Origin of the sequence: Janthinobacterium agaricidamnosum, from assembly GCF_003667705.1 — a bacterium.
Classification (GTDB): domain Bacteria; phylum Pseudomonadota; class Gammaproteobacteria; order Burkholderiales; family Burkholderiaceae_D; genus Janthinobacterium.
On the sequence record NZ_CP033019.1, the window covers coordinates 1201078 to 1257860 of the forward strand.

Annotated in this window: 53 protein-coding genes (2 of these 53 only partly in view); 37 read left to right on the forward strand and 16 right to left on the reverse strand. The window is 63.3% G+C overall.

Going from position 1 to position 56783, the window contains the following annotated elements; translation table 11 throughout:
- From D9M09_RS05460 to D9M09_RS05475, 4 genes are all read left to right on the forward strand, one after another.
- A protein-coding gene (locus D9M09_RS05460; RefSeq protein WP_240453559.1) for a hypothetical protein crosses the window boundary here: on the forward strand, positions 1-653 show its 3' portion. 79 nt of this gene lie to the left of the window's left edge; the window shows 653 of its 732 coding nt (coding positions 80-732); the start codon falls outside the window, past its left edge; its stop codon occupies positions 651-653.
- On the forward strand, positions 650-1759 hold the full coding sequence (gene wecB, locus D9M09_RS05465; protein ID WP_070224572.1) for a non-hydrolyzing UDP-N-acetylglucosamine 2-epimerase: 1110 nt from the start codon (positions 650-652) through the stop codon (positions 1757-1759). Before D9M09_RS05460 ends, wecB begins: the two co-directional genes overlap by 4 nt.
- A 156-nt stretch (positions 1760-1915) precedes the next feature.
- Positions 1916-3070: a sugar phosphate nucleotidyltransferase gene (locus D9M09_RS05470; protein WP_070224571.1), complete on the forward strand. Its 1155-nt coding sequence runs from the start codon at positions 1916-1918 to the stop codon at positions 3068-3070.
- 14 nt (positions 3071-3084) lie between these two features.
- Positions 3085-4515, forward strand: coding sequence for a mannose-1-phosphate guanylyltransferase/mannose-6-phosphate isomerase (locus tag D9M09_RS05475; RefSeq protein ID WP_121668775.1), 1431 nt, complete (start codon positions 3085-3087; stop codon positions 4513-4515).
- Positions 4516-4518: 3 nt separating this feature from the next.
- Here the strand turns inward: D9M09_RS05475 and D9M09_RS05480 are convergent, their stop codons facing one another.
- On the reverse strand, positions 4519-5016 hold the full coding sequence (locus tag D9M09_RS05480) for a serine acetyltransferase (RefSeq protein WP_240453560.1): 498 nt from the start codon (positions 5014-5016) through the stop codon (positions 4519-4521).
- 308 nt (positions 5017-5324) lie between these two features.
- Between D9M09_RS05480 and D9M09_RS05485 the strand changes: the two genes are divergently transcribed.
- From D9M09_RS05485 to D9M09_RS05495, 3 genes are all read left to right on the forward strand, one after another.
- Positions 5325-5879, forward strand: a complete 555-nt coding sequence (locus D9M09_RS05485) for an FxDxF family PEP-CTERM protein (protein ID WP_121668776.1) — start codon at positions 5325-5327, stop codon at positions 5877-5879.
- Between the two features lie 78 nt (positions 5880-5957).
- Complete coding sequence (locus D9M09_RS05490) at positions 5958-6536, forward strand: FxDxF family PEP-CTERM protein (protein ID WP_070312101.1); 579 nt, start codon at positions 5958-5960, stop codon at positions 6534-6536.
- Positions 6537-6691: 155 nt separating this feature from the next.
- Positions 6692-7702 carry a TIGR03790 family protein gene (locus D9M09_RS05495; protein ID WP_240453561.1) on the forward strand — a complete coding sequence of 337 codons (1011 nt, stop codon included), beginning with the start codon at positions 6692-6694 and terminating at the stop codon, positions 7700-7702.
- 54 nt (positions 7703-7756) lie between these two features.
- Here the strand turns inward: D9M09_RS05495 and D9M09_RS05500 are convergent, their stop codons facing one another.
- Positions 7757-8497 (reverse strand): PEP-CTERM sorting domain-containing protein, encoded by a 741-nt coding sequence (locus D9M09_RS05500; RefSeq protein WP_121668777.1) that lies wholly within the window; start codon positions 8495-8497, stop codon positions 7757-7759.
- A gap of 450 nt (positions 8498-8947) precedes the next feature.
- Between D9M09_RS05500 and D9M09_RS05505 the strand changes: the two genes are divergently transcribed.
- The 3 genes from D9M09_RS05505 (at position 8948) to D9M09_RS05515 (ending at position 13495) form a co-directional block, all read left to right on the forward strand.
- Positions 8948-11941 (forward strand): ExeM/NucH family extracellular endonuclease, encoded by a 2994-nt coding sequence (locus D9M09_RS05505; RefSeq protein ID WP_121668778.1) that lies wholly within the window; start codon positions 8948-8950, stop codon positions 11939-11941.
- Between the two features lie 10 nt (positions 11942-11951).
- Positions 11952-12590, forward strand: a complete 639-nt coding sequence (locus D9M09_RS05510) for an NF038129 family PEP-CTERM protein (RefSeq protein ID WP_121668779.1) — start codon at positions 11952-11954, stop codon at positions 12588-12590.
- 182 nt (positions 12591-12772) lie between these two features.
- The gene (locus D9M09_RS05515; RefSeq protein WP_121668780.1) at positions 12773-13495 is read left to right on the forward strand and encodes a winged helix-turn-helix domain-containing protein; all 723 of its coding nucleotides are present in this window, start codon (positions 12773-12775) and stop codon (positions 13493-13495) included.
- A gap of 128 nt (positions 13496-13623) precedes the next feature.
- Here D9M09_RS05515 and D9M09_RS29560 read toward each other — a convergent pair whose 3' ends face one another.
- Positions 13624-13797: a hypothetical protein gene (locus tag D9M09_RS29560; protein ID WP_240453562.1), complete on the reverse strand. Its 174-nt coding sequence runs from the start codon at positions 13795-13797 to the stop codon at positions 13624-13626.
- Between the two features lie 53 nt (positions 13798-13850).
- On the opposite strand from D9M09_RS29560, the gene D9M09_RS29565 reads away from it, so the two are divergent.
- Positions 13851-14162 carry a LuxR C-terminal-related transcriptional regulator gene (locus D9M09_RS29565; protein WP_240453563.1) on the forward strand — a complete coding sequence of 104 codons (312 nt, stop codon included), beginning with the start codon at positions 13851-13853 and terminating at the stop codon, positions 14160-14162.
- On the opposite strand, the gene D9M09_RS05525 is transcribed toward D9M09_RS29565, so the two are convergent.
- From D9M09_RS05525 to D9M09_RS05535, 3 genes are all read right to left on the reverse strand, one after another.
- Positions 14159-14563 carry a protease inhibitor I9 family protein gene (locus D9M09_RS05525; RefSeq protein WP_121668781.1) on the reverse strand — a complete coding sequence of 135 codons (405 nt, stop codon included), beginning with the start codon at positions 14561-14563 and terminating at the stop codon, positions 14159-14161. The two genes, D9M09_RS29565 and D9M09_RS05525, sit on opposite strands and share 4 nt — an antisense overlap.
- A gap of 104 nt (positions 14564-14667) precedes the next feature.
- Positions 14668-17820, reverse strand: coding sequence for a S8 family peptidase (locus tag D9M09_RS05530; RefSeq protein ID WP_121668782.1), 3153 nt, complete (start codon positions 17818-17820; stop codon positions 14668-14670).
- A gap of 43 nt (positions 17821-17863) precedes the next feature.
- Complete coding sequence (locus D9M09_RS05535; RefSeq protein WP_121668783.1) at positions 17864-18622, reverse strand: NF038120 family PEP-CTERM protein; 759 nt, start codon at positions 18620-18622, stop codon at positions 17864-17866.
- 487 nt (positions 18623-19109) lie between these two features.
- On the opposite strand from D9M09_RS05535, the gene gspG reads away from it, so the two are divergent.
- The 12 genes from gspG (at position 19110) to D9M09_RS05595 (ending at position 29284) form a co-directional block, all read left to right on the forward strand.
- Positions 19110-19553 (forward strand): type II secretion system major pseudopilin GspG, encoded by a 444-nt coding sequence (gspG, locus tag D9M09_RS05540; RefSeq protein ID WP_034782166.1) that lies wholly within the window; start codon positions 19110-19112, stop codon positions 19551-19553.
- Positions 19554-19589: 36 nt separating this feature from the next.
- Positions 19590-20795 carry a type II secretion system F family protein gene (locus D9M09_RS05545; RefSeq protein ID WP_070289626.1) on the forward strand — a complete coding sequence of 402 codons (1206 nt, stop codon included), beginning with the start codon at positions 19590-19592 and terminating at the stop codon, positions 20793-20795.
- The gene (locus tag D9M09_RS05550; protein ID WP_083287671.1) at positions 20792-22498 is read left to right on the forward strand and encodes a GspE/PulE family protein; all 1707 of its coding nucleotides are present in this window, start codon (positions 20792-20794) and stop codon (positions 22496-22498) included. The genes D9M09_RS05545 and D9M09_RS05550 overlap by 4 nt, the downstream gene beginning before the upstream one ends.
- 40 nt (positions 22499-22538) lie before the next feature.
- On the forward strand, positions 22539-23351 hold the full coding sequence (locus D9M09_RS05555; protein WP_070312105.1) for a hypothetical protein: 813 nt from the start codon (positions 22539-22541) through the stop codon (positions 23349-23351).
- Entirely contained in the window at positions 23348-23896 is a 549-nt protein-coding gene (locus tag D9M09_RS05560; RefSeq protein ID WP_070289628.1) for a hypothetical protein, read from the forward strand. The genes D9M09_RS05555 and D9M09_RS05560 overlap by 4 nt, the downstream gene beginning before the upstream one ends.
- A complete protein-coding gene (locus D9M09_RS05565) occupies positions 23893-24465 on the forward strand; it encodes a hypothetical protein (RefSeq protein ID WP_070312106.1) in 573 nt (190 codons plus the stop codon). Before D9M09_RS05560 ends, D9M09_RS05565 begins: the two co-directional genes overlap by 4 nt.
- Positions 24462-24983: a hypothetical protein gene (locus D9M09_RS05570; protein WP_121668784.1), complete on the forward strand. Its 522-nt coding sequence runs from the start codon at positions 24462-24464 to the stop codon at positions 24981-24983. The genes D9M09_RS05565 and D9M09_RS05570 overlap by 4 nt, the downstream gene beginning before the upstream one ends.
- Positions 24983-27013: a secretin N-terminal domain-containing protein gene (locus D9M09_RS05575; protein WP_070290509.1), complete on the forward strand. Its 2031-nt coding sequence runs from the start codon at positions 24983-24985 to the stop codon at positions 27011-27013. The genes D9M09_RS05570 and D9M09_RS05575 overlap by 1 nt, the downstream gene beginning before the upstream one ends.
- On the forward strand, positions 27010-27492 hold the full coding sequence (locus D9M09_RS05580; protein WP_070312111.1) for a type II secretion system protein: 483 nt from the start codon (positions 27010-27012) through the stop codon (positions 27490-27492). The genes D9M09_RS05575 and D9M09_RS05580 overlap by 4 nt, the downstream gene beginning before the upstream one ends.
- 3 nt (positions 27493-27495) lie before the next feature.
- Positions 27496-27888, forward strand: coding sequence for a type II secretion system protein (locus D9M09_RS05585; protein ID WP_070312112.1), 393 nt, complete (start codon positions 27496-27498; stop codon positions 27886-27888).
- A gap of 5 nt (positions 27889-27893) precedes the next feature.
- Positions 27894-28544 carry a type II secretion system protein gene (locus tag D9M09_RS05590; protein ID WP_070312113.1) on the forward strand — a complete coding sequence of 217 codons (651 nt, stop codon included), beginning with the start codon at positions 27894-27896 and terminating at the stop codon, positions 28542-28544.
- A gap of 242 nt (positions 28545-28786) precedes the next feature.
- The gene (locus D9M09_RS05595; protein WP_070221384.1) at positions 28787-29284 is read left to right on the forward strand and encodes an FxDxF family PEP-CTERM protein; all 498 of its coding nucleotides are present in this window, start codon (positions 28787-28789) and stop codon (positions 29282-29284) included.
- A gap of 183 nt (positions 29285-29467) precedes the next feature.
- On the opposite strand, the gene murJ is transcribed toward D9M09_RS05595, so the two are convergent.
- Positions 29468-31015, reverse strand: coding sequence for a murein biosynthesis integral membrane protein MurJ (gene murJ, locus D9M09_RS05600; protein WP_070312114.1), 1548 nt, complete (start codon positions 31013-31015; stop codon positions 29468-29470).
- Between the two features lie 308 nt (positions 31016-31323).
- Between murJ and rpsT the strand changes: the two genes are divergently transcribed.
- A complete protein-coding gene (gene rpsT / locus D9M09_RS05605) occupies positions 31324-31590 on the forward strand; it encodes a 30S ribosomal protein S20 (protein ID WP_010395935.1) in 267 nt (88 codons plus the stop codon).
- A 175-nt stretch (positions 31591-31765) separates the two neighbouring features.
- Here rpsT and D9M09_RS05610 read toward each other — a convergent pair whose 3' ends face one another.
- From D9M09_RS05610 to D9M09_RS05620, 3 genes are all read right to left on the reverse strand, one after another.
- Entirely contained in the window at positions 31766-32209 is a 444-nt protein-coding gene (locus tag D9M09_RS05610; protein WP_121668785.1) for a DUF192 domain-containing protein, read from the reverse strand.
- A gap of 132 nt (positions 32210-32341) precedes the next feature.
- On the reverse strand, positions 32342-32623 hold the full coding sequence (locus tag D9M09_RS05615) for a hypothetical protein (RefSeq protein ID WP_139143060.1): 282 nt from the start codon (positions 32621-32623) through the stop codon (positions 32342-32344).
- A 107-nt stretch (positions 32624-32730) separates the two neighbouring features.
- A complete protein-coding gene (locus D9M09_RS05620; RefSeq protein ID WP_070312115.1) occupies positions 32731-33294 on the reverse strand; it encodes a pseudouridine synthase in 564 nt (187 codons plus the stop codon).
- Between the two features lie 288 nt (positions 33295-33582).
- Between D9M09_RS05620 and icd the strand changes: the two genes are divergently transcribed.
- Entirely contained in the window at positions 33583-34836 is a 1254-nt protein-coding gene (gene icd / locus D9M09_RS05625; RefSeq protein WP_121668786.1) for an NADP-dependent isocitrate dehydrogenase, read from the forward strand.
- Positions 34837-34924: 88 nt separating this feature from the next.
- On the opposite strand, the gene cspE is transcribed toward icd, so the two are convergent.
- Positions 34925-35128: a transcription antiterminator/RNA stability regulator CspE gene (cspE, locus tag D9M09_RS05630; RefSeq protein ID WP_010395943.1), complete on the reverse strand. Its 204-nt coding sequence runs from the start codon at positions 35126-35128 to the stop codon at positions 34925-34927.
- Positions 35129-35449: 321 nt separating this feature from the next.
- Here cspE and clpS point away from each other — a divergent pair, with 321 nt between their 5' ends.
- The 3 genes from clpS to D9M09_RS05645 all read left to right on the forward strand — a co-directional run bounded on the left by clpS (position 35450) and on the right by D9M09_RS05645 (position 41580).
- On the forward strand, positions 35450-35752 hold the full coding sequence (gene clpS / locus D9M09_RS05635) for an ATP-dependent Clp protease adapter ClpS (protein WP_070221390.1): 303 nt from the start codon (positions 35450-35452) through the stop codon (positions 35750-35752).
- A complete protein-coding gene (clpA, locus tag D9M09_RS05640) occupies positions 35749-38049 on the forward strand; it encodes an ATP-dependent Clp protease ATP-binding subunit ClpA (protein WP_070312116.1) in 2301 nt (766 codons plus the stop codon). The genes clpS and clpA overlap by 4 nt, the downstream gene beginning before the upstream one ends.
- A 171-nt stretch (positions 38050-38220) precedes the next feature.
- A complete protein-coding gene (locus D9M09_RS05645; protein ID WP_070312117.1) occupies positions 38221-41580 on the forward strand; it encodes a S41 family peptidase in 3360 nt (1119 codons plus the stop codon).
- A 201-nt stretch (positions 41581-41781) separates the two neighbouring features.
- Here D9M09_RS05645 and prpR read toward each other — a convergent pair whose 3' ends face one another.
- Positions 41782-43407: a propionate catabolism operon regulatory protein PrpR gene (prpR, locus tag D9M09_RS05650; RefSeq protein ID WP_121668787.1), complete on the reverse strand. Its 1626-nt coding sequence runs from the start codon at positions 43405-43407 to the stop codon at positions 41782-41784.
- Positions 43408-43616: 209 nt separating this feature from the next.
- Between prpR and D9M09_RS05655 the strand changes: the two genes are divergently transcribed.
- Positions 43617-47288, forward strand: a complete 3672-nt coding sequence (locus tag D9M09_RS05655) for a sensor domain-containing protein (RefSeq protein ID WP_121670980.1) — start codon at positions 43617-43619, stop codon at positions 47286-47288.
- Positions 47289-47398: 110 nt separating this feature from the next.
- Here the strand turns inward: D9M09_RS05655 and xth are convergent, their stop codons facing one another.
- The gene (xth, locus tag D9M09_RS05660) at positions 47399-48163 is read right to left on the reverse strand and encodes an exodeoxyribonuclease III (protein WP_070219481.1); all 765 of its coding nucleotides are present in this window, start codon (positions 48161-48163) and stop codon (positions 47399-47401) included.
- 570 nt (positions 48164-48733) lie between these two features.
- Between xth and D9M09_RS05665 the strand changes: the two genes are divergently transcribed.
- From D9M09_RS05665 to D9M09_RS05680, 4 genes are read left to right on the forward strand one after another with little or no spacing between them, the layout of a single operon-like run.
- Complete coding sequence (locus D9M09_RS05665; protein WP_070219480.1) at positions 48734-49105, forward strand: hypothetical protein; 372 nt, start codon at positions 48734-48736, stop codon at positions 49103-49105.
- A 10-nt stretch (positions 49106-49115) separates the two neighbouring features.
- Complete coding sequence (locus tag D9M09_RS05670) at positions 49116-49304, forward strand: DUF1653 domain-containing protein (RefSeq protein ID WP_034782199.1); 189 nt, start codon at positions 49116-49118, stop codon at positions 49302-49304.
- Between the two features lie 33 nt (positions 49305-49337).
- Positions 49338-49808 (forward strand): CreA family protein, encoded by a 471-nt coding sequence (locus D9M09_RS05675; protein WP_070219479.1) that lies wholly within the window; start codon positions 49338-49340, stop codon positions 49806-49808.
- Positions 49809-49819: 11 nt separating this feature from the next.
- Complete coding sequence (locus D9M09_RS05680) at positions 49820-50356, forward strand: hypothetical protein (RefSeq protein WP_070290518.1); 537 nt, start codon at positions 49820-49822, stop codon at positions 50354-50356.
- Positions 50357-50540: 184 nt separating this feature from the next.
- On the opposite strand, the gene D9M09_RS05685 is transcribed toward D9M09_RS05680, so the two are convergent.
- Positions 50541-52034, reverse strand: coding sequence for a leucyl aminopeptidase (locus D9M09_RS05685; protein WP_070290519.1), 1494 nt, complete (start codon positions 52032-52034; stop codon positions 50541-50543).
- A gap of 67 nt (positions 52035-52101) precedes the next feature.
- On the opposite strand from D9M09_RS05685, the gene lptF reads away from it, so the two are divergent.
- The 4 genes from lptF to D9M09_RS05705 are packed head-to-tail and all read left to right on the forward strand — an operon-like array spanning position 52102 to position 55785.
- Positions 52102-53247, forward strand: coding sequence for an LPS export ABC transporter permease LptF (lptF, locus tag D9M09_RS05690; RefSeq protein WP_070219476.1), 1146 nt, complete (start codon positions 52102-52104; stop codon positions 53245-53247).
- Positions 53244-54413 carry an LPS export ABC transporter permease LptG gene (gene lptG, locus D9M09_RS05695; protein WP_070219475.1) on the forward strand — a complete coding sequence of 390 codons (1170 nt, stop codon included), beginning with the start codon at positions 53244-53246 and terminating at the stop codon, positions 54411-54413. The genes lptF and lptG overlap by 4 nt, the downstream gene beginning before the upstream one ends.
- On the forward strand, positions 54413-54820 hold the full coding sequence (locus tag D9M09_RS05700) for a sirohydrochlorin chelatase (protein WP_070219474.1): 408 nt from the start codon (positions 54413-54415) through the stop codon (positions 54818-54820). Before lptG ends, D9M09_RS05700 begins: the two co-directional genes overlap by 1 nt.
- Positions 54817-55785 (forward strand): Stealth CR1 domain-containing protein, encoded by a 969-nt coding sequence (locus D9M09_RS05705; RefSeq protein WP_240453564.1) that lies wholly within the window; start codon positions 54817-54819, stop codon positions 55783-55785. The genes D9M09_RS05700 and D9M09_RS05705 overlap by 4 nt, the downstream gene beginning before the upstream one ends.
- Here the strand turns inward: D9M09_RS05705 and D9M09_RS05710 are convergent.
- Positions 55782-56432, reverse strand: coding sequence for a hypothetical protein (locus D9M09_RS05710; RefSeq protein ID WP_162995586.1), 651 nt, complete (start codon positions 56430-56432; stop codon positions 55782-55784). The two genes, D9M09_RS05705 and D9M09_RS05710, sit on opposite strands and share 4 nt — an antisense overlap.
- A gap of 231 nt (positions 56433-56663) precedes the next feature.
- On the reverse strand, positions 56664-56783 hold the 3' end of the coding sequence (gene cobA / locus D9M09_RS05715) for a uroporphyrinogen-III C-methyltransferase (RefSeq protein WP_121668789.1). Its footprint extends 645 nt past the window's final position; only the last 120 of its 765 coding nucleotides appear in the window; the start codon falls outside the window, past its right edge; it ends in the stop codon at positions 56664-56666.

Sequence of the window (56783 nt, forward strand, 5' to 3'; positions counted from 1 at the left end):
TCATGCCTTGCATGCCGTATGCCCACAAATATGCGAATGCCGTCACGGAAGACGGCATCATGGGCGCGCTCAAGCGTTTTACGCCCGATGAAGGCTTCCTGAATGCCGCCCTGCGTGGCGGCAAGGCATTGGCGACCAAGGATATCGAAGGCATCATTACCCTGCTGGTGGATGCGGAAATGAAGATGTTTGCCGGCCTGAATACGCCCGTGATCTTCCTGCAGAACGTGGTGGTCGACCTGCTGCTGGGCCTGGGCTTCAAGGACGCCTTCTCGATCTTCGCCAACCACGTGCGCAAGCGCTACAACGCCGAGCCCGGCTTCATCACGATGAACCTGCCGATGCTGCTCGACGTGCTCGAAGAGCAGGGCATCGACAACCCCATCGTCTGCTCGAACATCAACAAGGTGGGCTTCCGCATGTCCGGCGGCTTCGATGCCTACCAGAGCGCCTTGCGCGACCGCAAGTTCCGCGCGATCGCCATGTCCGTCTTCGCCTCGGGCGCGATCGCTCCCGAAGAAGCGATCGAATGGGTGTGCCAGCAGCCGAACATCGAATCCATCGTCTTTGGCGCCTCCAGTCGCGGCAATATCCGCAATACGCGCGAACTGGTGGACCGCTACTGGCCAGTGGCACAGGGGGAGGCATCATGAAGACGGTCTACCTGGTGGCCGGCGCACGGCCCAATTTCATGAAGATCGCGCCTATCGTGCGCGCGTTGCAAGGCCATGCGCGCCTGGCATTCAAGATCATCCACACGGGCCAGCACTATGACCGCGAGATGAACGACGTGTTTTTCGAAGAGTTGGGCATTCCCGAACCGGACGTCTTCATGGCGGCAGGCGGCGGCACGCACGCGGAACAGACGGGCAAGATCATGCTGGCCTTCGAACAGCTATGCAAGGCCGAACGGCCTGCCGCCGTGCTGGTGGTGGGCGACGTCAATTCCACGCTGGCTTGCTCCATCGCGGCGAAAAAGCTCGGCATTCCCGTGGCACACGTGGAGGCCGGCCTGCGCAGCGGCGACATGGGCATGCCGGAAGAGATCAACCGTCTCGTGACGGACAGTATCTCGGACTGGTTCTTCGTTACCGAGCCGAGCGCCGTCGAGCATTTGCGGCGCGAAGGCAAGCCGGATGCCGCCGTGCATTACGTGGGTCACGTAATGGTCGACAACGTGCTGTACCAGGCTGAAAAGCTGGGCCGCGAATCGCCGCGGCAATTTGAGGCGTCGGCCTTCAAGGCGGCGCACAGCGGCGCTGGAGCCCGCTATGGCGTGGTGACCCTGCATCGTCCGAGCAATGTCGACAGCGCCGAAGACATGCGCAAGGTGGCTGGCGCGCTGGTCGAGATCGCCGCAGAACTACCCCTGATCTTTCCCGTGCATCCGCGTACGCGCGCCAACCTCGACAAGTTTGGCATCGACCTGGGGCCGAACATCACGCTGGTGGGGCCGCAAAGCTACATGGCCTTCCTCGACCTGTGGAAGGATGCGGCGCTGGTGCTGACCGACAGCGGCGGCTTGCAGGAAGAAACCACGGCGCTTGGCGTGCCCTGCATCACGATACGCGAGACCACAGAGCGTCCCGTCACCGTCGACGAGGGCAGCAATGTCCTGGCTGGCACGGATCCGCTGCGCATCGTGGCCGAGGCGCGCAAGGTGCTGCGCGGCGAAGGCAAGCAGGGCCGCCGTCCGTATCTGTGGGATGGACAGGCCGCGCAGCGCATCGTGGCGCAACTGGACCAGGAACTGGCATAGGCAGCGGCAGGCAAGGGATAGGCTGAAAGAGGATTGGACGGGCGCACAGGGCGGACATGGATAGCGCCGCCCATGCACTTGCAAGATGGCCGATGGCTGGCGATACGCCGGACGGACGCCGCATCCACCTCAAACAACGATGGAAAGTGATCGACGATGAAAGCAATGATACTGGCTGCAGGCAAGGGTACTCGCGTGCGTCCCCTGACCTATGATTTACCGAAACCGATGATACCCATCCTGGGCAAGCCGGTGATGGCTTACCTGGTCGAGCATCTGTCCCGTTACGGCATTACCGAAATCATGGTCAATGTCAGCTATCTGCATGAAAAAATCGAGGAGTATTTCGGCGAGGGGCACCAGTTCGGCGTGCAGATCGGCTATTCCTTCGAAGGTTACACGAATGATGCAGGCGAAGTCGTGCCCGAGCCGCTGGGGTCGGCAGGCGGCATGAAGAAGATCCAGGAATTCGGCAACTTTTTCGATGAAACCACCATCGTGCTGTGCGGCGATGCCTTGATCGACCTCGACATCAAGTCTGCCCTGTTCGAACACCGCCGCAAGGGCGCGCTGGCGTCCGTCATCACGCTCGAAGTGCCGTGGGACAAGGTGTCGAGCTATGGCGTGGTGGTCAGCGATGCCGACGGCCGTATCCGCGCCTTCCAGGAAAAACCGGCGCAGGCCGATGCGTTGTCCAATTGCGTCAGCACGGGCATCTATATTTTCGAACCCGAAGTGCTGGAACTGATTCCCAGTGACCGGCCGTTCGATATCGGCTCGGAACTGTTCCCCTTGCTGGTCGAGAAGGGATTGCCTTTCTATGCGCAAAAACGCAACTACAACTGGATCGATATCGGCAGCGTCAAGGATTACTGGGAAGTGCTGCAAAGCGTGCTGATGGGGGAAGTGGCCCAGCTGGACGTGCCCGGTATCCAGATCGACGACGGCCTGTGGGTCGGCTTGAATACCAGCATCGACTGGAGTGGCGGCACGCGCATCGAAGGCCCCGTCTACATCGGTTCGGGCAGCCGCATCGAGGCGGGCGCGACGATCATCGGGCCGACGTGGATCGGCCACGGCAGTCACGTGTGCGCGGGCGCCGAAGTGGTGCGCAGCGTGCTGTTCGAGTACACGCGCGTGCTGCCCGGCGTGGTGCTCGATGAAATGATCGTCTTCAAGGATTACAGCGTCGACCGGGCCGGCGAGATGCGGCACGCATCGCAGTATGAGCCCGATGCCTGGGCCAATGCGCGCGACCGGCGCAACCGCCGGCGTGCCGAGATGTCCACGCAACTGCGCGCAGTCAAATAACCAGGAGCCCCGACATGAACATCTATCCAGTGATCTTGTCGGGAGGCTCCGGTAGCCGTCTATGGCCGCTGTCGCGCCAGGCGCTGCCCAAGCAATTGTTGCCGCTGGTATCAAGCCAGACGCTGCTGCAGGAAACCGTGTTGCGCGTGCGGGACCTGGGCGATGTCGGGCTGGCGGTCATGCCGCCGCTGCTGGTGTGCGGCAATGAGCACCGTTTCATGGTGGCTGAACAGCTGCGCCAGGTCGGCGTCGCGCCGCTGGCCATTCTGCTGGAGCCGCTGGGACGCAACACGGCACCGGCCGTGGCGGTCGCCGCGCAATATCTGCTGGCGCACGATGCCGATGCCCTGATGCTGATCATGCCGGCCGACCATCTGGTCGGCGACGTGGCCGCGTTTCACCAGGCGATCGCGCAAGCCGCGCCGCTGGCCGACGCGGGCGCGCTGGCCACCTTCGGCATCTTGCCGACCGCCGCCGAGACGGGCTACGGCTATATCCTTGCCGGCGCCTCCCTGCCTGGTTCGGCGCAAGGACGGCAGGTCGAGCGCTTCGTGGAAAAACCGGACTTGCCCACAGCCCGCGCATTTCTTTCCGATGACCGTTACCTGTGGAACAGCGGCATGTTCCTGTTGCGCGCCGCCGCCTGTCTCGGCGAGTTGCGGATGCTGGAACCTGCCATGCTGGGGGACTGCGAGCTGGCCGTCGCGCACGGCTGCCGCGACCTCGACTTTTTTCGCCTCGATCCTGCCGCCTTTGCCCGCTGCCGCAGCGTTTCGATCGACCATGCAGTGATGGAACACACGCAGCGGGCCGTGGTCGTGCCGGCCGCCATCGGCTGGAGCGATATCGGTTCCTGGTCGGCCCTGTGGCAAGCCTTGCCCGGCGACGAGCATGGCAATGTCGTGCGCGGCGATGCCTATCTCGATGGCGTGCACAATTGCCTGGTGCGTGCCGGCAGCCGCATGCTGGCCGTACTCGGGGTGGATGACCTGGTGATCGTCGAGACCGATGACGCCGTGCTGGTGGCGCACCGCGACCAGGTGCAGCGCGTGCGGCAGGTGGTCGAGCACCTGGAGCGGCATGCGCGCACGGAACACGTCCAGCACCGCCTCGTGTACCGGCCTTGGGGCAGCTACGAAGGCATCGATATGGGCGAGCGCTTCCAGGTCAAGCGCATCGTCGTCAATCCCGGCGGGCAACTGTCGCTGCAGATGCACCATCACCGCGCCGAGCATTGGGTAGTCGTGCGCGGCACGGCCCGGGTCACCTGTGGCGAGACTGTCAAATTACTGACGGAAAACGAATCCACCTACATTCCCATCGGTATGACGCATCGCCTGGAAAACCCCGGCAAGCTGCCGCTGCACCTGATCGAGGTGCAGACCGGCAGTTATCTGGGAGAGGACGATATCGTGCGCTATGCCGATGCCTACCAGCGCGCCTGAGGCTCAGGGCACGCGGTGCATTACGTCCGGCGTGCAGCCGCTCTTGACGACCTTGCCAGGGTTGCCCACCACGATGGAATACGGCGGGATGTCTTCCGTGACGACGGCGCCGCCTCCGATGCGGCTGCCGCGCCCGATGGTGATGCCGCCCGTGATGATGGCGTGCGGGCCGACCCACACCTCATCTTCCAGGGTCGGGTAGCCGGTGACGCGCTGGCCATCCCTGGCAATGCGGTCGCGACGGCCCAGCGTGACGCCATGGAACAGCGTGACATTGCGGCCGATGACGGCACCCGGGCTCATCACCATGCCCCAGCCATGCGTGAGGGCAAATCCGGGGCCTATCTGCGCCCTCCAAGGGAAATCCACCCCCGCCTGGCTGGCCGCATAACGATGCACGAGCTTGCAGAATGGAAGAAATACGGGCCACAGGCCGCGCGCCTGCGATACCGCCTGGCAGAGGCGGGCGGTGGCGACGACACGGAAGGTTCTACTGCGCAAGATTTCCTTGAAGGTCAAGGGCCAGCTGCTGCGACCGAATAGCCGATACGTGTCTGCCTTTAATGCTGTCCAGGTTGTCATACATTCACCACGTCTTCCCCTCCTGTTGTCGTTGGTACTGATTATATCTTTACTATGTTTGCGCACGCCACGGTAACAAGCCGGCATTCGAATTTGATGCCATAAAGAAACTATTCATTAAAAAAAGAATAAGCATATAAATTGCTTTATGATACTATTCTCCTTGGTTAAATTAATTCAATTCCCGTAGGCAACTTATTGTCTGCAATTACGTTTGGTGGAATCGCATGAAGAAACATATTTGCTCAGCTGTGGCCACCGTGGCATTTGCCGGTGCCGCCCTGTTTTCCCAGGCAGCAGCCGCCGCCGTTGTCGACATCAGCTCCGTGCCGACGGCCGTGATGCTGGCGAATGGCGGATCGCTGACCTTTGGCGACAAGTTTAAATCCGGCAATAAAGACAACTTTTTCAACGACCACTTCACGTTCAACGTGGCACAGTTCAGCAATGTGAGCCTGGTGGTCACGTCGACCAGCACGAGCGCGGCGAATGGCTTGAACCTGACGGGCCTGGGCCTGTACGACAGCGCCAATCACAGCCTGTTGCAGGGCGCGCAGGTATTGACGGGCAAGGATGACAAGTGGACCTTGTCTTTTGCCAACCTGGCGGCCGGTTCCTATTACGTCAAGGTTAGCGGCAACCTCGTTTCGGGCGCGGGCGCCACCTTCAGCGGCAACGGCAGTCTGGTGTCGGCTGTGCCGGAACCGGCAAGCTACGGCATGCTGCTGGGCGGCCTGGGTCTGCTGGGCTTCCTGGCGCGCCGCCGCCAGAAGTCTGCCTGAGCATCGCTGCACCGCTTTCCTTCCGCATTTTTATCTTGCGGCCAGCCTGTGCCGGCCGCTGTTTCCTTGGTGAAAAGTATGAACAAAATTCTCAAATCCCTGTTCCTGGCGATCATGCTGGCCGGCAGCAGCCTGGGCGCGCAAGCCGCCCCCGTCGACATCAGCCACGCGCCTGTCGACCTGACGCAGGACTTGCTCGATTATTCGGGCAGCAACCTGTTCGGCTCGTTTACGCTGGCACCGGGCCAGTTGGCCGGCGTCGAGCACAATTTCTTCAGCGACAAATTCCTGTTCACCTTGACCGGTAGTAATGATTTTAGCGGCCTGGCCACTTCCCTGAAGCCCAGTCTGAACTCGGGCCTGACCTTGACGGGTTTCAGTCTGAAGAATGCCGGCGGCGTCGTCTTGCAAGGAACGCTGGACCTGTTGAACTTCACGGCGGCGGACCAGGCCTGGGTCCTGTCGTCGAACACAGCGCCGCTGGGCGCCGGCGACTACTTCCTGGAAGTGAATGGCTACGTGGCCTCGGCGGCCGGCGGCAGCTATAGCGGCAACGTGTCCGTCAATCCCGTGCCGGAACCGGAAACCTATGCCATGTTGCTGGCAGGTCTGGGCCTTGTGGGTTTCATGGCGCGCCGCCGCAAGCAGCAGGCGTGATGGCCGTGGCGTGAACGGAAAAGCGGAGGCCTCGGCCTCCGTTTTTTTTTGCAGCGCTTCCGCGGCTATTTTCAAGGCTATAATTGTTGGCACCATGGGCGGCCTGCAAACGGCCGTTTTGATCAATCGCACGTGTATTTTTTCCCGGTACCCCATTGCGTATTTCATTCTGTCTGTCGCTGGCATTGCTGGCAAGTAGCGCCCATGGCGCCGCACCCGGCTTACAGCCGTCACAATTAGCCATCGTCATCAATGATGCTGAACCGAACAGTATCGAGGTGGGGGAGTATTACCGCCAGGCGCATGCCATTCCTGCCGCCAATATCGTGCATGTGCATATTCCAAACCGGCCGCGCAAGCTGAGCATGGACCAGTTCGCTCAACTGAAGGAGCGCATCGACGGCCAGCTGAAGCCAGGTATCCAGGCGGTGCTGATGGTATGGAGCGCGCCGTATGCGGTCGAATGCAATTCCATCACCTCGGCCTTTACCTTGGGATATGACGCCGGGCAGTGTTCGAAGAGCTGCGGCGCCGGCAAGCCCAGTACCTATTTCAGCAGCGATACGGCCCAGCCATTCAGCCAGCTGGGCATGCGTCTGTCGATGTTGCTGCCCATCGATTTTGTCGAAGAGGCCAAGGCGGTCGTCGATCGCGGCACGGCCAGCGGTTTTGCCGTGCCGGCCGCCAGTGCCTATTACCTGAACACGAGCGAAGGCGCGCGCAACAGCCGCGCGGCATTTTTTCCACCGGCCGGAGTGGTGCGCCAACGCAAGCTGACGATCAAGAACATGAAGGCCGATGTGCTGGAAGGCGCACAGGACATCATGGTGTACCAGACGGGCATGGCGAAGGTGGACAAGCTCGATACCTTGCGTTTTCTGCCGGGCGCTCTGGCCGACCACCTGACGTCGTTTGGCGGCGATTTGCAGGGCACGGCGCAGATGAGCAGCCAGCGTTGGCTGGAAGCGGGCGCGACCGCCAGTTACGGCACCGTCAGCGAGCCCTGTAATTATTGGCAGAAATTTCCTAACCCCACGGTGCTGCTGCGCCGCTACCTGAGCGGCATGACGGCGCTCGAAGCGTACTGGGGCAGCGTCGCCTGGCCGGCGCAGGGGCTGTTCATCGGCGATCCTCTGGCGGCGCCCTACGCCAGCTTCCGCCGCTGACGGCATGCTGGCGTGATTGAAGGCAAAAAAAATGGCTCGTATGAGCCATCTTTTTTATGCCTTGCCGTTGCGGCGGCGGCCGATCCAGCTCAGCAGTCCCAGGCCTGCCAGCAACATCACATAGGTTTCCGGTTCCGGTACGGGAGGAATCGGCGGCACTACGACGCCATTGCCGCCCGTGCCGATCGCGCCGCCGCCGCTGCGGTCGAAACCGCCGCTGGCGCCGCCGCCGCCGACACCGCCGCCACCGGCCGGCGGCGCGATGCCGCCGCCAGACGAGACCAGCAGCGGTTCATACACGTCGCCGGCACGCAGGCTGCGGCCAGCTTGATAGCCACGGCCCTCGATGGCTGGTTCTTCCTGCGCATACACGAAATCGCGGCTGCCGAAATGGTGCTGGCCGGTGCTGGCCAGCAGGCTGGCATTGGCGCCGTATCCTGCATCGGCAGGCTGTCCCAGAGCGTTGGCCAGACGATGGTCATTGCCGGAAAATGCAGGCGTGCGCAATACCTGGTCTGACTCGCCGGTACCAAATTCGGGCGTCGAGCCAACACCGTCATTGCTGCGCGCGCCAAAGTTGACGAAACCATTCGCCAGGCTGCAGGCGCTGCTTGAACTGTCGGGGTTGAATTCGGCGCCCTTGCCACCGCCATCCGCATTGCCCGCTTCGCAGCGCTTGCTGTCCGCATTGGCCTGTGCCGCAACTGTCTGTGCCTGCGCCAATCCGGCCGTCATGAACAGGGCTGCCGCCATGGCGGCGCAGAAAACGGAGTATTGCTTGCGTGGTTTTAACATGGTCTATCTCTTCAGAATGCATGCGAGCGTCGCGCCGTGCGCTGTCCGTTCGTGATGCGATTAATATTGCTACCGGTAATGCGACCTTTGTGTGCATGGCCGGATGTGCATCCCAAGAGGCAAGCGAGGCTGGGGCCTGCTCTCATTGTTGCGAAGCTGGTTGTTGTTGTCAGGAACAAAATTTATTTGCCTGAAATATATCACATTTTTCCTGGCGGCGTCTTTTTGACTTGCCACACGGTGCCATATGTTGTTCATAAAATACGTTTCAGCAGGCATCGGAAATGGCTGACGGACGAGGCTTTACTCCATTCGGCTTAATCAAATGTCATCAAGTCGTCATCCCCGGCCTTTAATATGCAAATAACAAGTCTGAAATACTTTTGTTAATTGTGGCGCGCCGGCCCATCATGCGGGACCGGCGTCACTTATTTACCGACCGGGATCCTCATGCACACCTCGTTTTCCCCCTTGCGCACGCCGCTGCGCCTGACCGTCATGGCTACCCTGCTGGCCAGCCTGTCCGTGCCGGCCCTGGCGGCTTCCGATATCGTCATCAGCCAGGTGTATGGCGGTGGCGGCAACAATGGCGCGCTGTATCGCAACGATTTCATCGAACTGTTCAACCGTGGCGCCAGTCCCGTCAACCTGAGTAACTGGAGCGTGCAATACGCGTCGGCCGCCGGTTCGAGCTGGGCCGTGACGGCCTTGCCGGCTATCGATTTGCAACCGGGCCAGTATTTGCTGGTCCAGCAAGCCAAGGGGACGGGCGGCACGCAGGACTTGCCCGCGCCGGATGCCTCGGGCAGCCTGGCCATGTCCGGTACGGCGGGCAAGGTGTTGCTGAGTAATAACAAGACGGCCCAGACGGGCACCAGCCCCACGGGCGCCGCCGTCGTCGACCTGGTCGGTTTCGGTACGGCCAACGGTTTTGAGGGCGCCGTCGCTCCCGCGCCATCGAATACCCTGTCGATTGCGCGCGCGAATGGCGGCTGCGGCGACACGGACGACAACAGCGTGGACTTCGCCGCCGGCAGCGTGACGCCGCGCAACACGGCTTCCGAGCGCCACGTCTGCGGCGGCCCGGTCGTGCACCAGATCATCACCAGCTGCCCGGCCAGCCTGGCGCTGGCGCTGGGCAATGGCGGCAGCGCCGTGCTGCGCGCGTCCGACGTGGATGGCGTGGTGAATGCTGCTATCTTGAGCTCGCCGGCGGTGGCCGGCATCAGCCTGGCCAATTTCAGCGCGGCCGGCGTGGCGGGCGAGAGCGCCAGCGTGAACCTGCTGGTGGCCGCTGGCGTGCCGGTGGGCAATTATCCCGTCGTCGTCCAGTTCGGCAACGACCAGCAGCAAACGGCGTCATGCAAGGTCGACGTGGCCGTGCAAGGCCTGGCCGCCGTCAGCCACACGATCCCGCAAATCCAGGGCAGCGGTGCGGCCAGCCCCTACGCCAATTCCGTGCAGACGACCGAGGGCGTCGTCACCCTGAAAGTAGGCACGGGTTTCTTCATGCAGGACGCGGCCGGCGACGGCGACCCGTCGACCTCGGACGGCATCTTCGTGTACACGGGCGCGGCCGTTACCACCGTGCAGCAGGGCGAGCTGGTACGCGTGACGGGCACGGTGTTCGAATACACGCCGTCGGGCGCGAAAAATTCCTATACGGAACTGAAGGACGTGACGGCCATCCTCACGCAAAGCGCGGGCCACGGCATCGTGCCGGTGAATGTGACCTTGCCGAACGACAACCTGGCTGCCGTGGAAGGCATGCTGGTGCGTTTCACGCAACCGCTGACCGTCTCGCAAAACGCCTACCTGGGCGCGCGCGGCGAACTGACCCTGTCGGCGGGACGGCGCGAAGTGCCGACCAACCGCTATCCGGCAGGCTCCGCCGAAGCGCAAGCCTTGATCGCCGCCAATGCGAACAACCTGATCGTGCTCGATGATGGCATTTTCGTCACGCCGCCGACGATACCGTATATCGGCCAGGACAACACCGTGCGCAGCGGCGACACGGTGGCCGACCTGACGGGCGTGGTGGATTTCGGTGCCATCGGCGGTGGCGGCGCCGCCTACAAATTGCAGCCGACGCAGACGCCGCAATTCTCGCGCGACAACCCGCGCACGGGCAGCCCGGAACTGCCATCCGGTAACGTCAAGGTGGCCAGCGCCAACGTGCTCAATTTCTTTACGACCTTTACCAATGGCAATAACGTGTTTGGCCAGACGGGGCAGGGCTGCACCGTGGGTGCGTCGACCACCAAGTCGAACTGCCGCGGCGCCGACAACCTGGCCGAATTCGTGCGCCAGCGCGACAAGATCGTGGCCGAACTGAAAGCCATCGATGCGGACGTGGTGGGCTTGATGGAAATCCAGAACAATGGCGAAACGGCCGTCACTTACCTGGTCGAGCAGCTGAACGCGGCCATCGGCGGCGTCACCTACGCCGTGGTGCCGAAGCCGGCCGCCACGGGTACGGACGCCATCCGCGTGGCCATGATCTACAAGCCTGCCAAGCTGGGCCTGGTGGGCGGCGCCCTGTCGGACGCCAACGCCATCAACAACCGTCCGCCGATGGCGCAAACGTTCAAGGCCGCCAACGGCGAGAAATTCTCGCTGGTCGTCAACCACCTGAAATCGAAGGGCAGCTGCCCGTCGAGCGGGCTGGACGCGGACCAGAACGATAGCCAGAGCTGCTGGAACGCCAGCCGCGTGCAGCAGGCCCAGCGCCTGGTGGGCAGCTTCGTGCCGCAGGTGGCGGCCGCCGCCGGCGACGCGGACGTGCTGGTCATCGGCGACTTGAATTCGTATGGCGCGGAAGACCCGATCCAGGTCATCACGGGCGCCGGATTCGTCAATGAACTCGAGCGTTTCGTGCGGCCGTCCGGCATGCCGTACTCATACGTATTCGGCGGCCAGAGCGGCTACCTCGACCATGCCCTGGCCAGTGCCTCGCTGAGTCCGCAAGTGGCGGGCGTGGCCGAATGGCATGTGAATGCGGACGAGCCGGAAGTGATCGACTACAACATCGACTCGGCCAAGCCGCAAGACCTGTACAACGCCTTGCCCTACCGCGCCTCGGACCACGACCCCGTCGTCATCAGCCTGGACTTGCAGCCCGCCTACCGCGACATCACGGCCGGCGTGGCGCAAGCCAGCTCGGGACTGACGTTCAACCGCGCGACGCAAAAGTACGCGGGCACGTTCTCGTTCACCAACACGGGCACGGCGGCCATCAGCGGCCCGTTCCAGGTGGTGTTCGGCGGCTTGCCGGCCGGCGTGACCCTGGCCAATGCCACGGGCAGCCATGCGGGCGCCGCCTATGTCACCGTCAACGCGGCCAGCCTGGCGCCCGGTGCGACGGCCTCGTTCGCCGTCAGTTTCACCAATCCGTCGAAAGTGACGATCAATTACTCGGCCAGCATTTTTGCCGGCAACTTCTAAGGACTTGACCATGTTGACAACGAAATTCAATCTTACCCTGCGCCGTGCCGTGCTGGCCGCCTTGCTCGCTGGCAGCAGCAGCCTGGCGCTGGCGGACCCGCTAGCCTACCGCGTGGAAATCGACACGAGCCAGTTCTCGGGCGCCGGTTTCCTCGACTTCGCCTTTATCGCCGGCAACAGCCCGGCGCCGGGCGCGACAGCCACCCTCAGCAATTTCTCGGGCGCGTTCGGCGCGCTGGCATCGCAGGAAGGCAACGTCAGCGGCAGCTTGCCCGGCACCTTGACCTTCGGCAATAGTGGCGCCTACAACGACTGGTTTCACAACGTGACCCTGGGCGGCAAATTCGGTTTCAACGTCGTTTTCGGCGGCGACTTCCTGAACACGGCCGGCAACGCGGGCACGACGTTTGGCGTGGGCTTGCTCGACTACACCGGCACGTCCTACCTGGGCAATGTGAACGGCAACCTCGTGCAATTCGAACTGACGCCGCTCAATGGGGGCATTCCGGCCAGCATCGCCGGCAGCACGTATGCGAGCATCGCGTCGATCTCGGCCGTGCCGGAAGCGTCGGAATGGATGATGCTGACGGGCGGCCTGGCGCTGATCGGTTTTGCCTTGCGCCGCCGCCAGCCTGTCACGCGCGCCTAGTTTTTCCAGTCGGAACACAGCGCGCCTGCGGGCCGCTGTGCTTTGCCTATTTAGTCGCAATAGCTATAAATCAGGAAACTAAATTGTATTGGTCAGCGTTTTACGCTTGATGCATAGTCAAAAACTTGTCGGGCCGTCTAGTTTTTCATGGAGGGCCGCCAACTTTTTCGGAAGGATGCATCATGCGCCGTCATATTTTGCTGCTCGATCCCGCGCCCGCCATGCAAGCCTTGTTGCTGCATAACCTTGAAGGTGCCGGCTACCGGGTTAGCTGCGCCCCGGACGCGCGCGGCGCGCAGGCGCTGATGGCCGTGGATGCGCCCGACGTGCTGCTGCTGGAATGGGAGTTGCCGGATGCGTCCGGCATCGCGCTGCTGCGCCAGGTGCGCCAGGATGACCAGCTGTGCGACTTGCCCATCATCATGGTCAGCGCGCGCGACAGCGAACAGGACAAGGTGCTGGCGCTGGAAAGCGGCGCCGACGACTATCTGTGCAAGCCTTTCGGTCCCCGTGAAATGCTGGCCCGCGTGCACGCGCTGCTGCGCCGGCGCACCCCATCGGCCTGGCGCCCAGGCGCAAACACGGCCGGCGCCAGCGTCTTGCGGCTCGACCCGCATACCCAGCGCGTGACGGCCGGCAGCGTGCCCGTCAGCCTGGGCCGCGTGGAATTCAAGCTGCTGCATTTCCTCATGGACCATCCCGGACGCGTGCATAGCCGCGCGCACCTGCTGGACCAGGTGTGGGGCCATGCGGCGTATCTTGACGAACGCACGGTCGATGCCCACGTTGGGCGCTTGCGCCACGCGCTGCAGCCGGGCGGCTGCGGCCACCGCATCGAAACCGTGCGCGGCAGCGGCTACCGTTACCTGGCCGCCGATGCCGCCAACGCCGCCGTGCGCGCATGATGCTGCTGACGGGGCGGGAGCAGGAATACCTGCTGCACGCCATACTCGGCGCGCATGGCATCGCCGAGTCCGGCGATTTCTTTCTGTGGAGCCAGGGGCCGTTGCAAACGCTGTTGCCGCACGACTTATTAATGTGCGCGCAGCTGGGCGCCGACGGGGCCGTGCTGCGCAGCGAAGCCTGGCACAGCATCGTGCCTGATCACGCGCAGCTGCGCGAGCGCCACGGCCAGCTGGCGCGCCTGGCGCTGGTCTGGCGCGCGGGCGGACAAAGGGCGGGCGTCATCGACGGCGTGCTGGTGCACGGCAGCGTGGGTGAGGGGGCGGCAGCTTTTTTGCCCTGTTCGCCATGGGAACCGTGGACGCGGCACGCCAGGCATACGCGCTGGAATTGCTGCTGCCCTACCTGCACCTGCACTGGCTGGCGCTGCCAGGCAGTACACGTGCGCCCCTGGCCGGGCCGGGCGCCACGCGCGCGGCCAGTGCGCGCGAGCTGGAAGTACTGCATTGGGTGCGCGAGGGGAAGAGCAATGACGAGGTGGGGCAAATCCTCGGCATCAGCGGCACCACCGTGAAAAGCCATTTGCAGCGCATCTATAAATTATTGGGCGTGAGCAACCGCACGCAAGCCGTCTCGCGCGGCATCGCGCTGCGTCTGCTCAGCCATTAACGCTGATCCTGTATTGTATTCTTGCCGTTGCCGCCGCCATCCTGCGTGTGTTCGATGCTGCCGGGCGACACCCGCGCCACGTCGGGGCTCGCTTGCAGGCGCGCCACTTCGTCCAGCGTCAGCATGGCGGCAAAACCATTGAAGGCCGTCGTATAGCGATATTGCACGGGAGCATCGGGTACCAGCGCCAGCACGGCGCGCTGCTGCGCTTCCAGCTGGGCCGTGTAGCGCCGCGCGGCGTCGCTGTTCGTATCGAGCCCATGCATGCCGTCCGCCTGCGAGGCCAGCGGCGGGGCGCGCAATTGCACCAGATACGATAGCCGCGCCGCGGCGGCCTGCGCCGCGACAGGCAGCGCATGGACGCTGGCCAGGATGGCAATACTGAGGCGAAATGCGGACATGCAAGCTCCCTTGGCGCATGGCGCCCATGCGCCGATTGTACGCGCGTCGCGTATAAAAAACGCGCCCCGCAGGGCGCGCCGTGTTATTGCCTGGAGCGACACCGTTACAGCTTGGCATCCACCTTCACGTTGCGCTGGCTGGGAACGGCCAGCGGCAGCGGGTTGTTGGTCTCCACCGACAGCACGGTGGTGGACGCGGCCGCATTGTTGCCATCAAGGAAGACTACGCCGCCCAGGTAGCGCTTGCCCGTTTCCAGTCCCGACCAGCTGACGCCGGCCGTGGCGCTGCCGCCCACGTACACCTTGCTGGGCAGGGTGGCTTTCAGGTTGCCGCCCTTGTCGGCTGTCGTGACGACGGCCGACGACAGGCCGAAGCCGGTCGACACGCCATTTGCCACTTCGTAGCCGATCACGCACACCTTGTAGCTGCCCGCCGCCGGGGTGGTCAAGGTGATGGACTCGTTCGAACCGGCCGTGGCCGAGGTGGCGACGGTTGCGCCGGTACTGTTGAGCAGCAGCAGGTCGAGGTCATTGCCGGCGCCCTCGGTCGTGTCGCGGTCGAATATTTCGAAGCGCGCCACGACGGTGCTGGCGGGAATGCTGACATTGACCGCGCGCACGCCGCTGCCGCCCGCCTTGCACGCGGCAGCCATCTGTTCCAGCGTGTCGACGCTGCCCGGCGCGGCCTGGCTGATGGTTTGCTCGCTGCGCGCCACTTCCTTCAGGCCGCCCGTCGCCGCGCCCACCTTGCCGGCAAAGCCGGTGGACAGCGTCAGCGAACGCAGGCCGCTGACCTTGTCGGCCTGCAGCAATGCCGGCGACTGTACCGCGCGGCCCGAGCGGGCCGTGACGGGGCTGCGCACCGTGTGCACGCCGTCGCTCCACACGAGGGCGCCGTACTGCCAGGCATTGTCCGGCGCCGTGGTGCGCGTCAGGGTCACGGTGAAGGACTTGGTTTCGCCGGGCGCGAGCAGCAGGGTGGCAGGCGAAACCGCCACGCTGTAGCCGCTGACCGAAGCGCTGGCCGTGTAGGTGGCGCTGCTGCTGCCCACGTTGGTGACGCGGCGCGTCACCGTTTGCGTGCCCAGCACGTTGCCGATGGTGATGGACGGCATGTTCAGGTTGTAGCCGGCCAGGGTGCCGCCCGCGCATTCGGCCGTCATGCCGACGCCGCACATGTATTTCTTGTAGTCGGCCAGGCTGGCGTCATACACGAGGCCGGGATCGGTCGCCTTGTTCGGCGTCACGTGGCCGGCGCCCTGGCCCCAAGGCAGGATGCCGCGCGCGTCGCCCGCCTGAACGTCGGGCAGGGTGGTGCTGCCGGTCGTCATCAGGGCCGATTTGATGGCGGCCGGGCTCCAGTCCGGGTGCTGCTGGCGCAGCAGGGCGGCCAGGCCGGCCACGTGCGGGCTGGCCATCGAAGTGCCTTGCAGGAAGATGTAGGCTTGCGGCGGCACCAGGCTGCCATCCTGCACGGCGTCGCGCTGGGCGCGCGACAGGGCAGGCGTGCCGCCGGCCAGAATGTCCACGCCAGGGGCCGTGACGTCCGGCTTGAGCAGGTTGGCGTCGTACAGGTTCGGGCCGCGCGACGAGAAGTCGGCCACCACGGGGGCGGCGGGGCCGTTGCCGTTGGTGACGAAACGCGAGATGGCGGCCGTGGCCGTGCCCGTTTGCGCCTGGGCATTGATCAGCGCGCCATCGGCGGCGCTCACGTGCACGGCCGGCAGCACATGCGGGTCGGACACCAGACCGATGCCCGTGTCGACCAGCACCATGCCGGCGCCGCCCGCTTCGAGCACGGCGACGCCCTTGTCGGTACGCGCCGTGGTGCCGCGCAGGCAGCTGACGACCTTGCCGGCCACCTTGGCCGGGTCCAGCAGGGCCACGCCGCCGTTGTCGCCGGCGCGGTAGCACAGCGCCAGTTTTTGCGCATCGGCGCCGGGCAAGCCCGCATCCTGGGCGCGGATCAGGGTGGTGGCCGGCAGCGGGTTGTAGTTGAGAGAGGCGCCCGTGTAGCTGGCGCCGTTGCTGAGAGTCACTTTGGCTTGGTTGGCGCGGTTGTGCGTCGAAGCGGCCACAGTGGTGATCCATGGGCTGACGTGAGCCACGGTATTGGCTGGCCCGGCATTGCCGGCGGACGCGGCAACGAAGACGCCCGCGTTCGACGCGTGCAGGAACGCTTGCTCGACCGGGTCGTTGACGGTGCCGCCGCCGCTGATCGAGTAATTGATCACGTGTACGCCGTCCTGCACGGCTTTTTCGATCGCCGCCACGCTGTCGCCGCCGTAGCAGCCGTTTTTCGCGCCGGTCGGCTGGGTGGCCAGGTTGTACGACCAGCACACCTTGTAGACGGACAGGCGGGCGCGCGGCGCCACGCCGGAAATGGCGCCCAGCGGCGAACCGCCGACAGTGACGGGCACGCCCGCATTGCCGCCCGCGGTGGATGAGGTATGCGTGCCGTGGCCGCCTTCGCCATTCGGGTCGCCGATGGAATCGCGCGGCGAGGTGTATTCGCTCCAGTGCTGGATCTTGTCCGTCTCGGTCAGGCGCACGGCGTTGAAATACTGCGCGCCGAGCAGCTTGTTGTTGCAATGGTCTTGCGTAAAGCCTTCGCCCGTCTGGCAGCTGCCTTTCCAGGCGGCCGGCGGAGCGCCGTAGGCCAGGGTGGCGTTCGGATCGAAGGTCGGTGCGCCGTTGGCGTCGACCTTGTCCGCATACGACAGGTTTTCCGGCCACACGCCGCCATCGACGATGCCGATGATGATGTCCTCGCCCGCATGCTGCTTGCCGCCCAGCTGGCTCCACAGGCCGCCCGGCTGGTCCAGGCCCAGGAAGGTGGGCGTGTAGTTCGTCTGCAGGGCGCGCGGCTCGTCGGGGGCGATGCTGGCCACTTCGCCGCTCGCTTGCAGCTGGCGCACTTCGGCGTCCGTCAGCAGGGCGGAGAAACCGTTGAGGACGATCTTGTACTGGTATTGCACGGGCGCGGCGGCGACGAGTGCTTGTACCCGGGCCTGTTTCTGCTCAAGGTAGTCGCCGTACAGCTGCACTTGCGCGCTGGCCAGGTCGAGGCGGCCGCCGGCGGCAGGCTGGGTGGCGCTCAGGCCTTCCACCGAGCCGGTGTAGGAGGCGATCGGTTTGTCGGTCAACTGCACGATGTAGGGGCGGCGCAGGTCGTCGGCGTGGGCCTGGAAGCTGAGGCTGGCAAACAGGCTCAGCACGGCGAGCGAAATGGGACGCAAGGCGGGACGGAATGTCATGTCGGGTTTCCTGGTGACGGTAGCGGGAATCGAAAGGGATAAATCAGGCTTGCTGGCGGCGGCGCGCCGCGAAACCGATGCCTGCCAGGCCCAGCAGCAGCATCGCGTAGGTCGATGGCTCCGGTACCGAGGCGACGATATTGTCGAGCGCAAACTGGCCCTTGTTGCTGTTGAAGGCGTTGCAACTGCCGGCTGTGTTGCAAGTGAAACCGAAGAAGGCCAGCGACGCGAACTGCTGGCTGCCGAAGTTGGCGCTGGTGTTGTAGCGCTGGAACTGGAAGTTGCCGCCGAGCGGGCCGCCCAGCTGGTACGTTTCATACATGTAAGAGCCGTCCGCATAGAAGCCTTGCACGCGCAGCAGGCCGGCCACGGCCGGATAGGTGACGCCCTGCGCATAGCCGATGAAGCTGGCATCGAAACCTTGCAGGCTGACGCTGCCGCCCGTCTTCAGCGGGTCCAGGTAGACGATGCCGTCGTTGAGGGCCGCATAGTAATTGCTCGTATTGTTGGTCGGGCACGCCATGCCGCAGGCGGCCGGGTCCGTGCCGTCGAAGACTGCGCCGACCAGGTCGCCATTACTGGCGCCGTCGGCATTTGAGAGGCCCGTCAGCAGGAAATTTTTGAATTCCAGCGAGTCGCCGTGGCCGACGAACTGGCTGTCGAGATTATCGAAGTTGATCACGTCCGCGACGGCGGCGGGAGCCCAGGCGGCGGACAGGGCCAGGATGGCGGCGCCGGTCCACTGCTTGGCCGAGAAAGGACTTGCTGCGGCAGTTGCCTTCGAATGCACAATACGAGTCATGAATTTTCCCTTGGTGATTATGTCGGATGCAATATGTTTTGCGTCTTGGATGCTGTCTTGGATGCTCTCTCCTGCGCGGCCGGATAGGATTAATGCGGACCCATGCGTAGAAAATTGATTTTTACTATAGCAAAAGAGGCAATTGCATTGTTTGATATTCTTTCAAATTTAATTTGAAAGTTACAAATAATGAATGAATAAAATTCATCATTTGCTATGGTTTGACAACCAAAAGTAGATAGTTTCCGCATTGAAAATAGTTGAATAATTGACTAGCCAGTCAGGCGCGCGCGGCGCCGTGCCCCTTTCGTACACACTGGATGGTTTCCGCAGGAATTTGTTGTTCACAGAGCAAAGAAAAGATTGTATTAACCATAACCGGCATGGTAGGCTGATAAGCATCAGGCAAGCGCGTGTCGCCCGTGCGTGGCCATCCGCCGCGCACAGCGACGCAATGTATTGAAGGTAGGCAATAAGGAGTTACCGGATGCATGCAGCACACAGGCAGAACCTTGCGGCAACGCGCCATGCGCGCGGCTTTACCTTGCTCGAACTGCTGGTGGTCATCGTGATCATCGGCTTGCTGGCCGCGTATGTCGGCCCCAAGTATTTCGCCCAGCTGGGCAAATCCGAAGTGACGGTGGCCAAGGCGCAGATCGAGGCGTTTGAAAAATCGCTCGACACCTACCGCCTCGACGTGGGACGCTATCCGACCACGGAAGAGGGCCTGGCCGCGCTGCTGGCCGCGCCGCCCGCCGCCGGCACGCGCTGGAATGGCCCCTACCTGAAAAAAGCCGTGCCGCTCGATCCGTGGGGCCATGCGTATCAATACCGCGCACCGGGCAGCAAGGGCGAATATGACATCGTCTCGATGGGCAAGGATGGCCAGCCCGGCGGCAGCGGCGAAAACGCCGACATCAGCTCGCAATAACGCCAGCGCCATTCTTTTTCCTACGGACAAGCCATCATGCAGTTTGAAGTACGCGCGCTTTCCACGGACCAGGCCGTAGCTACCTTGCATACGTGCGTGATCGACGGCCGCGACGAGGCGGACGCGCGCCGCCAAGCCGAGGCGCGCGGCCTGTTCGTCAGCGCCATCCGCCCCGTGCGGGCCACGCCGTTCAGCGCGGCCGGGCGCCAGCGCGCGCGGGCCTTGCCCCTGCTGCTGTTCAGCCAGGAATTGCTGGCGCTGCTGCAAGCGGGCCTGGGCATCGTCGAAGCGCTGGAAGCCTTGCTGGAAAAGGAAGCGTCGCCGGCCACGCGCAGCGTGCTCACGCGCCTGCTGGAAGGCTTGCGCGAAGGCAAGCGCTTTTCCGCCGTGCTGGCAGAGCAGGCCGAACTGTTTCCCCCCTTGTATATCGGCATCGTCAAGGCGGCCGAGGGCACGAGCGACTTGCCGCGCGCGCTGTCGCGCTACATCGACTACCAGCAGCGCATCGATACGGTGCGCAGTAAAATCGTCAGCGCCGCCATCTATCCGACTATTTTGCTGGCCGTGGGCGGCGGCGTCAGCGCCTTTCTGATCAGCTATGTGGTGCCCCGTTTCGCCGAGGTCTACCAGGGCGCCGGGCGCAATCTGCCGTGGATGTCGCAAGTGATGCTCAGCTGGGGCCAGTTCGTCACGCAGCATGGCGTGCTGCTGTTGCTGGGGCTGCTGATCACCGGCAGCGGCGTGTTCACTGCCGTGCGGCGCGCGCTGCGCCATGGCGGCGTGGCGCGCCTGCTGGCGAAGTTGCCGGGCATCGGCGAGCGCGTGCGCATCTATGAACTGTCGCGCCTGTACCTGACCCTGGGCATGCTGGCCGAAGGGGGCATTACCATCGTGCAGGCGATTGCCACCGTGCAAGCGATGGTCTCGCCGGGCATGCAGGCCTCCTTGCAAGGCGCGCGCGGCGCCATCGAGGCGGGCCAGCCGCTGTCGTCCGCCTTCGAGCAGCATCAATTGACGACGCCGATTTCCCTGCGCATGCTGCGCGTGGGCGAGCGCACGGGCGACATGGGGCCCATGCTGACGCAGTCGGCCGCCTTTTACGACGGCGAAATCAGCCGCTGGATCGACCGTTTTACGCGCACCTTCGAACCCTTGCTGATGGCCGCCATCGGCCTGGTCGTGGGCGCCATCGTGATCCTGCTGTACATGCCCATCTTTGACCTTGCCGGCGATATTTCATGATGCAGAGCGCAGCCGAATCCACCGCGGCCATCGCGGCCATCGACCCCGCGCTGCTGCAGCGCGCGCGCATGCTGAGCCGGCAATCGAAGCGCAGCCTGGTCGAGGAATTGCAGGAGCTGAGCGGCATCGAGGCGCGCGCCGTGGTGCGCGCACTGGCGCGCCCGTTCGGCCTGGACGTGCTGGAAACGGCCGACATGCTGGCCTTGTCTCCCGCCTTCGATGTGCTGCCCCTGTCGCAGGCACTGGCGCGCCACAGCGTGCTGCTGCGCGCCGCCGACGGTCAGCTGCTGGGCGTGATCGCCGACCCCTTCGACCTCGACCTGCAAACCTGGCTCGGCGCGCGCGCGGGGCAGGGCGTGTTGGACGTGCGCCTGGCGCTGCAGGCCGACATCGGCGCCTACCTGTCGAAGCAGGAAGAATCGGCGCGCGCCGTCGACAGCCTGCTGCCCGGCGCGGCGAACGATGCGCGGCGCGACGGCAAGACGGCCGCCGTGCTGTCGTTCGCCAGCGTGTCGGAAGCGGCCAGCCCCGCCGTCAAGCTGGTCAACTCGACCCTGTATGACGCCCTGAAGGCGGGCGCCTCGGACATCCACCTGGAAAGCACGGCCGGCGGCTTGGCCGTCAAGTACCGCGTCGACGGCGTGCTCGATCACGCCACGTCCGTCAACGGCATCGAAGTGGCAGAACACATCATCTCGCGCCTGAAAGTGCTGGCCGAACTCGATATCGCCGAGCGCCGCGTGCCGCAGGACGGCAGCTTCCGCGTCGAGGCGGGCGGGCGCGAAATCGATTTGCGCGTCTCCATCATGCCCAGCATCCATGGCGAGGACGCCGTCATCCGCATCCTCGACAAGCGCGCCATGATCGAGGCCTACGGCGCGCTGACCCTGGAAGCGCTGGGCTTTGACGCGCCCTCGCTCGAAGCCCTGCGCGCGCTGGCCCAGGAAGCCTACGGCATGCTGCTCGTGACCGGTCCCACGGGCTCGGGCAAGACGACGACCCTGTATGCGGCGCTGACGGAAATCCATAACGGGCGCGAAAAGATCATCACCATCGAGGACCCCGTCGAATACCAGCTGCCCGGCATCCTGCAAATCCCCGTGAATGAAAAGAAGGGGCTGACCTTCGCCAAGGGCTTGCGCTCGATCCTGCGCCACGACCCCGATAAAATCATGGTGGGCGAGATCCGCGACCGCGAGACGGCGGAAATTGCCGTGCAATCTGCCCTCACGGGCCATCTGGTGCTCACCACCGTGCATGCGAATAATGTGTTCGACGTGTTTGGCCGCTTTACCCACATGGGCATCGATCCGTATGCCTTCGTCTCGGCCCTGAACGGCATCTGGGCACAGCGCCTGATCCGCACCAACTGCCCCCATTGCGCCACCGACTACACGCCCGACGATGGAGAACTGGCCAGCGTGGGCCTGGCGCGCGCCGACGTGGCAGGCTATGAATTCAAGCAGGGCAAGGGCTGCGGCGACTGCCGCGGCACGGGCTACAAGGGACGCCGCTCGATCGCCGAGATTCTCGTGCTGACCGATGAAATCCGCGAACTGATCGTCGATAAAAAACCGATCCGCCAGATCAAGGCGGCCGCGTATGCGAACGGCACGCGCAGCCTGCGCCTGGCGGCGCTGGAACTGGTCAAGCGGGGCGCCACCACCATCACGGAAATCAAGAGGGTCACCCTGCATGCGTAGCGGTTTTGCGAAGTTGAGATTTGGAAGATTTGGACAGGCATTGCGCCTGGGCGTGGCGGCGGATGGCTTGAGCTTGTGGCGGGGCAGCCGCTGGCGCGCGCCCGCCTGGACGCCGTTGGGCGAAGCCGCGTATGTGCCGGACGCCGGTCAAGGCCTGCATGGCGATTTTTCCGCCCTGGGCCAGGCGCTGGCGCAGTTGCTGGAGCGGCTGCTGCCGGCGGACCAATACGCGGGCTGGCCCCTGTCCGTGGTGCTCGACGACGCTTTGGCGCGCCTGTGGCAGGTGGACTTGCCGCAGGGCGCCGCGCGTCTGGCCGACATCGAGGCGGCCGCCGCGCTGCGCTTCCAGTCGCTGTATGGCGATGCGCCCGGCCTGTGGCACAGCAGCAGTGCCTGGGATGCGCGCGTGCCGTTTTTCTGCGCAGTGCCCCGTGCGCTGCTGGCGCAGCTGACGCGTGTGGCGGCCGACCGCAAGCTGGCTCTGATTTTTATTACGCCGCAATTCGCGCGCCACTGGAACCGCTGGCACGGCGCATTGAAACCGGGCGCCTGGTTCGGCCAGTTGCAGGAAAACGCCTTGACCCTGGGCGTGCGGCACGATGGCCGCCTGTGCGCCGTGCGCGCGCTGCCCGTGCCGGCTGGTGCCGGCAGGGACTGGCTGGTGCAGACGCTGGCGCGCGAGGCGCTGCTGCAAGGCGTGACCGCACCGGCGCTGCTGCAGCTGTGCGGCACGCCGCCGCCCGCATGGCTGACGCCGACACAAGAGTTCCACTGCCAGGTTTTTTCCACGCCGGACGGGGAAGGCGCTTTGTCGCCGGCCGCCCGGCTGGCGCGTAGCGGAGGCGTGGCATGACGCGCCTCGATATCGATTTCGCGCCGCCCGGCTGGCGCCGCAGCCTGCACCGCGTGCCCGCCTGGGCATGGGGAACGGGGGCGCTGGGCATGGTGCTGGTCGTCACGGCGGCGTACAGCGGCAGCGCTGCGCTGCAGCGCCAGCAGCTGCGCGAGGGGCAGTTGCAGCGCGCGCAGCAACGCGTGCTGGCCGCCACGCTGGGCCCGGCGCCTGCGCCGCAAATGGCCATCGCACCGGCGCAGGCGGCGGCCGTGAATGCGGCCATCCTGCAATTGAACCTGCCGTGGCGCGACCTGCAGGATGCGCTGGCCAGCGCCACGCCGCCCGCCATCGCGCTGCTGGCGCTGGAGCCGGACGCGCGCAAGCGCGTGCTGAAGATCACGGCCGAAACGACCGGCAGCGACGCCATGGTGGCCTATATCGCGCAATTGAAGCAGCAGGAGCTGTTCGGCTCCCGCGTGCAGCTGCTGCGCCATGAAATCAACGCGCTCGATCCGAACAAACCCTTGCGCTTCCAGCTTCAAGCGCAGTGGGGCACGCCATGACGGCCATCGATATCAATATCTTGCGCCTGCGCGCGCAACTGCTGCTGCGTCGCCTGGGCGTGCCCGCCTGCCTGGCCGTGCTTTTGCTCGCACTGGGGATCGCCGCCTGGGCATGGGCCTGGCAGCAGCGCGCCGTGGCGGCGCAGCTGGAAGCGCGGCCCTTGCCGCAGCCGGCGCTAGCCGTGGCGGCCCTGGCGCCGCCGGCGACGGCCAGCGAAAACCTGGCCCGTTTTTATGCCGCCCTGGGGCAGCAGCGCCATGCGGAGCAGCAGGTCAAGCAGCTGTTCGACCTGGCCGCGAAAAACGGCTTGCTGCTGACGCAGGGCGAATACAAGAGCGGCTACGACAAGGCCAGCCGTGTCGCCACCTGGCAGGTGACCTTGCCGCTGAAGGGCAGTTATGCGGCCGTATGGCAGTTCGCGCTGCAAGCGCTGCGCGCCGTCCCCTTTGCCTCGCTCGACGAACTGAGTTTTCGCCGCGAGCAGATCGCCGATACGCAACTCGAGGCGCGCCTGCGCCTGACCTTCTATCTGACCGATACGCCTGGCGTTGCGGGAGAAACACCATGACCCCGCGCCATTGGCTCATGCTGGCCGGCGTGCTGGGCGCGGGCGCCTTGCTGCTGTTCGGCGAGCGCCAGCCCGTGGCCGACGTGGCCGAGGCGGTGGAGCGGGCCGTCGCGCCCGCGCGTAAGCCGGCCGGCAAAGCGGAGGCAGCGCAGCCGGTCATCCTGGCCCTGCTGCCGCGCAGCGAAGTGGCGGGCGAGGATGGCGACACCTTTGGCGGCGCCGGCGCTGTCTTCCAGAGCCAGAACTGGAATCCGCCGCCGCCGAAAACGGCGGTGACGGCTGCGCCGCCGCCACCGCCGCCGACGGCGCCGCCGCTGCCCTTCGTCTACCTGGGCAAGGCGGCCGCCGACGGCGCCTGGGAAGTGTTTTTGTCGCGCGCCGACAAGACGTATATCGTGCGCGCCAATACCGTCATCGATGGCGCCTACAAGGTCGTGACGATCGCGCCGCCCGTCATGACGCTCACCTATCTGCCGTTGAACCAGGTTCAGCAGCTCAACATTGGAGTACTCGAGTGATGTCTCGTTCCTTTTCACCGGCGCCTTTGCTGGCGTTGCTGGTGCTGCTGTCCGGCTGCGCGGGGCAGCAAGCTTACCGCGACGGGCGCGAGCTGATTGCGCAAGATCAGATCCCGGCCGGCCTGCAAAAACTGCAGGAGGCTCTGCAGCAGGACCCCGGCAACGCGCAATACCGCAGCGCGTATCTGCAGGCGCGCGAACGGGCCACCAGCAGCCGCTTGCAGCAGGCCGAGCGCCAGGCGCAGGCGGGACAGGGCAACCTGGCGCGCACCTCCTTCATGAGCGTGCTGGAAATCGATGCGCAGAACGAGCGCGCCAGCAGCGGCTTGCGCGCGCTCGAACGCGAGCAGCGCCAGGGCAAGCTGCTGGCCGAAGCGCAGAAGGATATCGACGCCAAGCGCTACGACCCCGCGCGCCAGCGCCTGAACGCCATCCTCACGGAGCAGCCGAATCACGCCGGCGCGCGCGCGCTGCTGCGCGAGGTCGATGAAAAAACGGCGCCGCCCGTGGTCGAATCGGGCCTGGCCAAATCGTACAAGCAGCCGATCACGATCGAGTTCCGCGACGCGCCGTTAAAACAGGTGTTCGAGCTGATCGCGCGCCGCTCGGGACTCAATTTCGTCTTCGACAAGGACGTCAAGGCGGACGCGAAAACCTCGATCTTCCTGAAAAACAGTACGGTGGAATCGGCCGTCTACTTCCTGCTGGTGACGAATCAGCTGGAGCAGCAGGTGATGGATGCGAACACGATCCTGATCTACCCGAACGTGGCGGCAAAATTGAAGGAGTACCAGGAAGTGCTGGTGAAAACCTTCTTCCTGGCGAATGCGGATGCCAAGCAGGTGGCCAACACGCTCAAGACCATTTTGAAGACGCGCGACGTGGTGGCCGATGAAAAGCTCAACCTCGTCATCGTGCGCGACACGCCCGAGGCGATCCGCCTGGCCGAGCGCCTGATCGCGCTGCAGGACGTGCCCGAAGCGGAAGTGGTGCTGGAGCTGGAAATCCTCGAAGTCAAGCGCAGCCGCCTGATGGAACTGGGCGTGGCCTGGCCATCGAGCCTGACCCTGACGCCACTTTCCACCTCGGGCGGCGTGGGGCTGACCATCAACGACCTGAATAATCTGAACCAGCGCACCATCGGCGTGAGCGACCTGTCCGTGACGGCGAATGCCAAGAAGACGGATGGCGACGCGAATATCCTGGCCAACCCGCGCATCCGCGTGCGCAACCGGGAAAAGGCGAAGTTCGTCATCGGCGACAGGGTGCCCGTGGTGACCACCACGATTTCGCCGGGCACGGGCGGCTTCGCTTCCGAGTCGATCAGCTACCTGGACGTGGGCCTGACGGTGAACGCCGAGCCGACCATCTATTTGAACAATGAAGTGGGCATCCGCATTTCGCTCGAAGTGAGCAACCTGGGGGCGGCCACCACCACCCGCAGCGGCTCGACCCTGTACCAGATCGGCACGCGCCAGGCCTCGACCATGCTGCAACTGAAGGATGGCGAAAACCAGGTGCTGGCTGGCCTGATCAACAATGAAGAGCGCAGCTCGGGCAACAAGGTGCCGGGCCTGGGCGACATCCCCGTGCTGGGACGGTTGTTCGGCAGCAGCAAGGACGACAGCCAGAAGACGGAAATCGTGCTGTCGATCACGCCGCACCTGGTGCGCACCGTGCAGCGTCCGGAAGCGAAGGAATCGGAATTCTCTGCCGGCACGGAAGGCAGCTTCCGCCGCCGTCCCGACATGGCGGCCAAGGCGCCCACGCAGATGCCGGGCACGGTCATCGTGCGTTCCGGCCCGTCGGCCGTCGGCATGCAGCCGGCGCCGGCGCAGCCGATGATGACGCCGGGCCAGGTGCCATCGACCTTGCCGCAGAGCGTGGCGGCGCCGGAAGTGGCGCCGTCGCCCGAGCCGGCCGCGTCGCCTTTGCCGATATCGTCGGGCCAGCCCGTACCGCTGCAGGCGGCACCCTTGCCGCTGTCGTCGAGCCAGCCGGTGCCGGTGGTGCCGCCGCCCGCCAAATGAGCGTGACGCGCGCGCAGGGCGGATTCACCCTGATCGAACTGCTGGTGACCCTGGCCATCCTGGGCGTGCTGGCCACCCTGGTGATCCCCATCACGCAGGTGACGATGCAGCGGCGCCAGGAGCAGGAATTGCGGCGCGCGCTGCGCGACATCCGCCAGGGGCTCGACGCCTATAAACGGGCTGGCGACGAAGGCCGCATCCTGCGCGCGCCCGACGCCAGCGGTTATCCGAAAAGCCTGGGACTGCTGGTCGAAGGCGTGCCGGACCAGCGCAACCCGAAGCGCAGCAAACTGTTTTTCCTGCGCCGCGTGCCGCGCGACCCGTTCAACGGCGACGCTGGTCTGAGCGATGCGCAAACGTGGGGCAAGCGCAGCTACGCCAGCGAAGCGGCCGAGCCGCGCGAGGGCGATGATGTCTACGATGTGTATTGCACGTCCGGCAAGACGGGCTTGAACAACGTGCCTTACCGTTTATGGTGAACCATGCCCGCTGAAAACGCCCCACGCCGCAGGCGCGGCTTTACCCTGATCGAATTGCTGGTGGTGCTCGGCATCGTGGCGCTGTTGCTGACCCTGGCCGTGCCGCGCTACTTTCCCAGTCTCGACAAGGCGAAGGAAACCGTGCTGGCGGATAACTTGCGCAACCTGCGCACCACCATCGACCAGTTCCACGGCGATACGGGGCGCTACCCCGATTCGCTGGAGCAACTGGTGGACAAGAAATACCTGCGCGCCATGCCCATCGATCCCATCACGGACAGCGACAGCAGCTGGCTGATCGTGCCGCCACCGGACGACACGCCGGGCCAGGTGTATGACGTGAAAAGCGGCGCGCCCGGCAAGGACCGCAGCGGCACGCCGTTCGCCGACTGGTAGCGGCCATGTACCGTTCTGCGCGCCGCCAGCGCGGTTTTACTTACCTGGGCCTGATCATTCTGGTGGCTATTCTGGGCCTGGTAGGGGCGGCCGGGCTGAAGATGGGCTCCTTGCTGCAGCGCCAGGCGGCCGAGCAGGAATTGCTCGATATCGGCGCGCAGTTTTCAGACGCCCTGTACAGTTATGCGGCGGCCACGCCGCCGGGCCAGCCGCAACAGCCGCCGACCCTGGCCGCCTTGCTGCGCGATCCCCGTACGCCCCAGCTGCGCCGGCACCTGCGCAAGTTGTTTGTCGATCCCATCACGGGCCGCGCCGAGTGGGGCTTGCTGTATCAGCCGGGCAGCAACGGCATCATCGGCGTGTACAGCCTGTCCCAGGCTGCGCCGTTAAAGGTTGGCAACTTCGAGGCCCGGTTCGCCGGCTTCGAAGGCAAGGCGCATTTCTCGGAATGGCGCTTCATGGTCGATGCACGGGTGTCATCCGTGCCGTCTGCAGGACCGGCAGCTGTGCCAGCGAGTGATGAGGACGGCATCGCGCCCGCCTTGCCCGCGCCACCGTTGTTTTTTCGCCCTGTTACCCCACCGCAAGAACAAACGCCACCAGAGCCAAATGAACAGCTTGAACCGCAAAATTCCGCCGAAAACACTGCCGAATAGACGGTTTTACCTTAAAAAATGAAAAAAATAAATGTATGTCTCGGTAACTATTTTTTCCTGGAAATTCATAGATGCTGGCAAATAGTTCATTTTGAAAATAGTTATCAGTGGTGAAACTTAGATAAAAAATTTATAAGCAATTCAATGCAATTATGTTACCATTCTGTTCAGTACTTCCGGTACTAATAAACTATTGGTGGCCTGCGCATTGCAGCCATAAATTACTTTTTAAGGGATAAGCTATGAAATTGAAATTTATCGCTGCAGGCATCATGGCAGCAGCATCGTTCAGCGCGTCGGCAGCAACCTACGACCTGGGCATTCTGGACCCAGCCGGTTCCGATACCCTGTCGGCTTTCACGACCAAGTTTGCGATCAATTCGCAGATCAATGATTCGTGGACCTTCCAGTTGCTGGCTCCATCGTCGACTTCGTTCGGTGCACTGCAAACGTTCTCCGTTGCTAACGGCGCGATCAAGGATTTCGCCGCTACCCTGGTCGGCTATGGCGACCTGGCCAAGAGCACGGCTAGCGGTATCCAGAATCTGAGCTGGGCAGGCGAATTGGCCGCAGGCACCTACACGGTGCAAGTCACGGGTCTGACCCTGGTGAAAAATGTTCAGTACGTAGGCACGGTTTCGGCCCTGCCAGTACCAGAACCAGAAACCTATGGCATGCTGCTGGGCGGCCTGGCATTGGTTGGCGCCGTGGCACGCCGCCGCGCCAAGAAAGCTGCTTAAGCTTTCGCTGCAATGAAAAAAACCCGCTCCGGCGGGTTTTTTTTCGTCTGGATCATTTGTGCAAGGCAGTCCGCCGGCAACAACGTCCTGCGCAATCTGGAAAAGCTGCGCAGGCCCAGGCGCCAAGTCGAAGGCAGTACGCTAGTACGGCGAGACGCCGGCAACAACGTCCTGCGCAGCTTGTCACGCGTGGCGCTTGAAGTCGCGGAAGCGGAAGCCAACGAGGAACAAGGTGGCAAAGTACGCCACGCCGCACAGGGCCACCACCAGGGCCAGCGCACCGGCCCGCAGCAGCGGATGGGCTTGCATGGCGATCCAGTCGATGCGCATGGCGCCAGCATACGCCACGCCGCCCATCACGATGAGTGCCGGCAGCAGGCGCGCGAAGAATTTGGCCCAGCCCGGTTTCGGCTGGTAGATGCCGCGCTTGCGCAAGCCCCAGTACAGGAAACTGGCATTCAGGCAGGCGCCCAGGCCGATCGACAGGGCCAGGCCGGCCACGGCGATGTAGGGCACGAACAGCAGATTCATCAGCTGCGTGGCGATCAGCACGCCGATGGCGATTTTCACGGGCGTGCGGATGTCCTGGCGCGCATAGAAGGCGGGCGCCAGGGTTTTGACGAGGATGATGCCGATCAGGCCCAGGCTGTAGGCCACCAGCGGCTGCGTCGACATGATGACGGATTCGGCCGTGAACTTGCCGTAGTGGAAGAGGGTGGCGATCAGCGGCGTGGCCAGGGTCGCCATGCCGACGGCGGCGGGCAGGGCCAGCAGGAAAGTCAAGCGCAAGCCCCAGTCCAGCAAGGCCGAGTATTCCGTCTTGTCGCCGTCCACGTTCGCTTTCGACAGGCTGGGCAGCAAGATGGTGCCCAGGGCCACGCCCAGCATGGCGGTCGGGAACTCCATCAGGCGGTCCGCATACGACAGCCAGGAAATACTGCCTTCGGCCAGGCGCGAGGCGATGCTCGTGTTGATCATCAGGCTGATCTGCGCCGCAGACACGGCGAACACGGCCGGGCCCATCTTTTTCAGCACGCGGCGCACGCCGCCGTCGGACAGGCCGATGGCGGGATTGATCGACAGCCGCGGCAGCATGCCGATCTTGATCAGCGCGGGAATCTGGATGGCCACCTGCAGCAGGCCGCCGGCAAACACGGCGATGGCCATGGCGTAGATCGGCTGTTTCAAGTATGGCGCGAGGAACAGCGAGGCGGCGATGAAGGACAGGTTCAGCAGCACTGGCGTGAACGCGGGAATCTTGAATTCGCGCCAGGTATTCAAGATGCCGCCGGCCAGGGCCACGAACGACATGCAGGTAATATAAGGGAACATCAGCCGCGTCATCCACACGGCCGCGTCAAAAGCGCCCGGGTCCTTGGACAGGCCCGTGGCGATCACGTAGACGAACCACGGCGCGCCGACGATGCCGATGGCGGACACGAGCAGGGTGGCCCAGACGAGGGTCGTGGCCACATGGTCGGCCAATTGCTTGCTCGCTTCCTGGCCGTGCTGGTTCTTGTATTCAGACAAGATCGGCACGAAGGCTTGCGAGAACGCCCCCTCGGCAAACAATCGGCGCAACAGGTTGGGGATGCGGAAGGCAACAATGAAAGCGTCCGTGTAGGCGCCGGCGCCAAAGGCGCGCGCGAACAGGCTTTCGCGCAATAATCCGGTTACACGGGACAGCATGGTCATGCTGGAAATGGCGGCGAGGGTTTTAAGCAAGTTCATGGGGGCAGATTATAGCCGGGCGCGGTACCGTTAAACGCTTAAAATATGGTAACAAACGCTGCCGATTCGCTGCGCATTCGCCCTTGCCAGCCCCATTTTCAGGTGTTTTTGGCGTGATACACGGTTTTTTGATTTGCCCCCGCTTGAAAATATCGCTATAATCGAAGGCTGTACAGAATTCTGTTACGCAGACACTAATGTTTGACAGGCACTGGTTTGGCACACATGGTTCGGCAGACGCACAGAACGCACCGGTTGGCAAACACTAATGTTTGCAAACGCACTTTGACCCTGTTTTAGGAAATTCCATGGCAAATACCGCACAAGCGCGCAAACGCGCTCGTCAAGCAGTTAAGCAAAACGCACACAATTCGTCCCAACGTTCGACCTTGCGCACGGCTATCAAAGCTGCTCGCAAAGCGATCCAGGGCGGCGACAAGGCAGCTGCTGCTGCAATCTTCCAGGCATCCGTGTCGACCATCGACCGTATCGCTGACAAGAAGATCATCCACAAAAACAAGGCAGCTCGCCATAAGAGCCGTCTGGCAGCTGCTTTGAAAGCACTGTCCGCTTAATATTCGCCAGCAGGCAAGCCACCACGGTGACCTTGCCTGTGCCGGTACGCTGGCACTGGTTGAAAAGCAAAAACCCGCAGATTCGTTCTGGCGGGTTTTTTCGCGTGCGCGCATGCTTTTTCGGCCATCCGCGGCAGTCGTTTTCCGGCAGCGCCTTGCTGCCGGCCGCCACGGGCTAGCGCAGCGCTGGCAAGTTGCCGATGCTCATGCCCGGCTTGATGTTCTTTTGCTTGAACCAGCCCAGGTGCATTTCCAGCGCATAGCGCACGGGCACGGTCTTCGTGGAGCAATGGCTGTCGAGTGTATGCGGCTGCATGTCTTCGATGTTGACGATCTTGCCGCTGGCATCGAGAAAGGCCACCGACAGGGGCAGCGGCGTGTTTTTCATCCACATGCATTGCGTCGAAGGATTGCCAAAGACAAACAGTATGCCCGCATTCGCCGGCATTTTTTCACGGTACATCAACCCCTGTTCGCGTTGCTCTTCTGTCGCCGCCACTTCCGCCTGGATCAAATGCATGCCGGCCGACAGCTGCACGCTTTTTGTTTGCGCCTGGACCATGCTGGCGCAAGACAGCAGGGCGATGGACAGGCAGAGACGGCGAAGGGGATTTTTCATGGGACGGGATGGGTGGCTGCGAAGCGGCGATTAAGCCATGCTGGCGGCCGCCTGGTCAAGCATGCGGTCTGGTCGCGCCCAAAGCGTGGGGTGACAGCAACATAGTCGTTGCCGTCACCCCGGGAATGACCTTTATTTCACCGGCTTGCCTGTTTCAGCGGCCGGCTGCTTCGTCTTGCGCGCCTGGGGAATCAGGCGCGACGCGTCCGTCGCGGCGGAGGCGTTGACGGAAGCCGACGCCGGCGGCACGGGCTTGCTGGCATCGGTGGCGGCCGAAGCCTGGCTGGCTGCCGATGCGGGTGGCGGCTTGACGGCATCGGTCGCGGCGGAAGCGTGCACCTGGGCGCCCGACTGGGCCAGTGCGGCGCCGGCAAGCAGGGAGGCGGCCAGCGTGAATATTACTTTTGTCATCATCTTTCCTTTCCGTCATGTGAAGGTCAGATGATTTTAATGCATTATCTAAAAATAAATAGTGCTTATTGGCAAAATTTCAGCAAGGAAAACCGTTTTTCTTGTGCCGTTCACGTTTTCCCAATGTTCTCGGCCGGCACTTCGCACCATTCTCCGGGCATCAATGGGTGGCTGGCCAGAGAAAACGGGCCGATGGCGCTGCGCACCAGGCGCAGGGTGGGCAGGCCGACGGCCGCCGTCATGCGCCGCACTTGCCGGTTTTTTCCTTCTTTTAAAGTGATCGCCAGCCAGGAGGTGGGCTTGTCGGCGCGCGCGCGGATCGGCGGGTTGCGCGGCCACAGCCAGTCGGGCTCGGCGATGCGCACGGCCTTGCACGGCTTGGTGATGAAGTCGCCCAGGTCCAGCGGCGCCTGCAGGCGCGCCAGGCTGGCCGCGTCGGGCACGCCATCGACCTGCACCAGATAGGTTTTCGCTTCCTTGCGGTCCGGGTGGCTGATCTCGTGCTGCAGGCGGCCGTCGTCCGTCAGCAGCAGCAAGCCTTCGCTGTCGGCGTCGAGCCGGCCGGCCGGATAGATGCCGGGAATGGTGAGGTGGTCGGCCAGGGTGGCGCGGCCTTCCTGCGGCGAAAACTGGCACAGGACCTGGAATGGTTTATTGAAGAGAATGAGTGGCATGCTGGATAAATTGATGCAAACGAGGGTGGCTGCTGGTCGGCGCCGCAAAAGCGTGGCGCCCTGTAAGATACTGGTGCATAATGTGAAACGTTAGTCTTATGTCTTATAGAAGACATGGGCGATATGGCAACGAAGTTCTTTGGCGCCGCAGATGGCCCGGCTGTTCTTTCCCTGCTAAAGTGCGTTATTGCCGCCCTGTTCGGACTTGTTTTTGTAAACTCTGCAACCGCAGAGCGCGTCGCCGGCCAGTGTTACCCGCCAGCGGTGTGTCCCACTTCGGAGATCACGATGTACCAACATATCACTGTACCTGCTGACGGCCAAAAAATCACCGTCAACGCCGATTTTTCGCTGAATGTACCAGATAATCCCATCGTTCCCTTCATTGAAGGCGATGGCACGGGCATCGATATCAGCCCGGTCATGATCAAGGTGATCGACGCTGCCGTGGCCAAGGCCTACGGCGGCGCGCGCAAGATCAGCTGGATGGAAATCTACGCGGGCGAGAAATCGACGAATGTGTACGGCCCCGATGTGTGGCTGCCGGAAGAAACCTTGCAAGTGCTGAAAGATTACGTGGTCTCCATCAAGGGCCCGCTGACGACGCCCGTCGGCGGCGGCATCCGCTCGCTGAACGTTGCCCTGCGCCAGCAGCTCGACCTGTACGTCTGCCTGCGTCCCGTGCGCTACTTCACAGGCGTGCCGTCGCCCGTGAAAGAGCCGGAAAAGACGGACATGGTGATTTTCCGCGAAAACTCGGAAGATATCTACGCCGGCATCGAGTACCAGCAGGGCTCGCCCGAAGCGAAGAAACTGATGGATTTCCTCGTCCATGAAATGGGCGTGACGAAAATCCGCTTCCCGGCCACGTCGGGCCTGGGCATCAAGCCCGTGTCCATCGAAGGCACGGAGCGCCTCGTGCGCAAGGCCATCCAGTACGCGATCGACAATGACAAGCCTTCCGTGACGATCGTGCACAAAGGCAACATCATGAAATACACGGAAGGCGGTTTCCGCGACTGGGCGTATGCGCTGGCGCAAAAGGAATTCGGCGCCGAGCTGATCGATGGCGGCCCATGGTGCAAGTTCAAGAATCCGAAGACGGGCCGCGACATCATCGTCAAGGATTCGATCGCTGACGCGTTCCTGCAACAGATTTTGCTGCGTCCGGCCGAATACAGCGTCATCGCGACCCTGAATCTGAACGGCGATTACATTTCCGACGCGCTGGCGGCGCAAGTGGGCGGCATCGGCATCGCGCCGGGCGCCAACCTGTCCGATTCCGTCGCCATGTTCGAGGCGACGCACGGCACGGCGCCGAAGTACGCGGGCAAGGATTACGTGAACCCCGGTTCCTTGATTTTGTCGGCGGAAATGATGCTGCGCCACATGGGCTGGCTGGAAGCGGCCGACCTGATCATTTCTTCGATGCAAAAGTCGATCGCCTCGAAGCGCGTCACCTACGATTTCGCCCGCCTGATGGAAGGCGCGACGCAAGTGTCGTGTTCCGGTTTCGGCGACGTGATGATCGAGCACATGTAATAAGCGGGGGCAGGGTGCTGGGCACCCTGCGGACGAAAAAAAACCCCGTTTGACAACGGGGCTTTTCACATCTGAGGGCCGGCGATGCTTAGGCTGCTTGGATGTTGGAAGCTTGCTTGCCTTTAGGGCCTTGCGTGACTTCGAATTGAACTTTTTGACCTTCTTTGAGGGTCTTGAAACCGTTCATGTTGATTGCGGAGAAATGAGCAAACAAATCTTCGCCGCCATCATCTGGAGTGATGAAGCCAAAACCTTTGGAATCATTGAACCACTTAACTGTACCTGTTGCCATAAAAAGAACTTTCAAAATTAAAACAAATCACACGAGCCATAAAAGCAAGAAGCTTCTTGCCCCCTCCTCGACGTCTCACTTCTTATCAAGCTGTACATTACTGCAACAGTCGATACAGCATTGTTGGCGGAATAAATAATGAAGTCAAGCGCTTTTCCATCGATATTGACAAATTCTTCACGACGACCAAAAAAGCAACTCTTGATTTTGACAGCAAGGTCGCCATCTGCGCACTATTAAGAAAACGCGTAAGATTGAAAACAATTGGAAAGGCGTAGATATTGCGCATGACAACCACTGTGAAAGCATTAGAATAAGCGTATGGCAACCAAGCACGACTCAGAAACCCTGCTGGAGCGGCAAGTGCTGAAGCCGCCGCCGCTCTATCAGGTAGCCTTGCTCAATGACGACTACACCCCGATGGAATTTGTGGTGGCCATCATTCAGGAGTATTTCAACAAGGACCGTGAAACGGCGACGCAAATCATGCTCAGTGTTCATCGCTACGGCAAAGGAGTGTGCGGCGTGTTCTCTAAAGATATAGCGTGTACCAAAGTGGAGTTCGTTTTAACGCATGCGCGCAAGGCGGGGCACCCCCTGCAGTGCGTGATGGAGGAAGTATGATTGCGCAGGAATTAGAAGTAAGTTTGCACATGGCGTTTGTCGAAGCTCGGCAGGCACGGCACGAATTCATCACGGTTGAGCATTTACTGCTGGCACTGCTGGACAATCCCTCCGCTGCCGAGGTATTGCGTGCCTGCGCGGTCAATATAGAAGACCTGCGCAAGACCCTCACCAATTTCATCGGCGATAACACGCCGACCGTGCCTGGCACGGGCGAAGTCGACACCCAGCCGACGCTTGGTTTCCAGCGCGTGATTCAGCGCGCCATCATGCACGTGCAGTCCGCCTCGAACGGCAAGAAGGAAGTCACGGGCGCCAATGTGCTGGTGGCCATCTTCGGCGAAAAGGATTCGCATGCGGTCTACTACCTGCACCAGCAGGGCGTGACACGCCTGGACGTGGTCAATTTCATCTCGCACGGCGTGCGCAAGGACCAGTCGACGGAAAGCGCGAAAGCCTCCGAAGGCGTGGAAGAAGCGCCCGTCGACGGCCAGCCGAAGGAAAGCCCGCTCGACCAGTTCACGCAAAACCTGAACAAGGCCGCTGCCGAAGGCAAGATCGACCCGCTGATCGGGCGCGAGGAAGAAGTCGACCGCGTGATCCAGATCCTGTGCCGCCGCCGCAAGAACAATCCGCTGCTGGTCGGCGAGGCGGGCGTGGGCAAGACGGCCATCGCCGAAGGCCTCGCTTACCGCATCACGCAAAGCGATGTGCCGGAAATCCTGCAGAATGCCGTCGTGTATTCGCTGGACATGGGCGCCTTGCTGGCCGGTACCAAATACCGCGGCGACTTCGAACAGCGCCTGAAAGCCGTGCTGAAACAGTTGAAGGACAATCCGAACGGCATCCTGTTCATCGACGAGATCCACACCATCATCGGTGCGGGCTCGGCGTCGGGCGGTACCCTTGATGCGTCCAACCTGCTGAAACCGGCACTGGCCAACGGTCAATTGAAGTGCATCGGCGCGACCACGTACACGGAATTCCGCGGCGTGTTCGAGAAGGACCATGCGCTCTCCCGCCGCTTCCAGAAAGTGGACGTCAACGAGCCGACCGTCGAGCAAACCGTGCAGATCTTGCGCGGCCTCAAATCGCGCTTCGAAGAGCACCATGGCGTGAAATACTCGGCTTCGGCCCTGTCGACGGCGGCCGAACTGGCGGCGCGCTTCATCAACGACCGCCATCTGCCCGACAAGGCGATCGACGTCATCGATGAAGCGGGCGCGGCGCAGCGCATCCTGCCGAAGTCGAAGCAAAAGAAAACCATCGGCAAGGCCGAGATCGAGGACATCATCGCCAAGATCGCCCGCATTCCGCCGCAAACGGTCAACCAGGACGACCGCAGCAAGCTGCAGACGATCGACCGCGACTTGCGCAATGTCGTGTTTGGGCAAGATCCCGCCATCGATGCGCTGGCCTCGGCCATCAAGATGGCCCGTGCCGGCCTGGGCAAGACGGACAAGCCGATCGGCTCCTTCCTGTTCTCCGGTCCGACCGGCGTCGGCAAGACCGAGGTGGCGAAACAGCTGGCCTTCATCCTCGGTATCGAGCTGATCCGTTTCGACATGTCCGAATACATGGAGCGCCACGCCGTCAGCCGCCTGATCGGCGCGCCGCCGGGCTATGTCGGTTTCGACCAGGGCGGCTTGCTGACGGAAGCGATCACCAAGAAGCCGCATGCGGTCTTGCTGCTCGATGAAATTGAAAAAGCCCATCCGGACATTTTCAATATCCTGCTGCAAGTCATGGACCATGGCACCTTGACGGACAACAATGGCCGCAAAGCCGATTTCCGCAACGTGATCATCATCATGACGACGAATGCGGGCGCGGAAAGCCTGCAAAAGACGTCGATCGGCTTCACCAATTCGAAGCAGGCAGGCGACGAGATGGCCGACATCAAGCGCATGTTTACGCCGGAGTTCCGCAACCGTATCGACGCGACCATCAGTTTCCGCGCGCTGGACCAAGACATCATCCTGCGCGTGGTCGACAAGTTCCTGATGCAACTGGAAGAGCAGTTGCACGAGAAAAAGGTCGAGGCCGTATTTACCGAGAAGCTGCGTGCTTTCCTCGGCAAGAAGGGCTTCGATCCGCTGATGGGCGCGCGGCCGATGGCGCGTTTGATCCAGGACATGATCCGCAAGGCGCTGGCCGACGAACTGCTGTTCGGCCGCCTGGTCACGGGTGGACGGGTCACCGTCGACCTCGACGACAAGGAGCAGGTCTTGCTGGAATTCCCGGAACCGCCAGACGCGGCGCCGACGGCGGCACCGGAAACGGTGGAAGTGGAATAAACTTCCCGCCGTCAACGAAAAACCCGCCCACGCAAGTGGCGCGGGTTTTTTTACGTTTTTATGGGCAATAAAGAAGGTTTTAAGAAGGTTTTCTTTGGTCGTAGTTATGCCAGAATTGCTGTCCGGTATCGACATGATGTCCATGCCACCTGACCGCTATCTGGATGCCACATGAAAATTTCCCGCAATCTCTCCATGCTCCTGTTGTCCGCCGGCCTGCTTGGCAACGCCGCCGCTGCCGCGTCCGCCGGTAGTTATTTCCGTTTTCCCGCCGTGCGCGGCGATACCGTCGTCTTTACGGCCGAAGGCGATTTGTGGAAAAGCAGCGTGCGCGGTGGCGCGGCCCAGCGGCTGACCACGCATCCCGGCTATGAAACGAACGCGGCGATCTCGCGCGACGGCCAGTGGCTGGCGTTTTCCGCCGCCTATGAAGGGGCGCAGGAAGCATATGTGATGCCGCTGGCGGGCGGCTTGCCGCGCCGTATTTCCTTTGATAATGGCGGCGTGCTGGTGCTGGGCTGGACGGCGCAGGGCGAAGTGCTGGTCAGCACGCAGAATACGGACGGTCCCGCCTCGCGCCGCATCGTCGCCGCCATCGATCCCGTGAAACAGACGCGGCGCGTGTTTCCCGTGGCCGACGCCAACGACGCCGTGCTCGACGACGCTGGCAAGACGCTGTTCTTCACGCGTTTCGGCCTGGCCATGACGAACGACAATGTGCGCAACTACCGGGGCGGCGCGCATGCCACCTTGTGGCGCTATGCGCTCGATGGCAAGGGCGAGGCCGTGCGCATGCACACGGATGCCGGCGTCTTGGCGGGCAACAACAAGCGCCCCATGTGGTGGCAGGGCCGTATCTATTACATCAGCGACGAGGGCGGCAGCGACAATCTGTGGAGCATGCTGCCCGACGGCTCCGACCGCCGCGCCTTGACCAGCCACACGCAGTGGGACGTGCGCAACGCGCAGCTGGGCGACGGCAAGATTGTGTATCAATTGGGCGCAGACCTGCGGGTGCTGGACCTGGTCGCAGGGGCGGACTCATCGCCATTGCCGATCAGCCTCATATCCGACTTCGACCAGCAGCGCGCGCGCCAGATCCGCTCGCCGCTCGACACCCTCTCGAACGTGCAGCTATCGGGCAAGGACGAGCGCATCATCCTGACGGCGCGCGGCAAGGTCAGCATCGCCGGCACGGGCAGCCTGCGCAGAGTCGACATCGCCATTCCCGATGGAGCGCGGGCGCGCGATGCCGTCTTTTCCAGCGACGAGAAATCCGTGTTCGCCATCGTCGACACGAGCGGAGAAAACGAAATCTGGAAGTACGCGGCCGATGGCTCGGGCAAGGGCGAGCAGCTGACGACGCAGGGCGATAACCACCGCTGGAAGCTGTATCCGTCGCCGGACGGGCGCTGGCTGGCGCACACGGACAAGAAGGGCCGTTTCTGGCTGCTGGACCTGGCGACCAGGGGCAATCAGCTGATCGACGATGCGGGCAAGGCGGGCGTGGACAAGCACGACGAAGTGCAATGGTCGCCCGACAGCCGCAACCTGGCCATCGTGCGCGTGGCCAGCAGCGAGCAGCGCGAGCAGATCGGCTTGTACAACCTCGCATCGAAGCAGCTGCAGTTCGTCACCAGCGACCGCTATACCTCCGCTTCGCCCGTGTTTTCGCCGGACGGGCGCTGGCTGTATTTCATGTCGGCGCGCAATTTCCAGCTGGCCAATGGCTCGCCCTGGGGCGACCGCAACATGGGCCCCGTGTTCGACAAGCGCATCGGCGTGTATGCGCTGGCGCTGCAGCCGGGCAACCGTTTCCCGTTCCAGCCCGACGATGAACTGAGCCGTCCGGGAGTGAAACCGGCCGAAACGGACGATGAAAAGGCGGCCGAATCGGCGGCGGAAAAGGCATTGGAAAAGGCCGGCGGCAAGTCGGCCGTGAAGAAAACGCCGGCCGCCCTGCCGGACGTCGTCTTCAAGGGACTGGCCGAGCGCCTGTACGAAGTGCCGCTAGCGGCCGGCAATTACAGTGCGCTGGCCATCGATGACAAGCGCCTGTATTTCCTCGAGCGCGACAGCGGCGAGAACAAGTCCAGCCTGAAGACCTTAGCGATTGGCAATACCGGCTCCAAGCCGGAACTGCTGGTGGCCAATGTGCGCGAATTCGACCTGGCGCAAGATAAAAAGCATTTGTACTACAGGACAGCAACCAGCGCGGCAGCCACCGGCCCGGGCGAGATGCTGGTGATCGAGGCGGGCGCCAAGCTGCCGGCCGACCTGTCGAAGGCGAAAGTAAAAGTCGACGACTGGACGTTTGTGTCGAACCCGCGCCTGGAATGGAAGCAGATGTTCAACGATGCCTGGCGCTTGCACCGCGATTTCCTGTACGACGCGAAGATGCGCGGCGTGGACTGGAAGGCGGCGCGCGACAAGTATGCGCCGCTGGTCGAGCGCGTCACGGACCGGGCCGAGCTCAATGACGTGCTGGGCATGATGGTGGCCGAAGTGGGCGCCCTGCATTCGCAGATCCGTCCCGGCGAATTGCGCCGCACGGAGCAGGAAGGCGCGCCGGCCGGCCTGGGCGCCGTGCTGGCGCGCACCAGCGAGGGCTACCGGGTCGAGCATGTCTACCGCAGCGAGGCGGAACTGCCCTCGGCGCGCGCACCGCTGTCGCGGCCCGAAGTGGATGTGAAGGAGGGCGACGTGATCACGGCCGTCAACGGCAAGGACGTCCTGGGCGTGCGCGACATCAGCGACCTGCTGCTGAACCAGGCCGACAAGCAGGTGCTGCTGCAGGTCAAACGCGGTCATGGCAAGGGCGCGCCGCGCGCCGTCATCGTCACGCCCGTCAACATGGCGAAACAGACGGCGCTGCGTTATGGCGACTGGGAATTGAGCCGCGCCGAGCAGGTGGCCGCCGCCTCGCAGGGGCGCATCGGCTACCTGCACCTGCGCGCCATGGGCGCCAACGACATCGCCTCGTTCGCGCGCGATTTTTACGCCAACATCAACCGCGAAGGCCTGATCATCGATGTGCGGCGCAATAACGGCGGCAATATCGACAGCTGGATCATCGAAAAACTGCTGCGCAAGGCCTGGGCCTACTGGGCGCCGCCGGGCGTGCAGCCGTCGTCGAACATGCAGAACACCTTCCGCGGCCATCTGGTCGTGCTGGTCGATGAACTCACGTATTCCGATGGCGAGACCTTCGCCGCAGGCATCAAGGCATTGAAACTGGCGCCGCTGGTGGGCAAGCGCACGGCCGGCGCCGGCGTCTGGCTGAGCGACAATACGCGCCTGGCCGATAACGGCATGGCGCGCGTGGCGGAAAACGGCCAGTTCGGCATCGACGGCCAGTGGCTGATCGAAGGCGTGGGCGTGGTGCCGGACGTCGAGGTGGAAAATCCGCCGCACGCCACCTTCAATGGCGCCGACCGCCAGCTGGATGTGGCGCTCGACATGCTGGCGAAAAAGCTCAAGGAACAGCCGCGCCCCGCGTTCCAGGCGCAGCCGATCCCCGCGCTGAAGTAATTCCGTTACAGGCTGCAGGCGGTCTTGACGCGTGGCACCAGATAGCCGTACTGCTCGTGATGGCGCAGGTCGGCGGTGGACGGCACGTCCTGGTGCAAGGCAGTCCGCTGGTGCCGCCCGCGCCGCCGTGTCCCGTGCCGCGCTGCCATAGATCGTGCGGGTGAGGCCTGCCGTCCACGGTTTTTTTGTATGGCCGAAAAATCAGCCGGCGCGCAGGCGGCGCCACAGCGTGGTGCGGCTGATGCCGAGGTATTGGGCGGCGGCGTCGCGGCGCCCGCCGAAGCGCGCCAGTACGGCGCTGGCGCTTTCGTCTTCCAGGCGCGGCGGCGCGGTGGCGGCCGGTGCCGGCTGCGGCGCGGCCGTGCCGGCAGCATTGCCCAGTTCCGGCGCCACGCCCAGCACGAAGGCGGGCGTGAGCGCCTGCAGCGGTTCGGCTGCCAGGAACAGGGCCAGGCGCTCGGCCAGGTTGCGCAGTTCGCGCACGTTGCCGGGCCAGCCGTAGCGGCGCAGCAGCGGCGCGCAAGCCTGGATTTCCGCGTGCAGGTTGGGGTGCGGGCGGGCGCCCAGCGCGGCCAGCGCGTTTTTCAGCGACCATTCGGCCAGGCCGGGAATGTCGCTGGCGCGTTCGCGCAAGGCGGGCAAATGCAGGCGCAGCACGGCCAGGCGGTAGAACAGGTCGGCGCGGAAGCGTCCTTCGCGGATGCGCTGCTCCAGGTCGCAGTGCGTGGCGCTGATGATGCGCACATTGATGGCGATGGGCCGCGTGCCGCCCACGCGCACCACTTCGCGCTCTTCCAGCACGCGCAGCAAGCGCGTTTGCAGGGCCAGCGGCATTTCGCCGATTTCGTCGAGGAACAGGGTGCCGTGGTTGGCCGCCTCGAACAGCCCCGCATGGCCGCCCCGGCGCGCGCCCGTGAACGCCCCGTCCTCGTGGCCGAACAGTTCCGATTCCAGCAAGGACTCGGCGATGGCGCCGCAATTGATGGCAATAAAGGGCCGGTTCGCGCCCAGGCTGCGCGGGCTTTCGCGGTGGATGGCCTGCGCCACCAGTTCCTTGCCGCTGCCCGTCTCGCCCTGGATCAGCACCGTCGCCGGCGACCGCGCATACAGCACCACCGACTGGCGCAGCGCTTCCATCGCCTCCGATTCGCCGCGCAAATCGTGCAGGCCGTGGCGCGCGCGCAGGGTGTCGGCCACCACCGCGCGCCGTCCCCGGTTCGATTCGATCTGGGTCAGGCGCGCCAGTTCCAGCGCGTCGTCGAAGGCGCGCCGGATGGCCGTGGCCGAATACACGAAGACGGCGGCCAGGCCCGCTTCCTCGGCCAGGTCGGTGACGAGGCCCGCGCCGACGACGGCTTTGACGCCCTCGGCCTTCAGTTCATTGATCTGCGCGCGCGCGTCTTCCTCGGTGGCGTAGGTGCGCTGCGCGATCCGGAAGCCGAAGGTGGCGGCAAATTCGCCCAGTTCCGGCATCGGATCCTGGTAGGTGACGACGCCGATTTGCGGCGAGATGCGCCGCGCGCGCGCCAGCGCCTGCATCACGTCGTAGCCGCTGGCCTTGGCGATGATGACGGGTACCGACAGCCGGCCTTTCAGGTAGGCGCCGTTGGAACCGGCCGCAATGACGGCGTCGCAGCGCTCCGTGGCCATGCGTTCGCGGATGTGGCGCACGGCGTCGTCGAAGCCCAGGTTGATCGGCTCGATCGTCGCCAGGTCGTCGTATTCGAGCGTGATGTCGCGGAACAGGTCGAACAGCCGCGAGACGGAGACGGTCCAGATGACGGGTTTGTCGCGGTGGTCGAGCGGAGGTTGGGGAGGGCGGCGCATGCTTTATTCTAAACGATTTGTTTCATATTTTTGCTGTGCAACGGCGTTGCAACAAGCGTGTTGCAAGTGGTCTGTGGCGTTTCAGATATTGCCAATAAGGAATATGAAAAAACCCCGGGAAACTGGTTTATGATCTAACAGCACTATGATGCCTGATGAATATATTGCCCAGGTGCATTTCGACCGCCAACAACCGAACCATGGTGTCCATGAACCGCGTACCGACCAGTCCCGATTTCATCGCCGATGCCTTGCAGCTGATCGCCTTGCCTGCTTGCGCCTGCGATGCCTGCGGCATGGTGGTGGCCGCGAATGGCGCCTTGCAGTCCTTGCTGGGCAGGGATATATCGGGCTGGTTGCTGGCCGACTGTTTTACGGACGCCTACCGCGCGTCGAGCACCAGCATGCTGCGCGGCGCGCTCGGCGCGGCCGGGCGCGAGCGACAGTGGGACAGCAGCCTGCAAGGGGAGGCGGGCGCCATCGCCGTGCAGGTATGGTCGAGGCCGCTGCTGGTGGACGATGGCTTGCCGGGCGCGACCCTCGTGTTTGCCGACATCCGCGTGCAGCAGCGCGACCAGCAAGCCCTGCGCAAGACCTTGCTGGAACAGCAGGCCATCCTGGAAAGCGCGGCCGTCGGCATCATCTTTTCCAAGGGCGGCTTTATCGAGGAATGCAATATCCGCGCCGCCGAGATGCTCGGCTATGCGCGCCACCAGCTGACGGGCATGCCGGGCGCGGTGCTGTACCGCTCCGCCGAGCATTGCCGCGCGCTGGGACTGGAAGCGGCGCCGCTGCTGTCGAAGGGCAAGCCGTACCGTACGGAGCTGGAATTGCGGCGCCAGGACGGCACCCTGTTCTGGAGCCGCCTGCACGGGCGCGCCGTCGATCCCTTGAATACGCATGACGGCACGGTCTGGATCATCGAGGATATCAGCGACCACCGGCGCGATGAAGACCAGCTGCGCCGTGCCATGCTGGAAATGCAGGCCGTGATGGACAACGCGCCGCTGGCCATCGGCTTCCAGCGCGACAAGGGCGTGCTGCGCTACAACCGGCGCTTCGCCGAATGCTTCGGCTTCGATGGCGACAGCGGCGTGGGCCTGGCCGTCGCCGACCTGTATCCGTCGCGCGCGGCCTACGAGAACGTCGTGCGGCAGGCTGCGCCCCTGCTGCGGCGCGGCCTGCCGTTCCAGGGCGAGATGGAGATGCGCCGCCGCGACGGTTCGACCTTCTGGGCGCTGGCCTACGGCTATGTGCTGAACCCGGAAAACCAGCCCGACCGCGCGCTGCGCGACACGATCTGGCTGTTCGATGACCGCAGCGCGCAAAAGGCGGCCGAGGAGGCGACGCGCCAGCTGATGCTCAAGCAGCAGGCCATCCTCGATAATGCCTCCGTCGGCATCCTGTTTTCGCGTTCGCGCCTGATCCTGCGCTGCAATCCCCGCTTCGCCGAAATGTTCGGCTACGCGCAGGAGGAGATGACGGCCATGCCCGCCGCCGAACTGTTTCCCTCGCCGGCCGCCTACGAGGCATTCGGCGTGCAGGCGACGCCGCTGCTGGGACAGGGCTTGCCGTACGAGCAGGACGAATCGCTGTTCCGCCGCCGCGATGGCAGCCTGTTCTGGTGCCGCATCCGCGCCAAGGCCGTCGACCAGGCGCACAGCGAGCAGGGCGCCATCTGGATCCTCGAAGACATCACGGCCAGCCGCCAGGCGCAGATGGAGGTGGCGGCCATCATGACGAATGCCTCGGTCAGCATCCTGTACACCAAAAACCGCCAGATCACGCGCTATAACCTGGGCTTTGCCGCGATGTTCGGCTACAGCGGCGACGAGGCGCTGGGCTTGCCCGGGCGCGCCCTGTACGTGTCGCAGCAATCGTACGATTTATTGGGCGCGGCCGCGTTTCCCTTCCTGTCCGTCGGCAAGCCCTTCCAGACGGAAGTGGAGATGATGCGCCGCGACGGCAGCACTCTGTGGGCGCAGCTGATCGCCTATGTCGTCAACCCGGACGACCCGGCCGCCGGCACCATCTGGATCATCGAGGACCGCACGGAAGCCAAGCGCGCCGAAGAATCGCTGCGCAACGCGCTGCTGGAAAACCAGGCCATCCTCGACAGCGCCGTGCTGGGCATCTCGGTGATAGAGGGGGGCTACAATTTGCGCGCCAACAGCAAGATGGAAGAGCTGTTCGGCTATGGACCCGGCGAGATCAACGGCCTGTCCGTGCGGGCCCTGTATCCGGACGTGGCCGCGTGGAAGGTGGCGCGCGGCGAGACGGCGCGCGATTTCGATGCGGGCAGGGTGCACATGTCGGAATACCAGCTGGTGCGCAAGGATGGCAGCCGTTTCTGGGCGCGCCTGTCCGGCCGGCCGTTCGACCTGGCGCATGCGCATGGCCGTTCCGTGTGGCTGGTCGACGACGTGACGGCGCGCCGCGAGGCGGCCGAGGCGGTGCGCCGCGCGCGCGATGAACTGGAACTGCGCGTGCAGGAACGCACGGCCGAACTGGCCGGCGCCAACCTGCTGCTGCAGGGCGAAATCGTCGAGCGGCGCCAGGCCGAGGCGCGGGTGCACCACATGGCTTACCACGACAACCTGACGGGCTTGCCGAACCGCGCGCTGCTGTCGGACCGGCTGGAACGGGCCATGCTGGCCTCGCAGCGCTCGGAGCGCAAGCTGGCCGTGATGTTCATCGACCTCGATCGTTTCAAGACCATCAACGATTCGCTGGGCCACATGACGGGCGATCTGCTGCTCAAGGAAGTGGCCGCGCGGCTGTGCGGCGCCGTGCGCGCCAGCGACACGGTGGCGCGCCTGGGCGGCGATGAATTCGTCGTGCTGGTGCCGGGCATCCGCGGCGGCGAGGAAGCGGCGCGCGTGGCGGAGAAGATCATCGAGGCGCTCACGCCCGCCTTTCCGCTCGACGGCCACGTGCTGCACGTGACGCCGTCGATCGGCATCTGCCTGTATCCGGACGACGGCGGCGATGTCGACGCCCTGATGCGCCATGCCGATGCGGCCATGTACCACGCCAAGGGCAACGGCCGCAACAACTACCAGTTCTTCACGCAGACGATGAACCAGGCGGCGGCCCTGCACTTCGATCTGGAAAGCAGCTTGCGCACGGCGCTGGCGCTGCAGCAGTTCGAGCTGGTTTACCAGCCCGTCATCGATATCGCCACGCGCCGCCTGCACGGCATGGAAGTGCTGCTGCGCTGGCGCCGTCCGGGCCAAGGCCTGGTGCTGCCCGACCGCTTCATTCCCATCATGGAAGAAAACGGCTTGATCGTGCCGGTGGGCGAGTGGGTGATGCGCCAGGCCTGCGAGCAAAGCATGGCCTGGCAACGTCAGGGCTTGCAGCCGGTGCCGCTGGCCGTGAATCTGTCGCCGCGCCAGTTCATGCACAAGGGCCTGGTGGCGGCGATTGGCGCCGTGGTGCGGGAAACGGGGATCGATCCGTCGCTGCTGGAATTCGAGATCACCGAGACGGCGCTGATGCAGCACGGCGAGCATACCCTGGAGATTCTGCGGCAGATCAACGGCATGGGCCTGCGCCTGTCGATCGACGATTTCGGCACCGGTTATTCCAGCCTGGCCTACCTGAAGCGCTTCCCCGTGAAGAAGGTCAAGATCGACCGCGCCTTCATCAAGGACCTCGAGCACAGCGCGGAAGACCGCGCCATCGTGTCGGCCATCATCGCGCTGGCCGACAGCCTGCAATTGTCGGCCGTGGCCGAGGGCGTGGAAACGGAGGAGCAGTTCGCGCTGCTGCAGGCGAACGGCTGCCGCTATGCGCAGGGCTATCTGTTTTCCGCGCCCGTGCCGGCGGTCAATGCGCAGGCCTTGCTGGAACGCGTTGTTAAGACTTCGAGCGCCTAACAGAACCGTAGCGAGCGGCAGTGAGTTGTGGCTGAGAAGCGGAGCTGTGCGAATGCACAGTGAGCATCGGAGGCCGCAAATCGCGACGCGCAGTAGGTTATGTTAGGTGCTCAATCAATCGTCGCCACCACCGGCGCATGATCGGACGGCTGTTCCCACTTGCGCGGCACGCGGTCGATCACGCAGGCCGTGCAGCGGGCTGCGAGAGCGGGCGAGAGCAGGATGTGGTCGATGCGCAGGCCCTTGTTCAGGCGGAAGCCCAGCTGGCGGTAATCCCACCAGCTGAACGATTTTTCCGCCTGTTCAAACAGGCGGAAAGCGTCCGTCAAGCCGATGTCGAACAGGCGCTGCAGGGCGGCGCGTTCCTTGTCCGAGACCAGCACCTGGCCTGCCCAGGCGACGGGATCGTGCACGTCGCGGTCGTCGGGCGCGATATTGTAGTCGCCGACGACGGCCAGCTGCGGGTGCTGCTGCGCTTCTTCGGCCAGCCAGTCGTGCAGGGCGGACAGCCAGCCCAGCTTGTATTCGTATTTGTCCGAGTCGACGCTCTGGCCGTTCGGCACGTAGGCGCAGACGACCCGCACGCCGCCTATGGTGGCGGCCAGGATGCGCTGCTGCGCATCGTCATAGCGCGGGTTGTTCTTTACCACGTCGGTGATCGGCAGCTTCGACAGGATGGCCACGCCGTTGTAGGTCTTCTGGCCGCTGAAGACCACCTGGTAGCCGGCCGCCTCGATCTCGGCGACGGGGAACTTGTCATCCGTGAGCTTGGTTTCTTGCAGGCACAGTATGTCGACCGGGTTGTCGGTCAGCCACTGCAGCACTTGCGGCAGGCGCACTTTGAGCGAGTTGACGTTCCAGGTGGCGAGTTTCATGGGAAAAATCCTTGCTTGAGTAGGTGACGATAGGCGCGAATCTTACCGCATGCGTGTCGATGGCGTCCTGCCCCGCCTGCCGGGCATGGGCTTGATTGACGGGCGGGGAAAAAGCCGTGTTAACAAAGTATTTGCATTTAACCAATCGTGGCGCATGAATATTATGTTTTTGTGTATCATTGATCAACCCCTATGTTTGATTTGGCATAAGTGGCTGGCATGGCAGGCTGCGTCTTGCCGTTGGGCGCGACAAAGGTGTAAAGTTTCTCGCTAAAACGCGATAAAAACTACTAAAATGGCACAATGTAACAACTGTGTCACACGGCTTTGTTACAGCCAAGTTAAGAACCGAACAGGAAGCAGTTGTAATTAGTTGTAATTGCTATTCCGATTACATGACCACTGTGCCGGGGACGGAACGTTAATTCCGTCCCTGGCGCCGCCAGACTTGTTATATAAATTGCAGTACTGTATCTATGAGACTGTTTTGCGACATCAATAGATGGTACTATTTTGAAATGTTGCAGTTTTAATAGTGAGACTTGCGCGTAGCATTTGCAAAGGAAGAAAATGCGAACTGCATTTGAAGCGTGGGCGCAGCGTGACGGCCACATTGTGCGGCGAAGAGAAGACAAACCGGATGAGTACCTGATTTTCGAGACCCAGCGCCGCTGGGTTATCTGGCAGGCGGCTCTGACGCATGGCAAGACGGCGACCAAGCCGCGCGTGAGCGCGGCCGAAAAGGCGGCGAAAGCCCAGCGCGCGCTGGAAATGTCCTCCGATGAAGCGACCGTACGCAACAAGGTGCTTAATGAGGTGCTCGACGCCTTCAGCGGCGCCGATGGCGCGGCCGGCATGGAAGGCATACTGAAAGTGATCCAGGGCCTGAAGCAGAAGCAGAAGGCGCTGGCCGACGACAAGAGCGAAGATTCAACGGCTTGAGGGGACGGCGATGCGTTATCGGCACTATAAGGGCGGCATTTACGAACTCGTGTGCGAAGCCACGCTGGAAGCGGATCTGACGCCGATGATCGTCTATCGCGCCGCCGACGGTTCCATCTGGACCCGTCCGAAAGACGTTTTTTTTCAACTGATCGAAGTCGAAGGCGTCATGGTCCAGCGTTTCGCTCCCATCAACTGATGGCCGCCTGCGTGCGTGCCCGGGATACTTTTCATGCGTAAATTGCTGCCTGCCGCTTTGGTGCTGGGCTTTGCCTGCGCCGCGGCGCATGCCGAAACCATCGGTTCGGTCGATACGGTGTTCAAACTGATCGGCCCTGACCATAAAATTGTCGTTGAAGCGTATGATGATCCGCGCGTCGCCGGCGTCAGCTGCTATCTGTCGCGCGCCAAGACGGGCGGCATCAAGGGCGCCGTCGGCCTGGCCGAAGACAAGGCCGATGCGGCCGTGGCTTGCCGCCAGGTGGGGCCGCTGCAATTCAAGGGCAAGCTGCCGCGCCAGGAAGAAGTGTTCACCGAGCGCGCCTCGATCTTCTTCAAGCACGTGCGCGTCGTGCGCATGGTCGACAGCAAGCGCAATGCGCTGGTCTACCTCGTGTATTCCGACCGCCTGATCGAGGGCAGCCCGAAAAACAGCGTCACCGCCGTCGCCGTGCCTGGCGACCAGCCGATCCCCGTCCGTTAAGCGAGCTTCCCATGCGCGTGCCATCGTCTGCCGCCCTTGCCGCCTTTGCCGCCAGGACGCTGCTGCTGTTTGGCCTGGGCGGCTGCGCCACCCTGACGGGCAACACGGACCAGATGGTGCTGGTGCAAACCATCCAGGACAACCGCGAACTGACGGGCGCCGGCTGCATCCTCAGCAACGACGTGGGCAAGTGGTTCGTCACCACGCCGGGACGCATCACCATCCGCAAGAGCCAGGAACCGTTGAAAGTCGATTGCCGCAAGCACGGTTCGCCCGCCATCGCGACGGACGACCACATCGATCCCAAGCTCAATGGCAGCGTATGGGGCAATGTCATCCTGACCCTGGGCGTCGGCTATTTCGTCGACCGCAACACGGGCGCCGGCTTCGACTACCCATCGATCCTGACCATCGTCATGCAAGACCCGGCCCGTCTGGCGCCGCCGCCCGCACCCGTCGCCGTGAAGCCGCCGCCGGCTGCCGTGCCGGAAACGGTGGTGCAGCCCAAGGTGGCACCGTCGCCGTTGCCCAATCCCGTCGTCTACTGATTAATACGCCACGCATGAAAAAACCGCCAGGGTCAGTGACCGTGGCGGCTGTCTTCTTGCGTAACGACGCCTGACAAAACCGTAGCGAGCGGGAGCTAGTGGTGGCCGAGAAGCGCAGCTGTACTTTATGTACAGCGAGCATCGCCGGCCGCCAATAGCCCCGCGCAGCAGGTTTGGTCTGGCGTTATACCCGGTTGATCAGGAACGTGGTGAGCAGTGGTACTGGACGGCCGGTCGCGCCCTTCGATCCGCCCGATTTCCATGCCGTGCCGGCGATGTCCAGATGCGCCCAGGTGTACTTCTTGGTGAAGTTTTCCAGGAAGGCCGCTGCCGTCACCGAGCCGCCGCCTGGCGTGCCGATGTTGGCCAGGTCGGCGAAGTTCGACTTCAGCTGTTCGTTGTACGCCTCTTCGATCGGCATGCGCCATGCCGTGTCGCTCGATTGCTTGCCCGCTGCCAGCAGTTCATTGGCCAGCTGGTCATGCGCCGCATCGCTGCGCGTAAACAGGCCGCTGTTGTGGTGGCCCAAGGCGACGACGCAAGCGCCCGTCAGGGTGGCGATATCGACCACGGCTGCCGGCTTGAAACGTTCGGCGTAGGTCAGCGCGTCGCACAGCACCAGACGGCCTTCGGCGTCCGTGTTCAGCACTTCGATGGTCAGGCCGTTCATGGAGGTGACGATGTCGCCCGGCTTGGTGGCGCGGCCCGACGGCATGTTTTCGCATGCGGCTATGACGCCGATGACGTTCAGCTTCAGGTTCATTTCGCCGATGGCGCGGAAGGTGCCCAGTACCGAGGCGGCGCCGCACATGTCGTACTTCATTTCATCCATGCCAGGACCGGCCTTGATCGAAATGCCGCCCGTGTCGAAGGTGATGCCCTTGCCGACCAGGACCACCGGCGCATCCTTGGCCTTGCCGCCCATGTGTTTCAGGACGATGAATTTCGGCGGCTGCTCGCTGCCGTTGGTGACGGACAGGAAGCTGCCCATTTTCAGCGCTTCGAGCTGTTTGCGGTCCAGTACTTCGACTTCGAACTTGTAATCCTTGGCCAGCTGCTTGGCCGTGCTGGCCAGGTAGGTCGGATTGGCGATGTTCGCCGGCAGGTCGCCCAGCTTGCGCGTCAGGTCGGAACCGTTGGCGATGGCGATGGCTTGTGCCAGCGCGCCGCGCGTGGCTGCCGTTGCTGGCGCTGCCAGGACGATCTTGCGCACGCCTGCCGGCGCTGGATCTTTTTTGCTTTTTTGCGAGTCGCAGCGGTATTCGCTGTCATGTGCTGCTTGCACCACGCAACGGATTGCCCAATTTACGTCGCGCTCTTTCACTTCAGCCAGCGGTAATGCGATAATGGCGTCCGCAGCGCCCAGCGAGCCGAAGGCCTTCAGCGCGGCTTGTACGCCGGTCGTGAAGCTTTTTTCGCTGACAGTGTCATCGCTGCCCATGCCTACCAGCAGAACACGTTCGGCGGCGACGCCATCGACTGCGCGCAGCAGCAAGGTGCTGCCAGGCTTGCCGCTGATGTCGCCGGACTTCAGCGCAGCCGAAATCGCACCCTTGCTGTCCAGCGATTTTGCCGCTGGCGACAGTTTTTTGTTTTCGAATACCGCAACCGCGATGCATCCGCTTTTGGCCGTGCCGAGGGTGCTCTTGGTATCGAATGCTTTTATGCTAAAGTCCATTTGGTTCTCCGTTTTCATTTACTAGTAACGTGTTACTCAACTAACTGACCCGAATTATAAACTCCGAATGATCTTTCAACGCGCCCTTCGACGTGAATTGGCTAGTGCCGCCGGGGCCACCTTCACTGTTTTGTTCAGCATCCTGCTCACCTGGATGCTGATCGGTATTCTCGGCAAGGCGGCGGGCGGCAAGATCGCGTCGGCCGACGTCATGTCCCTGATGGTCTTTTCCGCCCTGATGCAGCTGCCCACCATCATCATCCTCACCGGATTCATTTCGGTGCTGATGGTCGTCACGCGCAGCTACAAGGAGTCGGAGATGGTGGTGTGGTTCGCCTCGGGCCTGAGCCTGTCGCGCTGGATCTGGCCCGTGCTCAGCTTCGGCCTGCCGCTGGTGCTGGCCACCGGCGTCCTGAGTTTGTACGCCACGCCGTGGGCGCAAAAGAAAAGCGATGAATATGTGGCGCGCTTTGAAAAGCGCGAAGACCTGCAGAAAGTCACGCCGGGCCAGTTCCGCGAATCGGCCGGCAGCAACCGTATCTTTTTCGTCGAGGGCGCCAGCGGCGAAAAGAACGTGGTGCAGAACGTCTTCGTCAATACCGTCGATGAAAAAGGCAGCGCCGTCGTCGTCGTCGCGAAGGAAGGCGTGATCAATACCGACGCCAAGGGCGAACGCTTCCTGGTGCTCAAGAGCGGCCGCCGCTACCAGGGCGTGCCGACACAGGCGGACTTCCAGACCATGGAATTCGAGCAGTACATCATGCGCATCGAGAGCAAGCAGCAGGAACTGGGCGCGGAACTGGGCGTGCGCGCCATGAGCACCATGGCCCTGGTCGCCGATCCGAATCCCTACACCATGGCCGAGTTGCTGTGGCGGGTCAGTGCGCCGCTGATCGGCCTGATGCTGATCCTGCTGGCCATTCCGCTGGGCTTTGTCAATCCGCGTGCCGGCAGTTCGGCCAACCTGATCATCGCCCTGCTGATTTTCTTCACCTACAGCAATCTGATCAAGGTCGTCGAAGCGAGCGTGAAACAGGGGCGCCTGACCTTCGGTCTGGCCTGGTGGCCGCTGCACCTGCTGGCGGCGCTGGCCGTGGTTGCGCTGTTTGCGTGGCGCCTGAATGTGAATCACCGCTATCATCCGCTGGTCCTGCTGGCGGCTTTCAAGCGCGCGCGCCGCGCCGGCAAACCAAGTAAAGCGGTATCGAAATGAAGATTTTACAGCGCTATTTTGCGGTCTCGATATTCCAGGCGGTGCTGTTCGTGCTGCTGGCCTTTCTGGCTTTGCAAGCCTTCATCGACCTGACGGGCGAGTTGCCCAAGGTGGGCCGCAACGGCTACACCATCCAGTATGCCTTCCTGTATGTGCTGGTGCTGGTGCCGGGGCACGTGTACGAGGTGATGCCGATCGCGGCGCTGATCGGCACCATCTACACGATGGCGCAGTTTGCCGCCAGTTCCGAATTTACCATCATGCGCGCATCGAGCATGTCGACGGCGATGGCCGCCGGTTTCCTGTTCCGCATCGGTATCGTCTTCGTCGTCATCACCTTCATCTTCGGCGAGGTGATCACGCCGCGCACGGAGCCGCTGGCCGAACGCCTCAAGCTGACCTCGCGCGGCGCGGCCGTGTCGAGCGAGTTTCGCTCGGGCCTGTGGACCAAGGACATGGTCAAGAGCGACGGCCTGACGGGTACCGTCACCGGCTCGCGCTTTTTCAATGTGGGCGAAGCGCGTGCGGACGGCCAGCTGAAAAACGTCAAGCTGTATGAATTCGACACCGATATGCGTTTGCGCACCCTGACCGTGGCCAAAGGCGCGACGTATCAGGGCAATAATATCTGGCGTCTGACCGATGTGACGGAAACCTCGTTCTCGAACAGCGCGGCCACCTCGCCCGGCTTCGAGCCAAAGCTGGCGAACTACTATGGGCAGGAAACGAGTCTGGTGCGCACGGTGCAGAGCGCCAGCAAGGACATGACGTCGGAAGTGACGCCGAAGATCCTGACGGTGTCGGCGTCCGACCCCGAGCGCATGTCGGCCAGCGAACTGGCCGTGTACACGCGCCACCTGGCCGAGAACAAGCAGGAAACCGAGCGTTTCCGCATCGCTTTCTGGAAAAAGCTGATCGATCCGCTGGCCATCTTCGTGCTGATGGCGCTGGCGCTGCCGTTCGCCTACATGCATACGCGCAGCGGCGGCATCAGCCTGAAGATATTCATCGGCATCATGATCGGCGTGAGCTTCATGCTGGTCAACACCCTGTTCTCGCATCTTGGCTTGCTCAGCACCTGGCCCGCCTTCCTGACGGCGGTGGCGCCGAGCGCCCTGTATCTGCTGCTGGCGCTGGGCGCCCTGTGGTGGGTGGAGCGGCACTGATGGAGACGAACGTGAAACAGGCATTGATCTTGTTTGCCCATGGCGCGCGCGCCGCATCGTGGGCCGCCCCCTTCGAGCGGCTGCGCGACCTGACCCAGGCGCGCATGCCCGGCGCCAGCGTGCACCTGGCCTTCCTGGAACTGATGACGCCACGCCTGCCCGAGCTGGTGGCGAGCCTGCTGGCCGAGCTGCCCGCCGGCGCCATCCTCGACGTCACCGTGGTACCCGTGTTCCTGGGGCAGGGCGGGCATGTGCTGCGCGACTTGCCGTTGCTGCTGGAAGAACTGCGCCAGCAGCATCCGGCACTGCGCCTGAAGGTGGTCGAGGCGGTGGGCGAGAACGCCAGCGTGCTCGCCGCCATCGCCGATTACTGCGTGGCGGCGCCAGGTTCCAGCCCTTTGCCTTGAGCGGCATCGACATCGTCTACCTGTGGGTAGACGGCGCCGATCCCGCCTGGCGCGCGCGCCGGCGACACGCCTATGCCGCCTGGGCGCAGGCGCATCCTGGCCAGCTGGCCCTGCACGGCAACGTGGCGGGGCGCTACCGCGACAACGGCGAACTGCGCTACAACCTGCGCGCGCTCGAGCGTTTCTTTCCCGGCCATGGCCACATCTATCTGCTGACGGACCGGCAAGTGCCCCACTGGCTGCGCGCATCAAAGCGCCTGACCGTGATCGACCATGCGAGCCTGATGCCCGATGCCTCCCTGCCGGTGTTCGACTCCGGTCATATCGAATCGTACCTGCACCATATTCCGGGATTGTCCGAACGCTTCCTGTATCTGAACGACGACGTATTTTTCGGCGCGCCGTTCGAGCCTGCATTCTGGTTTGGCGGAGAAGGGGACCGGCGTTTGAGTGTTTTCACGGAGAGCGCGCTGCACGATGATGTGCCGGGCTTGCGCGCCGACGTGGCGGCGCCCGTCAATTGCGCGACCTTGTCGCGGCAATGGCTGTCGGCGCAGTACCCCGCTTACCTGCATGAACCGCGCCTGTATGCGCATGCGCCGCGGCCCATGCTGAAAAGCGCGCTGCATGCGCTGGAAGGGCTGGCGCCGGCCATGTTTGCCGCTGTGCGCGAGACGGTGTTCCGCTCGTGGCAGGTGCCGGCATTGCTGCCCGACCTGGTGCCGCGCTGGATGGTGCATCAGGGGATTGCGCGCTCGCGCATGCTCGACCCGCTGCATATCGCCAGCGGCGATGCGCAGGCGCCGCAGCAGCTTGAGGAACTGGCGGCGCGTTTCGGCAGCTTGCCGTTTTTCTGCATCAACGATACCTGCGACGAGGCCGGCGACGACGACCCGCGCCTGCTGCGCGTGGCCGCTACCTTGCAGCGGCTGCTGCCGCTGCCGTCATCGTTTGAAGTTGCTTAAGCCGCTTTCTTCTTCGGCGCCAGGCTGATGCGGGCGGCGGCCGTGCTGTCGGACAGCGAAGCGAGGAACAGCAGCCAATAGGCGCCCAATTCGAGCACTTCTTCGCCCAGCAGCGCGTAGGCGTCCGGCATGCCATGAAAGACCTTCTTGTCGAAAGGCCAGCCAGCGACCATCAGCAAGCCGCCGATGGCCGTCAGGATGGTGATGCGCATGCTGAAAATCTGCGGCGCATGGGCAAACACCTTGCGCGCGCGCGGCGCGAAGAAGATCAGCAAGCGTATCAGGATCAGCAACTCCACCAGACGCAGGGCTTTTTCCAGCTGCGCCCAGGCGGGCGCCGTGCCGAACTGATCGATATCGAGTTCGCGCAGCAGGAAGCCGAACAGCAGCGCGCACAGGCCCGCATGCATGAGGAAGCGCAGGGACTGGCGGTCAGTCTCTTGCCAGGCGCGCACGCCGTGCACGGTGCAAGCCAGGGCCAGGAACAGCGCCTGCAGCCATTCCAGCAAATGGTTTTCATCGTCGATATTCGGGAAGACCGTCCACAGGGCGATGGAGGCGAGCATGCTGAACAGCACGGCGCTGGCGACGCCGACATTGCTGCGGCTGAGCGAAGTCAGGGCTTCGCGCATGGAGGTGAAATTCATGTGTGGTCGTAAGGCTAAAGTTGCGCGGCGCGGTATTGCAGCCTGCGGGCGCAGCTTTTTTCGGGGAGGGTCAGCCGGGATACCGCACGGCAAGCGCTATGGCGGGGCGAAGCGTGAATTTATTGCTATCACGCAACAACTTCTCGAGAAAAGATGCGTGAGCATCGTATCATGTTTCCCCGGAAGACGTCGGTTACTGACTTTAAAGTCGGTAAAATACGCTGTGTTTATTCAAGCATGGCGCGCCAGAATGGCGGCCGTTTCTTCGATGGCCTGGTGCGTGCGCGCGGCCATGGCGTCGCCCAGCATCACCAGCACGGGGCCGTGGGTGTCACCCAGGCCGTGCGCCAG

Coding starts and splice junctions, on each gene's coding strand:
- D9M09_RS05665 (WP_070219480.1), top strand. CDS start 48,734: ATGCGAACTGCATTTGAAGCGTGGGCGCAGCGTGACGGCCACATTGTG.
- xth (WP_070219481.1), bottom strand. CDS start 48,163: ATGAAACTCGCCACCTGGAACGTCAACTCGCTCAAAGTGCGCCTGCCG.
- D9M09_RS05515 (WP_121668780.1), top strand. CDS start 12,773: ATGCGCCGTCATATTTTGCTGCTCGATCCCGCGCCCGCCATGCAAGCC.
- cspE (WP_010395943.1), bottom strand. CDS start 35,128: ATGGCAACAGGTACAGTTAAGTGGTTCAATGATTCCAAAGGTTTTGGC.
- D9M09_RS05700 (WP_070219474.1), top strand. CDS start 54,413: ATGGAGACGAACGTGAAACAGGCATTGATCTTGTTTGCCCATGGCGCG.
- D9M09_RS05680 (WP_070290518.1), top strand. CDS start 49,820: ATGCGCGTGCCATCGTCTGCCGCCCTTGCCGCCTTTGCCGCCAGGACG.
- prpR (WP_121668787.1), bottom strand. CDS start 43,407: ATGCGCCGCCCTCCCCAACCTCCGCTCGACCACCGCGACAAACCCGTC.
- D9M09_RS05590 (WP_070312113.1), top strand. CDS start 27,894: ATGTACCGTTCTGCGCGCCGCCAGCGCGGTTTTACTTACCTGGGCCTG.
- D9M09_RS05595 (WP_070221384.1), top strand. CDS start 28,787: ATGAAATTGAAATTTATCGCTGCAGGCATCATGGCAGCAGCATCGTTC.
- D9M09_RS05580 (WP_070312111.1), top strand. CDS start 27,010: ATGAGCGTGACGCGCGCGCAGGGCGGATTCACCCTGATCGAACTGCTG.
- D9M09_RS05565 (WP_070312106.1), top strand. CDS start 23,893: ATGACGGCCATCGATATCAATATCTTGCGCCTGCGCGCGCAACTGCTG.
- D9M09_RS05535 (WP_121668783.1), bottom strand. CDS start 18,622: ATGACTCGTATTGTGCATTCGAAGGCAACTGCCGCAGCAAGTCCTTTC.
- D9M09_RS05550 (WP_083287671.1), top strand. CDS start 20,792: ATGATGCAGAGCGCAGCCGAATCCACCGCGGCCATCGCGGCCATCGAC.
- rpsT (WP_010395935.1), top strand. CDS start 31,324: ATGGCAAATACCGCACAAGCGCGCAAACGCGCTCGTCAAGCAGTTAAG.
- D9M09_RS05645 (WP_070312117.1), top strand. CDS start 38,221: ATGAAAATTTCCCGCAATCTCTCCATGCTCCTGTTGTCCGCCGGCCTG.
- D9M09_RS05475 (WP_121668775.1), top strand. CDS start 3,085: ATGAACATCTATCCAGTGATCTTGTCGGGAGGCTCCGGTAGCCGTCTA.
- D9M09_RS05710 (WP_162995586.1), bottom strand. CDS start 56,432: ATGAATTTCACCTCCATGCGCGAAGCCCTGACTTCGCTCAGCCGCAGC.
- D9M09_RS05530 (WP_121668782.1), bottom strand. CDS start 17,820: ATGACATTCCGTCCCGCCTTGCGTCCCATTTCGCTCGCCGTGCTGAGC.
- murJ (WP_070312114.1), bottom strand. CDS start 31,015: ATGAACTTGCTTAAAACCCTCGCCGCCATTTCCAGCATGACCATGCTG.
- gspG (WP_034782166.1), top strand. CDS start 19,110: ATGCATGCAGCACACAGGCAGAACCTTGCGGCAACGCGCCATGCGCGC.
- D9M09_RS05620 (WP_070312115.1), bottom strand. CDS start 33,294: ATGCCACTCATTCTCTTCAATAAACCATTCCAGGTCCTGTGCCAGTTT.
- D9M09_RS05575 (WP_070290509.1), top strand. CDS start 24,983: ATGTCTCGTTCCTTTTCACCGGCGCCTTTGCTGGCGTTGCTGGTGCTG.
- wecB (WP_070224572.1), top strand. CDS start 650: ATGAAGACGGTCTACCTGGTGGCCGGCGCACGGCCCAATTTCATGAAG.
- icd (WP_121668786.1), top strand. CDS start 33,583: ATGTACCAACATATCACTGTACCTGCTGACGGCCAAAAAATCACCGTC.
- clpS (WP_070221390.1), top strand. CDS start 35,450: ATGGCAACCAAGCACGACTCAGAAACCCTGCTGGAGCGGCAAGTGCTG.
- D9M09_RS05670 (WP_034782199.1), top strand. CDS start 49,116: ATGCGTTATCGGCACTATAAGGGCGGCATTTACGAACTCGTGTGCGAA.
- lptF (WP_070219476.1), top strand. CDS start 52,102: ATGATCTTTCAACGCGCCCTTCGACGTGAATTGGCTAGTGCCGCCGGG.
- D9M09_RS05615 (WP_139143060.1), bottom strand. CDS start 32,623: ATGATGACAAAAGTAATATTCACGCTGGCCGCCTCCCTGCTTGCCGGC.
- D9M09_RS05570 (WP_121668784.1), top strand. CDS start 24,462: ATGACCCCGCGCCATTGGCTCATGCTGGCCGGCGTGCTGGGCGCGGGC.
- D9M09_RS05685 (WP_070290519.1), bottom strand. CDS start 52,034: ATGGACTTTAGCATAAAAGCATTCGATACCAAGAGCACCCTCGGCACG.
- D9M09_RS05490 (WP_070312101.1), top strand. CDS start 5,958: ATGAACAAAATTCTCAAATCCCTGTTCCTGGCGATCATGCTGGCCGGC.
- D9M09_RS05470 (WP_070224571.1), top strand. CDS start 1,916: ATGAAAGCAATGATACTGGCTGCAGGCAAGGGTACTCGCGTGCGTCCC.
- clpA (WP_070312116.1), top strand. CDS start 35,749: ATGATTGCGCAGGAATTAGAAGTAAGTTTGCACATGGCGTTTGTCGAA.
- D9M09_RS05500 (WP_121668777.1), bottom strand. CDS start 8,497: ATGTTAAAACCACGCAAGCAATACTCCGTTTTCTGCGCCGCCATGGCG.
- D9M09_RS05525 (WP_121668781.1), bottom strand. CDS start 14,563: ATGTCCGCATTTCGCCTCAGTATTGCCATCCTGGCCAGCGTCCATGCG.
- lptG (WP_070219475.1), top strand. CDS start 53,244: ATGAAGATTTTACAGCGCTATTTTGCGGTCTCGATATTCCAGGCGGTG.
- D9M09_RS05510 (WP_121668779.1), top strand. CDS start 11,952: ATGTTGACAACGAAATTCAATCTTACCCTGCGCCGTGCCGTGCTGGCC.
- D9M09_RS05505 (WP_121668778.1), top strand. CDS start 8,948: ATGCACACCTCGTTTTCCCCCTTGCGCACGCCGCTGCGCCTGACCGTC.
- D9M09_RS05610 (WP_121668785.1), bottom strand. CDS start 32,209: ATGAAAAATCCCCTTCGCCGTCTCTGCCTGTCCATCGCCCTGCTGTCT.
- D9M09_RS05675 (WP_070219479.1), top strand. CDS start 49,338: ATGCGTAAATTGCTGCCTGCCGCTTTGGTGCTGGGCTTTGCCTGCGCC.
- D9M09_RS05485 (WP_121668776.1), top strand. CDS start 5,325: ATGAAGAAACATATTTGCTCAGCTGTGGCCACCGTGGCATTTGCCGGT.
- D9M09_RS05655 (WP_121670980.1), top strand. CDS start 43,617: ATGAACCGCGTACCGACCAGTCCCGATTTCATCGCCGATGCCTTGCAG.
- D9M09_RS05560 (WP_070289628.1), top strand. CDS start 23,348: ATGACGCGCCTCGATATCGATTTCGCGCCGCCCGGCTGGCGCCGCAGC.
- D9M09_RS05545 (WP_070289626.1), top strand. CDS start 19,590: ATGCAGTTTGAAGTACGCGCGCTTTCCACGGACCAGGCCGTAGCTACC.
- D9M09_RS05585 (WP_070312112.1), top strand. CDS start 27,496: ATGCCCGCTGAAAACGCCCCACGCCGCAGGCGCGGCTTTACCCTGATC.